The organism is Streptosporangium sp. CA-135522, from assembly GCF_050949235.1.
In the GTDB taxonomy this organism is placed as follows: Bacteria; Actinomycetota; Actinomycetes; order Streptosporangiales; family Streptosporangiaceae; genus Streptosporangium.
This window is the reverse complement of record NZ_CP192026.1, coordinates 6,907,620-6,965,290: the sequence shown is the minus strand read 5'-3', so window position 1 is coordinate 6,965,290 and position 57,671 is coordinate 6,907,620. Positions and strand designations below refer to the sequence as shown.

The window sequence follows — 57,671 nt, the reverse complement described above, 5'->3', positions numbered from 1 at the left end:
GGATACCCGTCGAGCGCCGAGTAGGTCTCCAGCTCGCCCGTCCACCGGGGCACCTGCCGCTCCAGGAATCCCTCGGGCCGGCCGAAGCCGTCGAGCCCGCCGTGGTCCACCCGGCCGAGCTCGGCCAGCGCCAGGGCGGCTTCGAGGCCCATCCGATGGCGGATCGCCGGGTCGCCGGCGTGCGGCTCGGGCAGTCCGACGGTGGCGTTGAACCCCCGGACCGGCTCCATCAGATAGAAGACCGCGCCGGACATGACCGTCTCGTCCGTGCAGGCCGCGATGAGCCGAGGCGCCGCCACCGGGGTGTCCCGGAGCATCGCGAGCACCCGCGCCTCCCGGCGCAGCACCTCGTTGCTCCTGGCCCGCGGATGCAGAGGCGGCCTGCGCAGCACATAGGACGCCCCACCCCGGTCGAAACGCACCATGATGTTCTGGGTCCCGCCGGCCACCGGCTCCACCCGCTCGAACGCCCCGGCCGGCAGCCCCTGCTCGTCCATCCACGCACCCAGCGCGTCGAAGTCGATCGCGCGGACATCGATGTGCGTGGAGGTCATCCGTTCACCTTAACCGAATTATGTTCTGTCAGGGCGAATGTATGATCCCCGACCTCCGGGGTCAAGGGTTCCCGCCCCGGCGCTCGGTGCGACGAACTCTCCGGGCCCCGGCCCGCCGTACGGCACCTGCCCATCCTGTACGGCGACGCTCCCGTACGGCAATGCCCGGCCGCCACGGCGGTGCGGGCACCCGGTGCGGAAGACCGACGTGGAAGACCGGTGCGGGCGGCCGGTGCGGGCGGCCGGTGTGGAAGGCCGGCGCGGGAGGTCACAGAAGGGAGCGGGGGATGTCGGCCCGCCGGGCGCGCAGTTCCTCGCCGAGGGCCTTGGCCTGGGCGTCGAGGCGAGGACTGGCGGCCACGCCCCTGCCGAGAAGGCCGTGGACGACGAAGTTGAGGGCGTGGAGGTTGGGAAGGTCGAAGCGTTCGATCTCCAGGCCGGCGGTGGCCGGGAGGAGCTCCCTGAGCCGCTCGACCGTGAGATGACCCGACAACCACGCGAACTGCTCGGCCGTGCGGACCCAGACGCCAAGGTTGGCGTTTCCCCCCTTGTCCCCCGACCGGGCACCCACGATCGTGCCCAGCGGGGCCCGTACGACCGGCCCGCCCGCCACGGGTCCCGGTCCGTCCCGCCCCGCCTCCGGCCATCTCGTCTCCGGTCGCCCCGCCTCCGGCCATCTCGTCTCCGGTGAGCCGACCGGCGCCGCCCGGCCGGCCGCCGGATGCCCGCCGCCGGGCTCCTGCCCGCCGGCCGCCCGGTCCGGGGACTCCCGGCCGCCGGTCTGCGGGATGTCGAGCTCCCGGCCGTCGAGCCAGGCACGTGCCCGGACCGTCTCCGCCGGGACGAGGGTCGGCCAGTAGACGCCGTAGGGAGAGGCGTCACCGGGAGGGGTGAGGCCGTAGAAGCCGGGATAGCTGGCCAGGCCCGTCTCGACCACGGCGGAGGAGAAGGCACGCCCGGCCTTTCGCCGGTCGGCGTCCATCACGGTGATGCGCAGCAGGGCGGTGTCACCGAGCGGGGTGAGCTCGACGTGGACCTGGTCGAAGCGGTCCCTGGGCACCCGGGACCAGATGGCCTCCTGCGCGAGCCGGGCCTTGGCCTCGATCTCCAAGCCGGTCAGAACCATGGTCATGGTGTTGCGGTAGCCGCCCACGTAGTTGACGGCGACCTTCAGCGTGTCCGGCGGGGCCTCGCCGCGAACCCCGGAGATCCGAACCCGGTCCGGTCCCTGCTGCTCCAGGCGGATCGTGTCGAAGCGCGCCACCACATCGGGTCCCGGATAGCGCGGCGAGGCGATCTCGTACAGCAGCTGCGCGGTGACCGTGCCCACCGAGACCAGCCCTCCCGTCCCGGGGTGTTTGGTGATCACGCTGGACCCGTCGGGCTCCAGCTCCACCAGCGGGAACCCGCAGTGCGCCAGATCGGGCACCTCGCCGAAGAACGCGTAGTTGCCGCCGGTGGCCTGGCAGCCGCACTCGATGACGTGCCCGGCCACCACCGAGCCGGCCAGCGCGTCGTGATCGCCGGGCCGCCAGCCGTACCGCCAGATTCCCGGGCCGGTGACCAGTGCGGCGTCCGTGACGCGGCCGGTCACCACCACGTCCGCCCCGGCGGACAGGGCGGCGGCGATCGGCCGGCCCCCCAGGTAGGCGTTGGCGGTCAGCGGCGCCGCGGGCAGTTTCTCCCCGGTGTCCAGGTTCGGTGCGTCGCCCAGATCGTGCCCGGACAGGTCGTCGCCGGTGACGTGCGCGACCCTCACCGTCAGCCCCAGCCGGTCGGCCAGCTCGGCCACCGCCTCGGCGCACCCGGCCGGATCCAGCCCGCCCGCGTTTGAAACGATCTTGATGTTCCGGTCCACGCACGTCCCCAGGACCTGCTCCAGCTGCCGCAGGAAGGTCGGCGCGTAACCGGGACGGCCCTTCAACCGGTTCCCGGCCAGGATCAGCATGGTCAGCTCGGCGAGCCAGTCGCCGGTGAGCACGTCGATCGGACCGCCCTCGACCATCTCCCGGGCGGCCGACAGCCGGTCGCCGTAGAAGCCGGAGCAGTTGGCGATGCGCAACATCGAGCCTCCTGGGGTGGGGGGTCCGGGCCGTGCCGCCGTGTCACCGCGGGCCGGCGGACCGCGATGTCAACTCTCCTGGGGGATCCAGGACGCGGGCCGTTTCTCCATGAAGGAGGCGATGCCCTCCTGGCCTTCGGCGGAGGTGAAGCGCCGGGCGGACAGCTCGGCCATCTGCCGCAGTCCCTCCTCCACCGGCAGCGTGGGCACGGTCCGCACGAGCTGCTTGGTGAGCGCCAGCGACTCGGGTCCGCCGCGCAGTAGCATGTCGGTGTAGTGGGCGACCATGCCGTCCAGGTCCTCTTCCGGCACGGCCCGGGTGAGCAGGCCGATCTCCTGGGCGCGGGCGGCGTCGAAGACCTCTCCGGTGAGCAGGTATTCGGCCGCGGCCCGGGGGTCGAGCCGCCGCAGCACGGTCACCGCGATCATCGCGGGGACCACGCCGAGCCGTACCTCGGTGAACGCGAACGACGCCGTGTCCGGCGCGATCGCGAAGTCACAGGCCGCCACCAGGCCCAGCCCTCCGGCGCGCGCGGTGCCGTTCAACCGGCAGACGACCGGTTTGGGACTCTCCCAGATCAGGTTCATGATCTCCGGGAAGGATGCGGTCACCGGCGCCTCGTGCGCGTTGCCCGGCTCGATCCGCTGCTCCTTGAGATCCGCGCCGGCGCAGAACACCGGTCCGGTCCCGGTGAGCACGATCACCCGCACGCTCTCCTCGGCGAGCGCCCAGTTGAGCCGGTCCTCCAGATCGCCCAGCAGCCGCACGGACAGCGCGTTGCGGTTGCGCGGGGAGTCCAGCGTGATCGTCGCGACCCCGCCGGACACCTCCCTGTGCACCAGGCGCTCCACCGGCCAGCCCCCGTCGGTGTTCATTTCTGCTCCTCAATCACGGCCAGTACGGCTCCCGCCTCGACCTGCCGGCCCGGGGCCACGTTCAGCGCGGACACCGTTCCCGCCGCGGGGGCGGTGATCCGATGTTCCATCTTCATGGCCTCGACCACCACGACCGCCTGGCCCGCGGCGACAGGCTCGCCGGGTTTCACCTCGACCCGGAGCACGGTACCGGGCATCGGCGCCAGCAGGGAGCCCGGGACCACGTGTTCGACCGGTTCGGGGAGACGGGCCAGCGGCGTGAGCCGTATCGGGCCGAGGGGAGAGTCCACGTGGGTCACGCCGTCGTAGCGGGCGACGGCGAAGCGGTGCCGCACACCGGAGGTCTCCAGGACGACCAGGGCGGGTGTGGCGCTCACCAGGCTCGTGCCGGGGAAGCCTTCGGCCCGCAGGCCGGCCCGGGTGATCCGGTAGGCCACCTCCGTCTCCTCGAAGGCCGCGCGCTGCGGCTGGGACACCACGTTGCGCCACCCGCTGGGCAGTCCGGCCTGCACCGTCGCCGCCGCCCGGTTCGCCGCCGCCTGGGCCAGGGCGGCCGCGAGGGCGGACAGCCGTACGGCCTGCGCTTCGGCGGCAGGGACGGGCGCGCCCGCCCCGTGCGGACCGGCCGCCAGGGCGTCCGCGTGCTCGGTGAGGAACCCCGTGTGGGTGTCTCCCGCGCGGAACGCCTCGTGCCGAAGGACCCTGACCAGGAGGTCCCGGTTGGTGACGAGTCCGTGGACGCTCGCCTTCGACAGGGCCGTGGCCAGCCTGCGCACGGCGTCGGCACGGTCGGCTCCGTAGGAGATGACCTTGGCGAGCATCGGGTCGTAGTGCACGCCGATCTCGGAGCCGTCCTCGACTCCGGAGTCCAGCCGCAGGCCGTGGGCCGCGTCGTGGGGCAGAGGGGAGAAACGCGCGCGCACGCCGGGGACGTCGAAGCGGTGCAGGGTGCCGCTCTGCGGAAGCCAGTCGCGCGCGGGGTCCTCGGCGTAGAGCCGTGCCTCGACGGCATGGCCGGACGGGGCCGGCGGCGACTCGGGGAGCCGGGCGCCCTCGGCGATCCGCAACTGGAGCTCGACCAGGTCGACGCCGTGGACGCACTCGGTGACCGGGTGCTCGACCTGCAGCCGGGTGTTCATCTCCAGGAACGCGACCGTGTCGTCCTTCACGAGAAACTCCACGGTCCCCGCGCCGACGTATCCGATCGCCTTCGCCGCCGTGACCGCCGCGTCGCACAGTCGTGTCCGCAGCGCGGGGGAGACCGCCGGGGAGGGAGTCTCCTCGATCACCTTCTGGTGCCGTCGCTGGATCGAGCACTCCCGCTCGCCCAGCGCCCACACCGTTCCGTGCCGGTCGGCCAGGACCTGGACCTCGATGTGCCGGGCGTCCCGCAGCAGGGGCTCGACGAAGACCGTCCCGTCGCCGAACGCCGCCTCGGCCTCCCGCCGTGCCGACTCCACCGCGCCGGGCAGGTCGTCGGCCGGCTCCACGACCCGCATGCCGCGCCCGCCGCCGCCGGCCGACGCCTTCACCAGCAGGGGGATCCGCCGCTCAGGCGCAGAGCCGCTCATCCGGCCGGACACCGCGTCCAGGTCCCGGTCGAGATCGTCCATCGAGTAGCCGGGCCCGGCGGTGAAGCCCGGGAGCACCGGAACACCGGCCTCGGCCATCAACGCCTTCGCCTCGATCTTGGAGCCCATGGCGGCGATGGCCTCGGGGGACGGGCCGACCCAGGTCAGGCCCGCTTCGAGCACGGCCCGCGCGAACGCGGCGTTCTCCGACAGGAACCCATAGCCCGGATGGACCGCGTCGGCGCCGGTTCCCAGGGCCGCGCCGACGATCGCCTCGACGGACAGATAGGTGTCGGCGGGCTTGACACCGGCGAGCCGTACGGCGTGGTCGGCCTCGGCCGCGTGGGGCATATGGGCGTCCGCGTCGGAGAAGACCGCGACGGTCTCGATGCCGAGGTCACGGCAGGTGCGAAAGACGCGGCGGGCGATCTCACCCCGGTTGGCGACGAGCAAGCGGCTGATCATGAGGACACCCGATGCGATGAGGGGAGGGACGGGCGAGCGGGACGGCCGGGCACGGTCGTGGAAACGGTCGTGGTCGCGGGTGCGAGCACGGTCATGGACATGGTCGCGGGTGCGGGCGTGGGCACGGTCATGGGCATGGGCGCGGTCACATCCGGAAGACGCCGAAGCCGGCGGGCTCCGGGGCGGGGGCGTTGTTGACGGCCGACAGGCACAGGCCCAGGACGGTCCGGGTGTCGCGCGGGTCGATGACGCCGTCGTCGTAGAGCCGCCCGGACAGGAAGAACGGCAGCGACTCGGCTTCGATCTGCGCCTCGACCATCTGACGCATCGCCGCGTCGCCCTCCTCGTCGTAGGCCTGCCCACGGGCCTGGGCGGCGGCGCGACCGACGATGGACAACACTCCGGCGAGCTGCGAGGGGCCCATGACGGCCGACTTGGCGCTCGGCCAGGTGAACAGGAACCGGGGATCGTAGGCGCGGCCGCACATGCCGTAGTTGCCCGCGCCGTAGGAGGCTCCCATGACGATCGTGATGTGCGGGACGGTCGAGTTGGACACCGCGTTGATCATCATCGCGCCGTGCTTGATGATGCCACCCTGCTCGTAGTCCTTGCCCACCATGTAGCCGGTCGTGTTCTGCAGGAATATCAGCGGCGTGCGCGTCTGGTTGGCGAGCTGGACGAACTGGGCGGCCTTCTGCGCCTCCTCGCTGAACAGCACGCCCCTGGCGTTGGCCAGGACGCCGATCGGGTAGCCGTGCAGGCGCGCCCACCCCGTCACCAGGCTCCCGCCGTACAGGGGCTTGAACTCGTCGAAGTCGCTCCCGTCCACGATCCGCGCGATCACCTCTCGCGGATCGAAGGGGATCTTCAGATCCTCCGGGACGATCCCCAGCAGCTCGTCCTCGTCGTAGCGCGGGTCCCGTACGGCATGCACGGCCTGCGCCGCGATCCCGAGCCTGCGCCAGTTCAGGCCTTTGACGATCTGCCGCCCGATTCGCAGCGCGTCGCGCTCGTCGGCGGCCAGGTAGTCGGCCAGACCGCTGACGCGGGCATGCATCTCGGCCCCGCCCAGCGACTCGTCGTCGGCCTCCTCCCCGGTGGCCATCTTGACCAGTGGCGGCCCGCCGAGGAAGACCTTCGCGCGCTCCTTCACCATGACCACGTGGTCGCTCATCCCGGGGACGTAGGCTCCGCCGGCCGTGGAGTTGCCGAACACCAGGGCGATCGTCGGGATCCCGGCGGCCGACAGCCGGGTCAGGTCCCGGAACACGCGGCCGCCCGGGATGAAGATCTCCTTCTGGGTCGGCAGGTCGGCCCCGCCGGACTCCACCAGGTTGATCAGGGGCAGCCGGTTCTGCAGGGCGATGTCGGCGGCCCTGAGCGTCTTGCGCAGGGTCCACGGGTTGGACGCGCCGCCTCGCACGGTCGGGTCGTTGGCACTGATCACGCACTCGACGCCCTCGACGACTCCGATCCCGGTGACCACGCCGGCTCCGACGGGGAAGTCGCTGCCCCAGCCCGCCAGCGGCGACAGCTCCAGGAAGGCCGAGTCGGGGTCGACCAGCAGCTCGATCCGCTCCCGGGCGAGCAGCTTGCCGCGCTCGCGGTGTCGTCGGAGGTATTTCTCCCCGCCGCCGGCCACCGCCTTGGCGTGCTCGGCGTCGAGATCGGCCAGCTTGGCCAGCATCGCCTCGCGCCGCGTGAGGTAGTCGTCCCCGGAGGTGTCCAGCCGGCTCATGAAACCGTTCCCTTGGTTGACACGGACGTCAGGCCGATGGCCCTGGCCCAGAGCGTGGTGAGCATGGCGACGGCCGTCTGCTCGTCGGCCCGCTCGCCGAGGTCGAGCCAGACGTGGGCGAAGTGCTCCACCATCCCGCCCAGCATCACGGCGGTCAGCCGGGGGTCCAGCGCCGGATCGGCCAGGCCCTGCTCCTGCAGGCGGCGCAGCCCGTCCGCACCTCGTCGTACGAAGACCTCGCGCAGCTCGAGCAGGAGCGCGCGAAAACCCTCGTCGGTGTCCGCGGCCTGCTCCAACATCCGCACGAGCCGGGAGTTGGCCGCCCAGGCGCGCAGGTAGCGGAGGTTGGCCGCCTCGATGCGGGCGTAGGGGTCGTCGGGGACGGTGGGGCCGACCACGCCGGCGGCGAACATCTCGCCCACCACAGTGGCCGCCACCTCGCGAAACAGCTCCTCGATCGAGCCGAAATAGGTGTAGAAGGTGCCGTGCGAGACCCCGGCTCGGGCGCAGACGTCGTCGACCCGCACGGCGTCGTAGCCGTGTTCCTCGAACGCCTCCCGCCCGGCCCGGACCAGCCCGGCCCGCGTTCGCCTGCCCCGGCTGGTCAGTGCCTCGGATTTGACGATCACGTCAGTTACGGTAGCCGAGAACCGGGGCCCCTGCCAGGGCTGTGCCGAAGAGCGCCGAACGCGAGACGGTCCCGGTTCTGATGAACCGGGACCGTCTCGGGAACCGTTCGGAGGACCGGCGACCCGGCCTGCCCGCGGGTCAGGTGCAGTGGCTCCAACCACTCTTCCACGACAGCGCGCCGTGCGAGCCGCCCCAGATGACGCACTTCTTGACGGCGGCGAGCCGTAGGGGGCCCGCATACGCGGTGAAGGAACCGGGGTTGCTCCCCGACGCGCCGCCCTGCACCTGGAGGATCGCGTTCATGCTGATCTTCGAGGGGAACACGTACTTGGACATGGTGACGACGCAGTTCTTGCCCGCACCGGAGTTGTAGAGCAGATAGACGGTCGCGGCGCCGCCCAGGGCCCTGGAGTCGACCACCTTGTAGCCCGCGCCGCAGACGCCGGTGGCGGTGTAGGGGTTCGGCTTCGGAGGCGAGACCGTCTGCTTGGCGGTGGCGGTCGGCTTGGCCGTCGGCTTGACGGTGGGCTTGGCCGTCGCCGGAGGGGTCGGGGTCGCGGTGCCCGCGTCCGACGGCTCGACCGTCGTCGGCGTCTCCGAGGTGGTCTCGTCCGGCTCCCCGTCTCCCGAGTCCCCGCCGGCCTCCTTGGTCGGCCGGTGGCTCGGCCTGACGGTCGGGCGGGGGATCGGCTCGGTCGTGGCCCGGACGGTGGGGGAGGGGCTCTTCTTGGGTTTGGGAGACTCCCACGCCGAGGGCGGGTCGTCCGGGGTGAGCTCCGGATCCGACTCATCGGCCTCCTGCAGGGCGGACGCCGCCGTCACGGGCTGCACCGCCGCGGCCTTGCCGCTCTGCAGGGCCACCGCGGTCCCGGCCGCCGCACTCAGCACGGCCACTCCCGCCAGCACGAGCCCGACCGGCCGCCGCGTCTTGCGCCCGCGTCGCGGTGCGGCGGCGGGCGGAACGGGCGGGGCCGTCGGCGAAGCCTGCGTGGGTCCCGCGGGAGCCTGCGGCGATCCGGCGGGCACGGCCGCCTGCGGCGCGGCGGGCGCAGAGGCCTGCGGCGCCGGGGCCTGCCGCCGGATCGGGGAGGCGAGCGTCGCGCCCATCAGATGGCTGACGAGCTCCTCGGCGGTGGGACGCCGTGACGGGTCCTTCGACAGGCACGCGGCGACCAGCTCGCGCAGTTGCCCCTCCATGCCGCCCAGATCGGGTTCCACGGTCAGGATCCGGTTCATCACCACGGCGATGGAGTCCGCGCCGAACGCCGGCTTCCCGGTCGCGGCGAAGACCATCGTGACGCCCCAGGCGAACACGTCGGCCGCGGCGGTCACCTCTCCCTCGCTGAGCTGCTCGGGCGCCAGGTAGGACGGCGTCCCCATCGCCATCCCGGTCGCGGTCATCCCCGGCGAGTCCAGCGCCCTGGCGATGCCGAAGTCGATCACCACCGGTCCCTCGGGGCCCATCAGCACGTTGGCGGGCTTGAAGTCACGGTGCAGGATTCCCGCGCGGTGGATCGCCGACAGGGCGGTGGCGGTACTGATGGCGAGCCGCTCCAGCGCGGCGCCGCGCCGCGGGCCCTCCCGGTCGACCAGCTGCCGCAGGGAGGGACCCGGCACGTATTCGCTCACGATGTACGGCTGGCTGCCCGCGAGGTCGGCGTGGAGCACCGGGGCGGTGCAGAACCGGGCCACGCGCTGGGCGACCGAGACCTCCCGCAGGAAGCGGGTCCGGGCGTCGGGATCCGCCGCCAGCCCATGATGAAGAAGTTTGACGGCGACCTGCTCGCCCGCCGGCCCCCGCCCGAGGTAGACGACCCCCTGGCCGCCCTCCCCAAGGCGGCCGGTCAGCTCGAACGGGCCCAGCCGAGGAGGATCCTCCGCCGAGAGCGGCTGCACCACGATGACCCCCCGACAAAGCATGAAAATTGGGTTATGTGGTGTAGAACGCTACCAGTGTGGGCAGTGATACGGAGGATCTGCGGAGATCAGCCTCACTCGGTGACCCGTCGCGGCAGGCCGCGGCTCAGATGGCCTTGCCGGGGTTGAGGATGCCGAGCGGGTCGAAGACCCGCTTGATCCCGTGGTGGATCTCCTCGGTGACCGGTCCGGCCTCCAACGACAGCCAGCGCCGCTTCAGCAGCCCGACGCCGTGCTCGCCGGTGAGCGTGCCCCCTATCTCCAGGGTCTCCCGGAAGACCTCGTCGGCGGCCGCCCACACGTTCGGCGGCGGGTCGGCCAGGCCGTGGTCGAAGATGAAGATGGGGTGCAGGTTGCCGTCGCCCGCGTGTGCCACCGTGGCGATCAGCGCGTCGTGCCTGGCCGCGATGGCCTCGATCTTCTCGATCATGTGCGGTAGCGCGGAACGCGGCACGCACACGTCCTCCACCAGGCACTTGCCGAGCCGTTCCTTGGCCTGGTAGGCCATCCGCCGAACCCCGATCAGCTCCTCGGCCTCCTGCGGGGACGACGACACCGCCACGAAGGGGGAGCCGTTGGCCGTGCACAGCTCCGCCATGCGCTCGGCGACCGCCGGACCGTCCGCCGCGTCCGACTGCGCGATCAGCATCGCCTGGGTGGAGTCCTCCAACCCGATGTTCTTCCAGTCGTCGATGGCCTTGAGCGTGGTCCGGTCGAGCATCTCCAGCAGCGACGGCTGACAGCCCGCCGCGATGATCGCCGCGACCGCGGCGCCCGCGTCCCTGAAGGAGGTGAACTCGGCCGCGATCGTCGCCGGATAGACCGCCGGCGCCCGGCGCAGCCGTACGGTGGCCGCGGTGATCACACCGAGCGTTCCTTCCGAACCGACGAACAGCCCCGTCAGGTCGTAGCCCGTGACGCCCTTCACCGTGCGCCTGCCGGTGTTCAGAGCCCGTCCGTCCGCCAGCACGACCTCCAGCCCCAGCGCCGAGTCGCGGGTCACGCCGTACTTGACGCACCGCAGGCCGCCAGCGTTGGTGGCCAGATTGCCGCCGATCGTGGAGATCTCGTAGGAGGAGGGGTCGGGCGCGTACATCAACCCGTACTCGCGGGCCGCCCGATCCAGGTCCGCGGTGATGACACCGGGCTCCACCACGGCGATCTCGTCGGCGGGGGAGAGCTCCCTGATCGCCGTCATCTTGTGCATCGCCAGGACGACGCATCCCTCGACCGCCGTCGCCCCGCCCGCCAGCCCCGTCCCGGCGCCCCGGGGCACCACCGGCACCCGGTGCTCGCTCGCCCATCTCATGACGGCGACCACGTCGTCGCGAGTCTCGGCCGGCACGACGGCCAGCGGCCTGCCCGGTTCGAGGAAGGTCCGGTCCCGCGCGTAGGAATCGGTCACATCGGGGTCTGTCAGCACCTTGTGCGGTGCAAGTGCGGCGACGAGTTCGGCTATAGCGGTCACGAAGGGGACTTTACGGCTTGCGGCCCGTGTCGCCGCTCGGGGGCGTCCACCGTGAGGACGGGACCAACTCGGGGGCGTTCACCGTGAGGACGGGACCAAGGGGCGCCGATGTCGCGAGGAGACGGCGCCTGCCCCTCATTCGTAGAGCAAAGGGGAAATTTCCAGGAAAGAACCCTTATGGGGCTGCTTGCGAAGGTCTGTGGGAGTGTTCGTCCCCCGGAAGCCGGGCAAGGGGGTGGTGGGCGGACGTAGCGAGAAGAGTCCGGCCTCACCCGGCTGTCGCCGACGGGAGGGAGCCAGCCGTGACGACCGTGCAGCAGCGGCCCACGCTTGTGCCGAGCACCAAGGGATCGAAGCTCGTGTCGTGGCTGTCCACGACCGACCACAAGGTCATCGGATATCTCTACCTGATCACTTCGTTCGTCTTCTTCCTGATCGGCGGCATCATGGCGCTGGTCATCCGGGCGGAGCTCACCCATCCCGGGCTGCAGTTCGTCAACGAGGAGCAGTACAACCAGCTGTTCACCATGCACGGCACCGTGATGTTGCTGTTCTTCGCCACACCGCTGTTCGCCGGGTTCGCCAACGTGGTCATGCCGCTGCAGATCGGCGCGCCCGATGTGGCCTTCCCCCGTCTGAACATGGTCAGCTACTGGCTGTTCACCTTCGGCGGCCTCATCGCGCTCAGCGGGTTCTTCACCAACGGGGGCGCCGCCGACTTCGGCTGGACGGGATACACCCCGCTGTCGGTCGCGACGTTCTCCCCGACCACCGGCGGCGACCTGTGGATCGTCGGCCTGGTGCTGTCCGGGCTCGGCACGATCCTCGGCTCGGTCAACTTCATCACCACGATCATCTGCATGCGCGCGCCCGGCATGACGATGTTCCGGATGCCGATCTTCACCTGGAACGTGCTGCTGACCGGCCTGCTCGTGCTGATCGCCTTTCCCGTGCTGGCCGCCGCTCTGCTCGCCCTGGAGGCCGACCGCAAGCTGGGGGCGCACATCTACGACGCCCAGACCGGGGGGCCGCTGCTGTGGCAGCACCTGTTCTGGTTCTTCGGCCATCCCGAGGTCTACATCATCGCGCTGCCGTTCTTCGGCATCGTGACCGAGGTCCTGCCGGTCTTCAGCCGCAAACCGATCTTCGGTTACATCGGCCTCGTCGGCGCGACCATCGCCATCGCCGGCCTGTCGGTCACCGTGTGGGCGCACCACATGTTCGGCACCGGACGGGTGCTGCTGCCGTTCTTCTCGTTCATGACGTTCCTCATCGCGATCCCGACCGGCGTGAAGTTCTTCAACTGGACCGGCACGATGTGGCGAGGGCACCTGTCCTTCGAGTCGCCCATGCTGTTCGCCGTCGGTTTCCTGGTCACCTTCCTGTTCGGCGGCCTGACCGGCGTCATCCTGGCCTCGCCGCCGCTGGACTTCCACGTGACCGACTCCTATTTCGTGGTCGCCCACTTCCACTACGTGGTCTTCGGCACGGTGGTGTTCGCGATGTTCGCGGGCTTCTACTTCTGGTGGCCGAAGATGACGGGCAAGATGTTGAACGACACCCTGGGCAAGGTGCACTTCTGGTTGCTGTTCATCGGCTTCCACACCACCTTCCTGGTCCAGCACTGGCTGGGCGCGCAGGGCTTCCCGCGCCGCTACGCCGACTACAGCGCCCTCGACGGCTTCACCGGCCTCAACCTGCTGTCCTCGGTGGGCTCGTTCGTCCTCGGCCTTTCCACGCTGCCGTTCCTCTACAACGTGTGGATCACCGCCCGGCGCGCGCCGAGGGTGACCCTGGACGACCCGTGGGGCTTCGGCAACTCGCTGGAGTGGGCGACCTCCTGCCCGCCGCCCCGGCACAACTTCACCTCGCTGCCGCGTATCCGGTCCGAGCGCCCTGCCTTCGACCTGCACCATCCGCGAGTGGCGACCCAGCCGCGCCAGCTCGACCCGACCGCTCCCAGCGAAGAGCTCTGACCGTTCCGGCCGTTCCGGGCGAAGAGCTCTGACCGTTCCGACCGCTCCCAGCGAAGAGCTCTGACCGTTCCGACCGCTCCCAGCGAAGAGCTCTGACCGTTCCGACCGCTCCCAGCGAAGAGCTCTGACCGTTCCGACCGCTCCGGGCGAAGAGCTCCGACCGGCCGGGGAGAAGAGCTCCGACCGGTGCCGGGCGGGGACGCCCTCCTGTCCGAAAGGCGGCTTCTCCCTGTCCGAAAGGACCGTTCCATCCTCCTGAAGACACCTCCGCCGCGCTCACCTGCCGTGCGGCGGCATCGGCCTGCCATGAAGCGGAAATCTCCACTATTTTCTGACAAATGGCATTTATTGCAGTTTGACAACATCATTTGGCGCTTTTACCACCGCTTTACCTTCTCGTCTAACCTCCCGCTCGGTGCGTGCATCAGGCGCGCCGGGGACGTCCGCGCCCGGCGAACCCGGGCAGGGAGGGTATGCGTTGTCCAGCAGAGGCAGAGGCGCTCGCAGGCGCCTTCTCGCGATAGTGCCCGTGGTCGGCCTGGCCGCCGCGGGACTGGCGATGGGTGGCACGTCGGCGGAGGCCGACACCTCGATCGCGCGGTACCAGCCGACCGCGGCCGACTACTACATCAACTACGCGCCACCCAGGGATGAGCCGGAGGTGGACGACCCGGCCGCGCCCAACTCCAGGGCGCGCAAGGTCAGCCCGTCCAAGAAGATCCAGCAGAAGTTCTCCAGCGGCAACCCCACCGCCGCGCGGGTGCTGGCCGCCCGCGAGGCCGAGGCGATCCGGACCGGGCTCAACCCGGCCGACTTCCTGTTCAAGAAGGCCAAGGTCGCCAAGACCGCCAAGCTGCTCACCTTGCTGGTGGAGTTCAACGACAAGGCCAACGACGACTTCTCCGGCTTCTCCCGGCCGGCGGACGTGGACAGCGAGGACCCGGCCGCGTGCGTCACCGAGCCGCCGGGCACGCTGCTCAACGGCCCGCTGCACAACAAGATCCCCGATCCGGCGTCGCTGGCGCACAAGGACAACAACAGCTTCTGGGTGCCCGACTTCAGCCCCGAGCACTTCAACAAGATGCTCTACAGCAAGGAAGGCATCACCCAGCGCGTCCGTCCTGACCTGACCGACCCCCGGGACGGGGGCAAGGGCATCGACATCTCCAAGTACACGATGAAGAGCATGTACGAGGAGCTGTCCAAGGGCGCCTACACCGTCACCGGGCAGGCGAGCCCGTGGATCAAGGTCCCGCACTCCGAGGCCTACTACGGCGCGCGCGCCTGCGGCAAGGAAGTCCAGGACATGACCGGCCACCCGAGCAACCCGCTCGGCCCCGGCCAGCTCGCCATCGACGCGGTCGACACCCTGGCCGCCGCCGACCCGAACTTCCCGTGGGCCGACTACGACGTCGAGGACGTCGCCGACTCCGACGGCGACGGTAACTTCGCCGAGCCCGACGGGGTGGTCGACCACCTGGTGCTGGTGCACGCCGGCAAGGACAAGTCGTCCGACGGCGGCGCCGAGGGCACCTACGCGATCTGGGCGCACTCCAGCGCGGTGGCGGGCGGCTACCAGGTTCCCGGCAAGAGCGTGAAGATCTCCAACTACATCGTGCAGCCGGAGGACTCCGGGGTCGGCGTCTTCGCCCACGAGTACGGCCACGATCTCGGCCTGCCGGACCTGTACGACACCAGCGGCCAGGCCTCTTCCGCCGTCGACTTCTGGGACCTGATGTCCAGCGGCTCGCACAGCGGCCCGATCTTCCAGTCGATGCCGACGCACATGGGCCTGTGGGACAAGTGGGTGCTCGGCTGGGCCAACCCCAAGGTCTTCAACCCCGGCGACCGCCCCCGCGCGGTGACGGTGGGACAGTCCTCGCGCACGCCCAAGCTCACCGAGGACGGCCTGCGGGTCAACCTGGCCAGCGCACCGCTGAAGATGGTCGATCCGCACAGCGGCACCAAGATGCTCTGGTCCAACCTCGACCAGGAGTGGGCCGACTCCAAGCTCACCCGTGAGGTCCAGGTGCCCGCCGGGACCGATGTGAAGTTCTGGCTCTGGAACAACTACGAGATCGAGCAGGACTGGGACTTCGGCTTCGTCGAGGTCTCCACCGACGGCGGCGCGACCTACGCCCAGCAGAAGGTCTACGCCGAGGGCGGCGCCCTGGTCTCCACCGACGACGGCTACCCGGACCCCAACAAGAACCTCGCCAAGTTCGGCAACAAGAAGTACGGCCTCACCGGCAACACCGACGGCTGGCGGCACGACTACGTCGACCTGACCCCGTTCGCCGGCAAGACCGTCAAGCTCCGGCTCACCTACAACACCGACGCGGCCTTCACCCCTCGCGGCTGGCACGTCGACGATCTGGCGATCACCAACGGCGCCCAGACCGTCTGGAGCGACGACGTCGAGGCCGGCCTCAACGGCTGGACGCCGAGCGGCGGCACCTTCACCAACACCCACGGCCAGGGCTGGGTCGTCAACGACGGCCAGCGCGAGGTGTCGCGGTTCTATCTCGCCGAGTGGCGCAACTTCGACGGCTTCGACAAGGGCCTGCAGTACGCCTACGACACGAACTACTCCCGTGACGGCGCCTGGAAGGTCGAGAAGTTCAAGTACAACGCGCCCGGCCTGCTGGTCTGGTACCGCGACTCGACCTTCACCAACAACTCGCTGATCAATAACCTCGAACTGCCGCCGAGCATCGGTTCCAAGGGCAGCCTGATCATCGTCGACTCGCACTATGAGCCGCTTCGCCGTACCGGCGTGGCGGCGGAGAAGGACGGCGAGCTCAGGGACAACCTGCAGGGACGCGTCCAGACGGGCAACGCGGCCTTCTCCTTCGGCAAGACCTACCCCTTCACCGAGTGCGTGGAGGCGGCCGGCGAGCCGTTCAGCGAGTACTGCACCAAGCTCAAGGCGCAGGCCGGCGTGCCGGAGTTCACCGACGCCAAGACCTGGTACCCCGGCATGGAGGTCCGCAACGGGGCGCTCGGTTACCGTGACTTCGACGCCTCGGTGGTCGTCCCGTCCAAGGGCGACCAGCCCTACAGCACCCGGGTCGTCAACGTCGACGGCACCCCGGCGACCGAGCTGTACGGCACCGACCTCGGCAACGGCCACGTCCTCGGCACCGGCAACCCCGGCGACGAGGGCAAGGCCCTGGGCGTTAAGTTCCAGCTGCTGACCCCGCTGCCGGGCAACCTCGGCGCGATCGTCTATGTGACCCCGCCGAAGAAGTAATCCCGGCTCACCGGTCACCGGGCCCCGCCGTCACCGACGGCGGGGCCCTACGATTTACCCGGGGACCTATCCGATCGAAAAGGGGCAGCGTGGGAGAGCTTCGCAGCAAGGCCGAGCACACCGAGGCCGTCCGGACCGAGGGCCGGATCTGCGTGGTGGTCAACACGCGTTCGCGCCGTGGCCGCCGCCTCTACCCGGAGGTGGTGCGCACACTCCGGGCCGAGGGCTTCGAACCGATCCGCCTCATCTCGCTGGACGACCCCAGACGCCTGCGCGCCACGCTGGAGGCGGCCTTGGACGTCGAGCCCGATCTGCTGGTCGTGGGCGGCGGCGACGGCACGCTCAGCGCCGCCGTCAAGCACGTCGCCCACCGCGACGTGGCCCTCGGCGTGCTGCCCCTGGGCACCACCAACAACTTCGCCCGCAGCCTCGGCCTGCCGCTCGACCTGCCCGGTGCGATCCGGGTGTTGCGCACCGGCAAGGTCGCCGACATCGACCTGGGCGTCGCCGAGGACCGGGAATTCGCCAACCTGGCCAGCTTCGGCGTCTCGGTCGAGGTGGCCGGCACGGTCAAGCCCTGGCTCAAGCGCGTCCTCGGTCGCGCCGCCTACCCGTTGACCGCCCTGACGATCCTCCCGCGCCACCAGCCGTTCCGCGCCTTCATCACCGTGGACGGCCACCGCCACGAGCTGCTCACCCACCAGCTCAACATCGCCAACGGCCGCTTCCACGGCGGCTGGCAGGTGGCCAAGGACATCAGCATCGACAACGGCCGGCTGGTCGCCTACCAGCTCGGTTCGGGCAAGCGTCTGAGGCTGCTGGTGGAGACCCTGGTCCGGGCCACCACCGGCCGCTGGAGCAGCCTGGCGGGCGGTCCCTTCGTGGTCGGCCGGGAGATGCTGCTGGAGACCGACCCCCCGATGGCCGCCGACATCGACGGCGAGGTCCGCCTGATGACCCCCATCACGATCCGGACCATCCCCAACGGCCTGCGGGTGATGGTCCCCGACCATTTCGTCGACTCCTGACCCCGCCGTTGATTGGAGGCGTCCTACGGGGGTAGGCGCTTTTTTGAGGGGTTGGAGGATGACATGACATCTCTGGTCGACCGAATCCGAGGTTATCTGGGCAGCCCGGCGGGGCGCAGGAACATCGAGAAGGCCAAGGAGATGGCCCACGACCCGCGTAACCAGCACAGGCTGCGCGAGTTCATGAGCCGTTTCCGTTCCGGCGGGCCCAAGCACTAGACGCAGGCGCGTGAGGGACCGCGGCCCCGGGATGGCGATCACCCCGGGGCCGTGGGCACGTCGCGGCTCCATGCCTCCGCGGTCCCCGGATCCCGCGGACCGAGGCCCGGGCCGTCGACTCCTGTCGAGTCGAACCCGCGAGCCGCCTTAGCGGCTACCGTCCCGACACGCGTTTGAACCTGCTCCGGAGCCTGTCGAGCAGCAGGGGCTCCCGCTCGGGCGCGAGCCCCTCGCGCGCCCGCCGCAGTGCGCCCAGGGCCTCCATCGCGTCCGGCCGCTTGGCGGGGGTGTGGTCGCGCATGCGCCGCAGCAGCTCCATGACCTCGGCCGGAACATCGCCCGCGGCGGTCTCGGCGTCCGGGCTCGCCGGGGGCAGGCCGCCGGTCAGCAGCTGGAAGGCGATCACCCCGGCCGCGTAGACGTCGGAGGCGGCCGTCATCCGCTCGGGCCTGGTCTGGCACTCGGGGGCCACGTAGTGCGTGTCGAGGACGTTGGGAAGCTCGTTGGCCACGGTGTGCGCCCGGGGGCCCGGCTTGGCGTAGTCGAACCCGGTCAGCATCGCCCGGCCGTCCTCGGTCACCAGGACGCAGGCCGGGCTGAGCGCCCGGTGAATGACGTTGTTGGCGTGGACGTGGGCCAGACCCACCAGCATGTCGTCGATCACGTCGAGTGCGGCGGCGGTGGACATCCTCCGCCGGGAGGAGGTGAGGTGCAGATGCAGGGCCTGACCGTGCACGTCGTCGAGGACCAGCACGAACCGGCTCTCGTCGTCGATCGCGAAGAAGTCGCGGGAGCGCACGACACACGGGTGCGGGGGAATCCGGGTGAGGGACTGGTAGGCGTTGGCGATCAGCAGCCGCTCGGCGGCGCGCGGTCCCTCCTCGGCCAGCGGATCGGCCCGGTACACCCGCAGCAGGACCGTCTCGCTGCCCGGCACCGTCGCGTTGAACGCGCGGTACTCGGTGACCCTGTTGTCCCCGCCGAGTTGCTCGTCCACCTCCCAGTTGCCGAATCGCGGCGGCGCGGTGGACCGCCGCACGCTGCCGTTCAAAGCCTCCAGAATCGCTGTGCGGTACGGCGTGGCGTCCGGGGTGTAGCCGCGCCTGACCCGGGAGACGTCGCTCAGCGTGCCGATCAGGCCGGGCAGGTCGGTGACGTGCCGCGAGTCACGGCCGGCCGGGTCGACCAGCTCGGCGTCGGGCCCGGTCAGCACGACGACGCTGTCGACGTAGACGCGCTCCAACTCCCGGCGCTCCTGGGTGAGCAGCCCCTTGAGGGCGCGCCCGTTGCCGCGCAGCTTGGCCACCGGGGAGCCGAACGCGTCCCGCCGCGCGGGGAACCAGCGCGTCCCGGCGACCTCGATCCGGCCGCGCGTGCCCTTGACGTCGAGGACGCAGAGCGAGTGGCCGGTCAGGACGATCACGTCGACCTCGAAGGTGTCGTCGCCGCGTGGCACCTCGATGTTGTGCAGCAACAGCCAGTCTTCGGGGCCGTTGTCCCGCAGGTGGGCGATGACCCGTCGCTCGGCGTCGTTGACCGGCTTTCCGCCGCCGACGATCTGTGCCATCTCTAGCGCGCCGCCCTTCTTCTCACCGTGCATCGAAGTAGGGCAAGCGTCTCATGCTCCCGCTTATCTTTACTTTTCCGCCACTCTGCCGTGCCCGAGTATCTATGATCATGAGCCGTCCTCCGGCCGCGGAGAGATGATCGACGCATCCGGGACGCCCGAGGAATCCGGAAGGACGCCGTCGCCCCGGTCCCTAGGCGACGCGAAGGACCCGCGGGAGATCGTCACGGCGCTCGCCGCCCGGGTACCCGCGGGAAGCCACGTGTTCGCCACGTACTTCACCCGAATCGGCGAGGACGGCACGAGGGCCGAGGCGATCCGGACGGCCGGCACCGGCCCGGAACGCCTCCGGACCGGCCGGTGACCCGGGGGCGGGTACGCTCGGCCGACGTGGAACCCATGGAGATCACCGCCGGAAGGCTTCATCTGCGGCCCTGGCGCCCGACGGACGCCGAGGTGGTCGCCCGGGCGCTGCGCGATCCGGAGATCCGCCGATGGGCGACCGGCACCCCGGACGACCCCGACGAGAAGGCCTGGATCGCCGACCGGGCCGACGGCTGGGCCGACGGCTCGTCGAGCTCGTTCGCCGTCGCGGACGCGACGACCGGTGACGTGCTGGGCCACGTCAGGGTCAGGATCGTCGGCGACGGGATCGGCGAGGTCGGCTACTGGATCCTGCCCGCGGCCCGCGGCCGGGGTGTGGCCGCCCAGGCGCTGGGCGCGCTCGCGCGGTGGGCGTTCGCCTGTCTGGAGCTGTCCCGGCTGGACCTGCGGCACGCGGCGGCCAACCCCGCCTCCTGCCGGGTCGCGCAGAAGAGCGGGTTCGCGCTGACCAGGCTGCTCACCGAGCCGTCCTGGAACGGGGGAGCGGAGCACGTCGAGGTCCATCTCCACACGCTCCCGCGCGTGATCTAGTCTGTCCGCCGTTACTTATACGACAAAACGGGCGGGGCGCGTGTGGATCTCTTGATGAACGTGATTATGGTGGCCACCGTTCTGGCGGTGGTGGCCGGGTTCACGCTGATCGCGCGGCGGCTGCTCGACCTGCGCTTCGGTGTCGTCCGCACGCTGCTGGCCGGAGTCCTGGTCTTCGCCATCGGCGGGCCGCTGACCAAGACGTTCGCCGGCATGGTGGACCCGGACACGGGCGGCGTCACGCCGATGTGGTTCCTCATCCTCGCCATGGTCTGCGCGCTGCTCGTCGGCATGGTGTTCCTGGTGGTCGCCGAGGCGCTGGTGCCGCCGGGGGCGTTGCCGGGGCCGCTGGAGCTGGTCAGAGGGCTGCGAGGCCGCGTGGCCCGCTCGCGCCGCTACCTCCAGATCACCCGGATCCTCGTACGGCACGGCCTCGGCCCGTACCTGCGCGGCCGCGACCCCGACCTGGGGGCTCCCTCCAGCCGGACCCGGCTGGCCAGATCGCTGCGCGAGGCTCTCGACGACGGCGGCGTCACCTTCGTCAAGCTCGGCCAGATCATGTCCACCCGGGCCGACCTCCTTCCGGCGGAGTTCGTCGAAGAGCTGCGGCTGTTGCAGGACCGGGTGGCGTCGGCGCCGTGGGCGGAGATCGAACCGGTGCTGGTCGCCGAGCTCGGCCGGCCGGTGATGGAGACGTTCGCGGAGTTCGAGCGGGACCCGCTCGCCGCGGCCTCGATCGCGCAGGTCTACCGCGCCCGGCTGAAGACGGGCGAGGAGGTGGTGGTCAAGGTCCAGCGTCCCGGGATCGCCGCCGTGGTCGAGCGGGACCTCGACATCGTCGCCCGTCTCGCCCGGACGCTGGAGCGGCGCACCCGATGGGGGCGCGCGTTCGGTGTCGGCGACCTGTCGCGGGGGTTCGCCGAGGCACTGCGCGAGGAGCTCGACTTCCGGGTCGAGACCGCCAACATGGCCGCCGTGGCCGCCGCTTCGGCCGGGGAGCCGGTCCGGGTGCCGGTGCCCTATCCGGAACTGTCCGGCAGACGGGTGCTCGTCATGGAGCGGCTGGACGGCACCGCGTTCGGCTCCGCCGTACCTGACGGGGTGGATCGGCGGGCACTGGCCACGACCCTCCTCGACACGCTGCTGCGCCAGATCATGCTGCACGGCGTGTTCCACGCCGACCCGCACCCGGGCAACATCATGCTGCTGGCCGACGGGCAGTTGGCGCTGCTCGACTTCGGCTCGGTGGGACGGCTCGACGGCTCGCTGCGTGGAGCCCTGCAGCGCCTGCTGGCCGCGATGGACCGGGGGGATCCGCTCGGGGTGAGCGACGCGCTGCTGGAGGTCGTGCCGCGGCCCGACGAGATCGACGAGCGGGAGCTGGAACGCGAGCTCGGCCGGTTCATGGCCCGGCACATGACCACCGGCGTCGCCCCGGACGTGCAGATGTTCGGCCGGTTGTTCCGGATCGTCTCCGCGCACGGCCTGTCGGTCCCGCCCGAGGTGGCCGCGGTGTTCCGGGCGCTGGCGACGGTCGAGGGCACGCTCGCCCGGCTGGCCCCCGGGTTCGACATCGTCGCCGAGGCGCGCGCGTTCTCCGTCCGCCACCTGCAGGAACAGGGGGGTGTCGACCGGGTACGACAGGCGGTCGAGCAGGAGGCGCTCAGCCTGCTGCCCATGCTGCGTCGCCTGCCCCGCCGGATCGAGCGGATCGCCAGCGCCGCCGAGCACGGCCGCTTCAGCCTGAACATCCGCCTGTTCGCCGACGAGCGTGACCGCCGGCATGTCACCGGGCTGCTCCACCAGGTGCTGCTCACGGTGCTGGCGGCCACCACGGGCATCATGTCCGTGCTGCTGCTCGGCGCGGACAACGGTCCCCGGGTGACTCATGAGGTGGGCCTGTACCAGCTCATCGGTTACAACCTGCTCGTGATCAGCGCGATCCTGGCCCTGCGGGTGCTGGTGGTCGTCTTCCGGCAGGACAGGTGAGTCTCCACGCCTGAGTCTTCACGCCTGAGTCTTCACGCCTGAGTCTCCACGTCGTCACGTCGGCCGCTTCCCGCGGCCGGCGAGCAGCACGCCGCCGCTCGCCGTGGCCGCCACCGCGGCGCAGGCCAGCACGGCGCCGTCGGTGCCCGCGGACGGGCCGGCGGTGCCGACGATCGCGGCCATCAGCGCCACACCGATCGGCGAGCCGATGTAGCGGGCGGTGTTGTTGGCCCCCGATCCCATTCCGGCCCGGTGCGGCGGCACGCTCTCGATCGCCAGGTGGGTGAGGGAGGCGTTGATCAGGCCGCTGCCGATCCCGGCGACGAGCAGGCCGAGCACGATCCGCGTCCAGGAGGCGTCGTCGGCGCTGCCCACGAGGGGAAGGGTGCCCGCGGCGGCCAGCAGCAGCCCGAGGGCGAGGCGGCCACGCCCCGTCAGCGGCAGACGGCGGGCCTGCAGGGCGGTCAGGAACGACATCCCCGACCAGACGGCCAGCAGGGCGGCGGCACCCAGCGGGGTGAGGCCACGGGAGAGCTGTAACACGGTGGGCAGGAAGCTCATCAGCCCGATCACCGCGATCCCCACGACGAGCGCTCCGCCGATGGCGACGAGGAAGAGCGGGCGCCGGAACAGTCCCAGGTCGAGCATCGGGTCGCGGCGACGCCGCTCGACCACGGCGAAGGCGCCCAACAGCAGCGCGGTGAGGACGAAGGCGACGGCCACGACCGGCCGGGACCAGCCGCTGCGACCCTCGGTGACGGCGGTGACCAGCGCGGCCAGTCCGCCGGCCAGCAGGATGACGCCGGGCAGGTCCAGCGGCCGGGGCTCGGCCGCGCGTGACTCCGGTACCCGGCCTGCCGCGAGCAGCGCCAGCGCCACCCCTGCCGCGGCGACCACCCAGTGGACCGCCCGCCAGCCCGCCACCATGGCCAGCGCGCCGGAGATCAGCGGCCCGACGGCGATGCCCAGGCCGAGCATGGCCCCGTAGCGGCCGGTGGCGCGCAGACGCTCGCGGCCGCCGGGGAAGGCGTGGCCGAGGACGCCGAGACTGGCGGTGAGCAGTCCCGCGCCGGCCGCCCCCTGTACCAGCCGGGCGGTCACGAACATCGCGGTGTTCACCGCCAAAGCCGCCATGACGCTTGAGGCGGCCAGCGCCCACATCCCGCCCAGATACATCCGCCGCCGCCCGTAGTTGTCGGCCAGGTCCCCGGCGATCAGCAGCAACGACGCCAGCCCCAGGGCGATCCCGTTCAGCAGCCAGGCCGGTCCGGCCGGTCCGGCGCCGAGCGCCCGCGCCGCCTGGGGCAACGTGACCATCGGGGCGGTGTAGTCGATCAGCACGAGCAGCGGCGCGGCGCAGGCGAGCGCGAGGGTGACGTCCGCAGGACGGCGGGTCGCGATGAGTGTCATGGGAAGCCTCTCATGGTTCATTCATTGAACTCACAAAAACCGTAACACGCCTAGGTTCGATGAATGAACTAACATGGGACGCATGGCGCTCGGCAAGAACTACGACGGTCAGGACTGCTCACTGGCTCGTGCTCTGGAGCTGGTCGGGGAGCGATGGACGCTGCTGGTGGTCCGCGACGCGCTGTACGGCGTGCGCCGATACGGCGACTTCCTCTCCCACCTCGACATACCACGCGCCGTGCTGTCCCAGCGGCTGCAGGCCCTGGTGGAGGCCGGCGTCCTGGAACGGCGCCGCTACCAGGACGCGCCGCCCCGCGACGAGTACGTCCTGACCGCGATGGGGCGCGAGCTGTGGGACCCCGTCTACCTGCTCGCCCAGTGGGGCGAGCGGAACCTGTCCGCGGGCGGCCCCCGCCGGATCTTCTTCCACACGCCCTGCGGCACGAAGATCGACCACGTCGGGCTCTGCCCGGCGTGCGGCGGACGTGCCCCGCTGGAGGAGATCGAGATGCGACCCGGGCCCGGCGCCGACCTCACCCGCGACGACCAGGTCAGCCAGGCCCTGCGCTCCCCCCACCGTCTGCTGGAGCCGCTGCCCGGTTGACGGGCCTTCGCCCGGGCGTCATCAGCGGACAGGGGCCGACGGCCGTGGCGGCCCGAGCTCTTCGGCCCTCATGCGTTTTCCGTACAGCGTGGCCAGAACGGCGAACATCGCCATGACCACGGCCACCGACAGGGCGGTGAGGTCAACACCCGCCCTCGCGATGACGTAGCCACCTGTCATGGAGCCGAGCGGAATCACTCCGAAATACACGGAACGAGACGCGCCGATCACTCGTCCCAGGAGAAGCCCGGGAACGGTGCGCACCTGATACGTGCTGATCGCGATGTTCATCAGGGACCCGACCAGCCCGACACTCGCCCAGGAGACGGCGAGCACGTACGGATGGGAAGAGACGGTCATGGACGTCATCGCGGCGGTCCACAGCCAGGTGCCGAGCACGATCATGCTCGACATCGACCGGCTGCGCATCAACCTCGGCACCACGACGGAGCCCAGCACCCCTCCCGCGCCGGTGGCGGCGAGAATCAGCCCGGTGGAGGCTTCCGGACTCCCCTGCTCCTGACCCCTGACGATGATCAACAGGATCGTCATCTGGAAGAGCACGTTGGTTCCCGCGGCGACGATCGTCGTCGTTCGTAGAAACGCGCTGTGCCAGATCAGTTTCGCGCCCTCCCCGATCCCGCCCATGGTCTGCTTCAGGCCGGCGTGGTCGTGGGAGTGGGCGGAAATGCCGACCGGGTTTCTTATCAAAGTGATGGTGACCACCGAGAACAGATAGGTCAGCGCGTTGAAGGCGAATGGCCAGACCCGTCCTATTCCGAAGAGCAGTCCGCCGACCGGCAGCCCCAGCACGGCACCGGCGTGATCGCGCCCCTCCGCTTTCGACATGGCGCCGGACAGGTGTTCCGGAGGAACGATACGGCCGATGGCGGTGGTTTCGGTGACCGTATAAAGGACGGCCATACTGCCCTCGACGAAGGCGACCGCGATGAGAAGCGGCAGGGACCGGGCTCCGGTGGACAGGGAGATCACCAAAACCATGACGGCGATGCCCCGAACCGACTGGCTGATCAGCATCAAGCGCACACGATCATGGCGATCCACCATCACGCCGGCCGGTAGGTAGAACAGGAGATTGGGCAGCCGGGCGGCGAATCCCACCCAGCCGGCGGCGACCGGCGAACCCGTCAGGGCGAGGGCGAGCAGCGGATAGGCGAAACCGGCGGCCCTGCTCCCGAGGAGGGACACCGCCGAACCGCTCCACACCAGTAGAAAGTCACGGCGCCACCCCTCGGAAGACGGATCTACAAACCGTTGCAGCATGCCTGTCCGCTCTACGCCTGGCCCGCTTCGCGGAGAATCGACGCACAACGGTCAGGGTAGTCAGCCGAGACCTGGGCCGACCAGGCCTCCCGGCGAACGGCCATTCCGAATCACGGCGGATTCGAAGCGGTTCGAAAGGAAACGCGTCACCATCCGAAGCGCTTCAGCGGGGACGTCAGCCGTCCTCCCCGCCGAACACGTCGTGCCTGCCGAACGGGGCGGCGGCGAAGCGACCGCCGCGGGGCGAAGGTTTGCCGTGACAGGAGAGGGTATGCGCCTTCTCCTATAGGGACCTGTAGGGGAGGAGGCATGCCATGACGAACAGTTCCAAAGACGGTCTGTCCACGGCCGAACTGATCCGGCAGATGTCGGAGGAGGTCTCACGTCTCGTCAGGGACGAACTCCGCCTGGCCAAATTGGAACTCGCCGAAAAGGGCAGGCACGCAGGGCTCGGCGCGGGGTTGTTCGGCGGGGCGGGCGTCGTGGCCCTGTACGGAGGCGGCTGCGTGGTGGCGGCCGTGATCCTGCTGCTCGCCATGGTCATGCCCGCATGGATCGCCGCGGCGGTCGTGGGAGCGGTGCTGCTGGTCACGGCCGCGGCTCTCGGGTTCCTCGGCAAGCGGCAGGTGACCGAGGCCGGGTCGCCGGCTCCTGAACGGACCATCGAGAGCCTCAAACACGACATCGACGTAGTGAAGGAGAGGGCACACCGATGACTGAGACCGATCCGGACAGGCCCGAGCGCGATCTCCTGGAGGCCGGAACCACCGGCTCTCGAAGGAAAGAGGTCGGCGCGCCCATCACGCCGGACGAGAGGGAATCGCTGAACATCCCGCCGAACGCGCCGGAGGCGCCGGAAGCCCCGGCCTCCGCGCGGGACGGCACGCCCACCGCGGACCTCGGCGTTTCCCCCGCCGACCGTGACGGGACACCCCCGCAGGCGGATGAGACCGCCGCCGTCGCGGCCGGCGCGACCGGAACCGGGACAGGCACGACCGCGACCGGCGCCGTCCGGACGGGCGGCGGCACGACGGGCCCCGGAGAGTCGAGCGCCGGCACGACGGACCCGGATCAGACGAGCAAGGAATCCATGCGGCGGGACATCGAGAACGACCGCCGCGAACTGGGCGACACCGTGGAGGCTTTGGTGCACAAGACCGATGTGAAGGGCCGCGTTCAGGAGACCGCCACCCACATGGGGGAGGACATCCGCCGGATGGGGGCGGCCACCGCCGGCACCGCCACCGAGATGGTAGGGCGGGTGAAGGAGGCGGCTCCCGAGGTCGTGGGACGGGTCAAGGAAATCACCCCCGTCGAGCTCAAGGACGCGGCGGAGAAGGTCAGGACCGAGGCGGGCAAGCGTCCCGTCGTGGCCGCCGCGGCGATGGCGGCGCTCACCCTGATCGTCTTTCGCGTGCTGCGGCGGGGCAGGAGAAAGTAGGCCCGCCATCGGCGGGAGACCGGGAACGGTCTCCGCGAGGTCGAAGAGGTTTCGGGGAGTTCGGAACAGGAGCCCCGGGGAGTTCGGAAGAGTTCGGACAGGAGTTTCGGGGAGTTCGGAACAGGAGTGAACGGCCGGGCGACGACGGCGTCGCCCGGCCCTTTCACGCGGCCGGTCCGGGTGGTCGCCCGCGCTCGCGCCGTCCGGCCATGGCCGTCGCCCCTCGCGCCCTTGTGCGCCGGGCTACACCCGCGGCCGGCGCGCTCGCGTGAGGGAGGGGTCCTCCCGGCGGCCACCGCGATCGGGTCCGCGGTGATTTGGCGGGCTCGGCGCGGGTGAGCGAGCCAAATCCGGGTTCGCCGGGGTAATCTGACCGCTCCTGGGTGGGCGGCGGACCCCCTCCTTTCCGCCCGCCCGGGAATCTCCGCGGAGCGCCCACGCATCTCTTCCACGTGTCCTCCGCTCCCTTCCACGTGTTCTCCATGTGCCTCTTCGATCCGGGGCCCCGGCTTCCACGTGTTCTCCACGCGCCTCTTCGATCCGGCGCCCCGGTGCGACGCTCGCCGATTCCACGCAACGCTCGTGAAAGCACGCGGTGAGACATCTGTCCTGTCCCCAACGCCCGGCGGCCCGGATGGTCCTCCCGGGCGGAGCCTTCCCCGGCCGTCCTGAACGGATGTCCGTAAACCAGTCCGAGAGTCGGGATGTCGTGACTAATGCCCGAGATTGCGAAATTTCTGATCCTGGGGCATAGGTGCCACGGCGGAGGTAGCGTTCTCCGGCAGGACACCAGGAGGTCTCATGTGCCGTGTTCTCGGTATCGCCGCGGGCTCGGCACTCGTCGGTCATGACGGCGCGCCCGCGCCTTCTCGGGGCGGGCGTGGCCGCGGCCACACTCGGCTTCGACGGGCTGAACGCTTCGACGGCTTCGACGGGTTGAACAGGGAAGAGCCCGACCCGCACCTCAGCCGGAAGAGGTTCCCCGAGAGGTCCTGCGGCCACCGCTTCACCAAGTCCGTCACCACGACGCCGGACCCTTGAGGGAGATCAGCATGAAGGCCGCGGTCAGCGGTGTCCACCATTTCAAGATCTGGGTGAGAGACCTGGCTCGGAGCCGCCCCTGGTATGAGCAGGTCTTCGACCTCCGGCTGCGCACCAGTTTCGAGGACGACGACGGCGTGATCAGAGGCATGGCCTTCGACGTCCCCGGCACCGATCTCCAACTCGCCCTCCGGGAGAACCCCGGCCTGGCCGAAGCGCTCTCCGGCGCCGACCCTTTCGCCTTCCAGACCACCAGGGAAGGCCTCGACGCCTGGATCGCCCACCTCGACGCCCTCGGTGTCTCGCACGGCCCCGTGATCAAGGCCTCCGCCGGCCATGCCCTGGGGTTCGCCGATCCCGACGGCATCGAGATCCGCCTCTACGCTCCCGACGAGACGATCCACGCCGCCCAGGTCGGCCCCGACGGCACCTACCGCCCCGGCCCCGTTCCCGGGCAGCGCCCCGAAGCCTAGCCGCCCGCGGCCATGTCGAAGAAGCGCAGCTCCAGCTGTACGGCACGGCGGAAGAAGCCGAGCACGCGCAGTTGCTCGTCACCGGCGAGCCCGGGGCCGAGGCGGTCGAGCTCACCGCGCAGGAACCCCACCCAAGCTCGGAACGCCGGCCCCTCGTGCAGGTCGATCCACTCGCGGTGGACGAAGTTGTCCGGCAGCGGCTCCTCGGCGAGGCTCGCCCAGCCGAGATAGCTCCACTCGGCCACGCACAGCACCGCGAGGACGAGCGGGTAGTCCAGGCTGGTCCTGGCCTCGTCCATCAGGGCGCGGAAGTCGGCCGTCACCGGCTCCAGCGGTGGGGCGGCCAGGTCGGCCGGGCCGGCGCCGAGGGCGGCCAGCGCGCGATGGAAGTAGGTCTTCTCCTCGGTCGTGGCCGTCTCGCCGAGGAACCGGCCGAACGGCACCCGGGATTCGAAGCTGTCCGCGCTGGCCACGGCCGCACCGAGCAGCGCGGTGAAGGAGTCCACGAACTGGAAGTCCTGGATCAGGTAACGGCGCATGTCGTCGTCGGAGACGTCACCCCGGGCGATCGAGGAGGCGAACGGATGGGTCACCACCGCGCTCCACTCGGGCTCGCACCACGACCGCAGCCACTCGCTGAAGGCGGGGTCGGCGGCGCTCGCGCGCCACTCCTCGTAGGGGGTCGGCTCCACCGGGCTTCTCCTCGTCTCGGGACGTTGATCAGCGTGAATGTTAGGGCATGTCCCGCCGGACCCACGGGGCACGCCCCGGCCGGAGCGTGCGGCGTGCGGCGGTGGCGGCGGCGGGATCCGCCGTGTCGAGCAGCCCGTCGTGTTGGGGAGTCTTTGCGGGTCGAAGGGGATTTTCCCGGAAAGGGGAGGGCACGTTCCCGCAGAACAAGAGAGAGGACGTGAGGCCGTGACCGAGCCGGTCGTCAACCTCGCCGTCATCTGCCACTCGGTTACCGGAACGATCTTCGCCCTGGCCAAGGCCGCTGCGACGGCCGGAGAAGGCCGGGGCGGAGACGCGCCCAGGGAGAACCGATCAACGAGGTCGCGTCGTCGTTCATCGCGGCCGCGACGTTTCACGGAGGACCGGAGAGCGCGGTTCCCGCAATGAACAACACCTTCTACCACTGGGGGCGCATCATCGTGCCGCCCGGCTACGCCGACCCCGTCCGGTTCCGAGCGGGCAACCCCTATGGCGCCGGCCGTACCTCCGACGACGGTCAGATCCCGCCCGGCGAGGTGCGGCCGGCGGCCGTGGAGTTCCCCACCCGGCTGGTCCAGATCGCCGCGACGTTCCTGCGGGGACGCCTGCCTGACGGCCGCACGTCCTCACTCCCGCTCCGGCGTCCCGGCCGGATCGACGGGGTGGAAAGCCGGGCGCCGTCGCCTACGATCGCTGGTTGTGACCGCCTATCAGGCACTCGCGGCCGACCTGCGCCACCGGATCGTCTCCGGGGAGTTCCAACCCGGTGACAGGCTGCCGATCGAACCCGACCTGTGCGCCCGGTACGGCGTGAGCCGCAGCACGGTCCGCGAGGCGCTGCGCCTGCTGGCCAGCCAGAACCTGATCAGGACCGTCCGCGGGGTGACCGGCGGCAGCTTCGTCGCCCATCCCGACCCCGACCACATCAGCGCCTACCTGGAGACCAGCTTCGACCTGATGCGGGTGGGCATCGACCAGCTGATGGAGATTCGCGAGCTCCTGGAGGTGCCCGCTGCGGGCCTGGCCGCGCTGCGCCGTACCGGACCGGACTTGGAGCGCCTGCACGACTGCGTCGAGGGGGCGAGCGGCCGGGAGCCCGGTGAGGTCTTCGAGCCCAACCGCGACTTCCATGTCGTCCTGCTCCGCGCGGCGGGCAACCCGCTGCTGGAGATCGTCGCCCGGCCCGTCTTCGAGGTGCTGGAGGGTCGCTTCGTCCGCGAGCACGCCCCGCGGGCCGCGCTCGACGGCATCGACCGCGAGCATCGCGACATCCTGCGCCACGTCGAGGCGAGCGACGCCGAGGGGGCGCGGCGGGCCGCCCTGACACACCTGGGCAGCCTCCGGACCGCCTATTACCCCAGTGTGGAACCCCGGACCTGAGCTCGGTGGATCACCGACGAGGATCCCGGCATCCCCCGGGGGAAGGCCCGCCGGTAGTCGCTCGGCGACACCCCCACCTGCCTGAGGAAATGGTGACGGAGGTTGTTCGCCGTGCCGAGCCCGCTCAGCTCCCCGACCTTCTCGATCGGCAGGTCCGTCGTTTCCAGCAGGCCCTGTGCCCGGCCCAGACGCTCGTTGAGCAGCCACTGCAGCGGAGTCGTCCCGGTGGCCGCCTGGAGCCGCCGGTAGAACGTCCGCGGGCTCATCGCCGCCTGCCGCGCCATGTCCTCGACCGTCAACGGCTGGTCCAGACGCTCACGGGCCCATTCCAGCACGGAACCCAGGCCTTCGTCGTCGGTGGTGGGCACGGACAGGTCGATGAACTGCGCCTGGCCGCCCGGCCGGTGGGCGGGCACCACCATCCGGCGGGCGAGTTGGTTGGCGACGTGCGCGCCCAGGTCACGGCGGACCAGATGGAGGCATAGGTCGAGCCCCGCGGTCAGCCCGGCGCTGGTGAGGACGTCGCCGTCGTCCACGTACAGCACCGAGTCGTCGACGTGCACCTTCGGGTAGCGCTCGGCCAGTTGAGCGGTGTGCATCCAGTGGGCGGTGGCGCGGCGGCCGTCGAGCAGCCCCGCCTCGGCGAGCGCGAAGGCGCCGGTGCACAGGGAGACCATGCGGGAGCCCGCGTCATAGGCACGGCGCAGGGCCGTGATCAGGGCAGGCGGCAGCGCTCTGCCGTCCTCGACGCAGGAGTCGGGCACCGAGGGCACGATGACCGTGTCCGCGCCGACAAGGTCGTCGAGCCCGTAGCGGGTCCGCAGCGCCAGTCCGAATTCGGCGGGGGAGCCGTCCTGCCGTCTCTCTCCCGTCCCGCACAGCCGCAGGTCGTACCAGGGGTCGGCCAGATCCGGCTGCGGCTTCCCGAAGACCGTGCAGGGGATGCTCAGCTCGTACAGATCCCACGAGGGGACGCCTATGTCCTCGGTTACGACCACCGCGACGGAACCAGCGCTCACGCTTGGAGAGTATGGCAGGAATTTGGTGCCAACCGTCATTCCTGTCACTTCTTCCGGTCGCTGTGCGCTGCGAGTGTGGTCCGTACGTGACCAACCGCCGCAGGCGGATCTGTAGGGAGACGAAGCATGATCTCTGAACGCGCGGCCGTGACCGTCATCGGACTGGGTTCGATGGGTTCGGCGCTGGCCACCACGCTGCTGGACCGCGGCCACCCGACCACCGTATGGAACCGCTCGGCGCACAAGGCCCGGCCGCTGGTCGACAGGGGAGCCCGCCCGGCCGCGACGCCTCGGGAGGCGATCGCGGCGAGCTCGCTGGCCATCGCCTGCGTCCTGGACTATGAGGCACTGCACACCGTCCTCGACCCCGTCTCCGACGCCCTGGCCGGTAAGGTCCTGGTCAACCTCACTTCCGGCTCCCCGGAGCAGGCCCACGAGGTCGCCGCGTGGGCTCGGGCGCACGGCGCCGATTACCTCGACGGCGCGATCATGACCACCCCGCCGGGCGTCGGCAGCCCGGAGATGATGTTCCTGTACAGCGGCTCGCACGCCGTTTTCGAAGCCCACCGGTCAACCCTGGCGACCCTGGGAGACCCCCTGTACCTGGGCGCCGACCCGGGTCTGGCCTCCCTCTACGACGCCGCCCTGCTCGGCCTGATGTGGTCCACCCTGACCAGCTGGCTGCACGGCACCGCGCTGGTCGGCGCGGAGAAGACGGAGGCCACGGCCTTCACCCCCGTCGCGATCCGCTGGCTGAGCGCCGTGGCCGGTTTTCTGACCACGTACGCGCCCCAGGTGGACGGCGGTCGCTACCCGGGTGACGACGCCACCGTCGACGTGCAGATCGCGGCGATCGACCACCTCATCCACGCCGCGGCGGCGCGCGGTGTCGACAACGCGTTGCCGGAGCTCCTGAAGAGCGTCATGGAACGGGCCAGGGCCGCAGGTCACGGCGCCGACAGCTACGCGAGCGTGATCGAGGTCCTGAAGAACCCGGCGGGCGGCAGGTGACCGCGGCACCGGCATCCGCGGCCGGTCCCTCGTCTCCTGCGCCGCCGCCTCCTTCGCCGAACCGGACGCTCGCCGTCGGCGCCGGTCCATGGCCGGACCTGCTGTCCGCCGCGACCGATGACTGCCTGGCCGTCCTCCTCAGGGGAGCCGGCCAGGACTGGTCACGCCCCGCCGGCGACCTCGACTGGACCTGCCGCCAGACCCTCGACCACCTCGCCCTCGGCCTGGTCGGCTACACGGGTCTGCTCATCGCCCGGCCCGCGGACCGCTACATCACCCTCTTCGCCTCACTCGACCCTCACGCACCCGTCCACGCCTGCCTGGAAGGCCTCCGTATCGCCGCTTCCCTCCTCACCTCAACCGTCCGCGACACGACCGCGCAAGTCCGTGCCTGGCACCCTTGGGGCCACTCCGACGCCGCCGGCTTCGCCGCCATGGGGATCACCGAACTGGCCGTCCACACCTATGACATCACCCGTACCCTCGGCCTGCCCTGGGCTCCGCCCGACGGCTTGAGCGCCGCCGTCCTCGCCCGCCTCTTTCCCGAGTTTCCCGAGTTCCCCGAGTTCCCCGAGGCCCCGTCCGGGCACAGCCCGTCGGACGCCCTCCTGTGGTGCACGGGCCGCATCTCGCTTCCCGGACTGCCCAGGCGGGCGCGCTGGCAGTGGGACGGCAGCGTGCGCTGACCCCGACCGCGCCCCGATCGCGGACCTCACCATGCAGGTCGGCCTCTCCTGGAAACGACCAAGCAAGCCATTGACCATCAAAACATCAGACTATTAGCGTCAAGGTTCCGTCGTTCAGGGAGAGATCCGTGACCGTGCACGAACCCGGCCTTGGCCGGTACTACGAGGACTTCGTCGTCGGCGACGTCTACCAGCATCCGCTCGGCCGCACGATCAGCGAGGCCGACAACACCTGGTTCACCCTGCTGACGATGAACACCAACCAGAACCACTTCAACGCCCACTTCGCCGAACGGGCCCCGGTCGGGAAGGTCATCGTCAATTCGGGGCTGAGCGTGGCGATCGTCCTGGGCATCTCGGTGATCGACGTCAGCCAGAACGCGCTGATGAACCTCGGCTGGGATGAGATCAAGCTGACTCACCCGGTGTTCCTGGGCGACACCCTCTACGCCGAGTCGATCGTGGTGGACAAGCGCGAGTCCCGGTCGCGGCCCTACGCCGGGATCGTCACCTGCCGCACGCGCGGCCTCAACCAGGACGGCGACGAGGTCATGTCCTGGCGCCGCTCCGTGATGGTCTACCGCCGCGACGCCCCGCACGACAAGCAGTATTTCCCGCAGGCCAAGAGCGGCCCGCTGACGGCATGAGGATCGCGTCCGGGTCATGGGGGCGACCGCCGGTCTCCCCTGTTCGAAAGGATCCGCCATGGATTTCGAGCTGAACGACGAACAGCGGCTGTTCCGCCGGACCCTCAGGGAGTTCGTGGACAAGGAGATCGTGCCGGTCGCCTCCGAATGGGAACGGACGGGCCGCTACCCCACCGAGATCGTCGAACGGTTCGCGGAGATGGGGCTGTTCGGGATGACGATCCCCGAGGAGTACGGCGGGCTGGCGCTGGACCGGGTGTCGTTCGCGCTGGTCTTCGAGGAGATCGCGCGTGGATGGATGGGCGTGGCGGGAGTGCTCGGCTCGCATTCGCTGGCCTCCTGGATGATCGCCCGGCACGGCACCGAGGAGCAGCGCGCCGCCTACCTCCCGGACCTGGCCACCGGCGCCCGCCGTACCGGCATCGCGCTGACCGAGCCCGCCGCCGGCACCGACCTGCAGGGCATCCAGACCCGGGCGGTCCGCGACGGCGACCACTACGTGATCAACGGCACCAAAACGTGGATCACCAACGCCCGCCACGCCGACCCGATGCCCGTCCTGGTGAAGACCTCCGTCACCGAGCCGGCGCACCGCGGCATGTCCCTGCTCCTGGTCGAGGCCGGCACCCCGGGCTACACCGTCAGCCGGGACCTGCCCAAACTCGGCTACAAGGGCACCGAGACCTGCGAGGTCGTGCTGCAGGACGTTCGCGTCCCGGCGTCGCGGCTGCTCGGCGGGGTCGAGGGACGGGGCATGCAGCAGGCACTGTCGGCCCTGGAACTCGGCCGGATCAACATCGCCGCCCGCGCGGTCGGGCTCTCCCAGTGCGCCTACGACGCGGCGCTGACCTACTCGCGCGAGCGTCACGCCTTCGGCCGGCCCATCGCCGACTTCCAGGCCGTCCAGCTCAAGCTCGCCGACATGGCCACCGACATCCAGGCGGCCAGGCTGCTCACCTATTGGGCGGCGACCCGTTCGGAGAGCGGCCCGGTGAACTCCGAAGCCGCCATGGCCAAATACTTCGCGTCCGAGGTCGCGCTGCGAGCCACCATGGAGGCCATGCGGATCCACGGCGGCTACGGCTACTCCCAGGAGTTCGTCATCGAGCGCCTCTACCGCGACGCGCCCCTGATGGCCATCGGCGAAGGAACCAACGACATCCAGCGGATGGTCATCGCCGAATCCCTCATCTCCGGCACCGCCAAGGTGGGCTGGTGAGCGGTGCCGCTAGGGTCGGACGGTGATCCGATCTGCGCTGTATGTTCCGGGTGACCAGCCCGACAAGCTCGCCAAGGCACTCGGCCGGGGCTCCGACTCCCTGATCGTCGACCTGGAGGACGCGGTCCTGCCCGCGCACAAGGCCGCGGCCCGCGCCGCCGTGGCCGGATGGCTGCGCGAGCTGGAGCCCGGCGGCCCGGAGATCTACGTTCGGGTGAATCCCGGCGAGGCGGGTCACGAGGACCTCAGGGCGGTCGCCGTGGCGGGAGTGCGGGGGGTCTGCGTGGCCAAGACGGAGTCGGCCGCCGAGCTGGTCGAGGTGGACGCCGTGCTCACCGCGGCCGAGGCGGCCGAGGGCCTGCCCGCCGGCTCGATCGCGGTCTGCCCGCTGCTGGAGAGCGCCGGCGCGATCCTGGCGGCGCCGCAGATCGCCCGGGCGCCCCGCGTCCTGCGGCTGCAGATCGGTGAGGCCGACCTGCGCGCCGAACTCGGCGTCGAGGCCGGCCCCGACGAGCGTGAGCTGCTCTGGGCCCGCTCCCAGGTCGTCCTGGCCTCCGCGGCGGCCCGGCTCACCCCGCCCCTGGCTCCCGTCAGCACCGACTTCCGTGACCTCGATGCCCTGCACACCTCCACCGCCGCTCTGAAACGCCTGGGCTTCCGGGGGCGTGCCTGCATCCATCCAGCCCAGGTGCCCGTGGTCAACGAGGTCTTCACGCCCGCCGAGGAGGAGCTCGCCCGGGCCCGCGACCTGATCGCCCGTTTCGAGGCCGCCGGCACCGGAGTCGTCGCCGACGCCCGGGGCCGGATGGTCGACGAGGCGGTCATCCGCGCGGCCCGCCGCCTCCTGGCCTGACGCCGCCGCCTCGATGCTCCTATCCTGATGTGATGTCAGCGGGAGCCGATGGAGGGTGCCTGTTCTGCGCCATAGCGGCGGGAGAGCAGCCGGGTCACATGGTGTTCTCCGACGACGTGGCCGTGGCCTTTCTGGACACACGGCCGGTCTTCAAGGGACACGTCCTGGTGGCGCCCATGACCCACGTCGAGACGCTCGCGGACCTGCCCACGCCGGCGGTCGGCCCGTTCTTCGAGCGGGTCCGGTCCGTCTCCGCCGCCGTCGAACAGGGTCTGGAATCGGGCGGCACGTTCGTCGCGATGAACAACCGGATCAGCCAGAGCGTCCCGCATCTTCACGTCCATGTCGTCCCCCGCAACCGCAAGGACGGCCTGCGCGGTTTCTTCTGGCCTCGCACGAGGTACGGCGACGCCGCCGAGGCCGAGTCCTTCGCCCTGCGCATCCGCGAGGCCCTCCCGCCCGGCCGGTGAGCCGGCCATGTCCGCCGTCACGCGGCCCGTGGCCGTACGGCGGCGCGGATGCCGCGGCGCAGGAGGGCGGGTACGCACGGCGTGGTGCCCAGGGCGCCGATCCACACGGTGGCCGACAGTCCGCTACCCGCACGCCGGGCCGCTGCCGGCCGACCGGTGGAACGAGGACCTGGCCCGCGGCTGCTACCCGGACCTGCACCACTGGGACCTCAGCATGCGCGAGCGATGTGAGGTCACGGAGTCAAGGTGCGGAGTGCGTCGTGGAGTCCCGCCGCGCTCTGGTAGCCGATCGCGGGCTTCTCCTGGAGCGCTTTGTCGATGACGGCGGCCAGTGCTTGCGGGACACCCGGGTCCCGGCGGCGGATCGGTACCGGCTGTGACTGCAGGACGATCTGCCAGGGGTCCCTTCCGGCCGGGAAATCCCTTGGGTACTGGGCGGTCAGGGCGTGGTAGAGACAGGCGGCGAGTGCCCAGACGTCGACCGCGGGCGTGGCGTTGCGGAAGTTGATGACCTGCTGGCGGGGCATGTACCAGGGTTTGCCCGCGGCCGTGCCGGTCCGGGTCAGGCCGCTCAGGCCGGCCTGGTCGAAGGCCTTGGCGAGGCCGAAGTCGCCCACCTTCGCCACCGGTGAGCCGTCGGCTGCCCCGCTCAGCAGGATGTTCTGGGGACTGAGATCGCGGTGGACGACGCCCTGCTCGTGCGCATGTCCCACGCCTTCCAGTGCCTGCAGCGCGAGGCGGACGGCCTCCGCGGCCGGGAGCCGCCCACCCCTGCGGTTCAGGAGCTGGTCGAGACTGCCTCCCGCGCAGAACTCCATGGTGAAGTAGAACGCGCCGTCGGCGGATCCGGCGTCGTACAGAGCGGCGACGTTCGGGTGGCGCAGTGCCCGGGTGAGTTCCACTTCGCGCAGAAAGCGGTCGTGCACTTCGGCGCCGGCCGCCACCTTCGGCAGCATCACCTTCAGCGCCACTTCTTCGCCGGTGGTCTCGTGGCGGGCGAGGAACACTGCGCCCATCCCGCCGCGGCCGAGTTCGCGCAGGATCGTGTACCCGGCGATGGGGGCGAGGTCGCGGCGCCCGCTGTGCGCGAGGTTCAGCAGTATTTCGGCCACCGCGGCTGGTTTGGCCTGGCAGGCGGCGCAGACGTACTCACCGGACCGAGCGCCGAGCTCGCTGCCCACTTCCCGGTCGCAGACCTTGCACCGGGCCAGCTCCAGTGTGCGCTTCACACCGCCCGCGGCGGGCTGGACGCCGACCCGGAAGACCGTCTTGCCGATCCGGATCTCGTCACCGTCGGCCAGGTCGTGCTCCGGGAACGACAGCGCCGCGGCCTCCTCGGGTGTCTGGTGTGCCTCGCGCTGGCCGATCTTTTCATCGTTGACGTAGGTTCCGTTGAGGCTGCCGAAGTCGCGGATGCGCGCATCGGGCGGGTTGATGTCGAGCAGGCAGTGATGCCGGGAGACGGTGCGGTGGTCGCCGTCGTTCGGCAGCCGCGGCGCGCAGTCTTCGGCGCGGCCGAGCACGCAGGTGGTCCGCTCGTCGAACACGTACTCGGTGCGGGCGAGCTTGCCCTTGACGAGCTTCAGCGTGATGGTGGCCGGTCGCGTCATCGCATCTCCTCTTCGGCGCCCGCGGTGGTGAACACCAGCGCGCCGCCGGCGGCTTCGATCCGGGCGATCTCCAGTGCCGGCGCGACGCTCTCCGCGTACCGCGTCACCGTTTCCACATCCTGCTCAAAACCGTGCCGAGCCACCCGGTGGCCCGGCGTTCGAGCTGCGCCCGTACGCCTTCGGGCCGCAGCCAGCCGAAACCGGCGTCCTGGAGCCGCTCCATCAGCTCGTCGGCGTCGCCGGTTTTCCGGCCGGTCCGATGCCGGGCCAGGAAAAGCTCCAGATGGGGGGTCGCACCGTCGGCCCAGTCCGCTGGTTCGCGTGTCGACAGTTCCCAGTCGAAATCCCAGCGCTGGACGGTCCCGTCGCTGCCTGCGGACAAGGCGAAACTGCCATCGGGGGCGAACGCGAGGCTCCTTATTCGCCTCTGGTGTCCTTCTAGGGCACGCAGCATCTGTCCACTGTGGACATCCCAGACCCGGAGAAAAGAATCGCTGTCGGCCGAAAGCGCGAAGCGCCCGTCCGTGCTGAGCCGGGCCTTCAGCGGATGGCCGGGGTGCTCGAGGACCCGCACGCATTCCCCCGACGCGACATCCCACAACCGGATGCACCCACGGCCGCACGACACCACGAAACGCCCGTCGGCACTCATGGACACCGACGACACCCGGTCGTCGTGCCCCTCCAGGGTGCGCAGCCGCCGTTGCCGGCCGAGATCCCACAGTATGATTCTCTCGCTTCGACCGGCCGTGGCGGCGACACGTTCGTCCGGGCTGACCCAAATCGAGTGCGCCAGGCCGCAGTCCTCGATGGTCCGCAGGAGGCGGCCGTCGGCCAGATCCCAGAACTGCAGCCTGGCGTCGACGGCGGCCAGCGCCCGTCGCCCGCCGTCGTAGAACCGCGCCGAGGTCGCGCCGTGGGTGTTCGCGAACAGGACGCGCAGGCACTCACCGGTGCCGGCGTGCCACAGCCGGAGCCTGCCGTCGTGCCCGGCGGACAGCACGCGCTGGGTGTCGGCGCTCAGGCTGATGTCATTCACCATGCTCGAGTGGCCTTCGAGGACGCGCTCGCAGGCTCCGCTGGCGACGTCCCAGATCCGGATCGTCCCGTCGCCACCGCTGGAGACCGCGATCGTGCCGTCGGCGGAAAGCACGACCGAGTCCACGTAGATGCGGTGCCCGGAGAAGGTCGTCGTGGGCCAGGCCGCCCGCAGGCCCGTGCGGACCGTGTGGCGGCCCAAGGCCCGCCAGGCGGTGAGCACCTGAGGCGATCGCTCGTAACCGGGGATCGCCCGTGCCCGGGTGAGCGCGTCGAGCGCGCGCGGGTACCGGGAGGCGGCGATTTCCTGCACCGCTTCGAAAACCAGTGCCTCGACCTCGCTGCCGAGCCGGCTCAGTTCCGCATGCCGCCGTGGTTTGCTCAGCTGCGGTGCGGCGGTCCAGTCGAGGGGGAGGTCCCACCGGCGGACCGCGTTGTCCTGGCCGGCGGAGATCGCGGAGCGGCCGTCCGCGCTGAGCCGGACCGCCCGCACCGCGGAGCGGTGGCCCCGGAAAGTCCGCAGGCATCGCCCGCCGGCGATGTCCCAGATCCGGACCGTCTTGTCCTGCGAGCCGGAGAGCACCAAGCGCGCGTCGGCACTCAGCGACACGGTTTCCACCCAGTCGGGCGCGTTCATGGTCCGCAGGCAGTGGCCGGTGCGGAGGTCCCACAGGCTGATCGTGCCGTCCATGGCACCGATGACCGCGAGACGCCCGGCGGGGTCGAGGCAACTGGCGTTGACCGGCGAGGCGTCGTCCGCGCGGATCGGCCGGTAGCGGCCGGAGCTCAGGTCCCAGAACCGGACTTCTCCGTTGGTCTTGCCGGTGGAGAGCAGGAAGTCGCAGTCGGCGGTCAGTTCGATCGAGCGCACGCCGCCGGCGTGCCCGGCGAGGGTCCGCCGGATCTGTCCACTGTGGACGTCCCAGATCTGGATCGGCCCGTCCGCGTTCGAAACCAGCACGATGCTCGCGTCGGCGTTCAGCGCGACCGGATGGGTCGCGTATTCGAACTGGGGCGGCGGCCTGAGGGCGAACCCGCGCAAACAGCGGCCGGTGCCGAGATCCCACAGCCGCAAGGTCTGGTCTTTGCCGGTGGAGGCGGCGAAGCGCCCGTCCGGGGTGAGGGCGACCGAGCAAACCTCTTTGCGGTGCCCGTTCTCGAAGTGCGCCTCGAACGCCTGGAGGCATTCCCCGCTGCGCAGGTCCCACAGCTTCACCATGCCGTCGCGGCCCCCGGTCAGCAGCAGCCGACCGTCGGGGGTGAGGCTGGTGAGGATGTAAGGGCCGCTTTTGTACGGGCCATCCGGCTCGGTCAGCTCGTCATTCCAGAACAGCGCCCACGGGATCGCCCTGGCCTCGGCGCAGCGCGCGTCGGTGAGCTGTTCGGATTGGACGGTCCGCAGGGCCGCTTGGACTTCGGGTTCGCCGGTGGCCTCGTCTCCGAGCTCACCGAGGAGCGCGCGGGCCGCGGTGAGGTCGCCGCGTTCGAGGTGTACCTGAGCGAGCAGATGGCGTGCCTGCCACGGGTCCCCGGCGTCGGTGCGGATCGCTTCGAGGCCGGTGATGAGTTCTTCGTCGGTGACCTCGCCGTGGCGCCACCGGTGCAGGCCCGCGTTGTAGGTGGCCTCCAGGTGCTGCGGGTCCGCCGCCAGCGCCGCCGCGAACGCCTCCCGAGCCTCGGCCGTGCGGTCGAGGTCGAGCAGCGACACTCCCCGGTTGTTGAGCTCGCCGGCGCGCAGATCGGCCGCCACCGGGGTGGCACGCGGATACGGGCCACCCGAAATCCGCTGATGGACCTCGGCCAGGTCGGTGGCGACCTCGGACATCGAGCCCGGCCGATCGGCCGGGTCGAGGCGCAGGCATCGCTCCAGCAAGTCGGCGAGTTCGCCGGGCATGGCCGGAAGCCCGGCCTCGCCCGGCCCGTCGGCGCGATACGCCGCGAGTGCTTCCCCTGCGATCGGCCCGGCCATCCAGGTGATCCCGCCGGTGAACATCTCCAGCACCGACACCGCGAAGCTGTAGATGTCGGTGCGCCGGCCCAGCGACTCGCCCGAGGTCTGTTCCGGCGAGGCATACGCACGGGTCAGGCCACCGGCGGGGACCAGCACGCTGACGCCGGGCGCGCTCTCGCGTGCGGACATCGTCATGGCGACGGCGCGAGCCCTGGCCAGTCCGAAGTCGGTGACCTTCGCGGTGCCTTCTTCGTCGAGCAGGACGTTGGCGGGCTTCATGTCCTGGTGCACCAGGCCGCGGCTGTGCGCGTGCTCGAGGCCCCACGCGGTCTGGATCGCGAAGTCCGTGATGCGGGTGAGCACCTCGCGTTCAGTGCCCTCGTACAGCCTGCGGTCGTCGATCCAGTCATGCAGGCTGCCGCCCGCGACGTACTCGGCGAACACCCGGGGAATGCCGCCGAGCGTGCGGACGTAGTGGCAAGCGCACACATTCGGGTGTAGCCCCAGCGACACCCACACCTCGGCCTCGGTGACGAAGCGCTCCCGGTCGGCCGCGCCCTTGAACAGCTCCGGGCGGGGGCATTTCACCGCGAGATCGGTGCCCCACAGCAGATGCCGGACCCGGTACACCAGCCCCATCCCGCCGTGCTCGTGCACCCGGGTCACCTCGTACCGGCCGTCGATGACATCACCGACCCGCCACAATGGCGGGACCTCGGCAGGCTCGCTCATGGACACCCCTTCGCCACCCACGCGGCAACAGTAGCGAATTTGCGAACAGGGGCCCCGGTAGTAATCACCGTAAAAGCGGCGGAAATGCTGGTCAGAGCTTCGGCGAAGGATTTTCCAGGGCGAACCTAGGAAGGGCCCATGACCTGCATATCCGTTGGAAATTCGGCCGACCCTAGGCCCCACTCGGGTCGGCGTCACCAGCCTCGAAATCCCAGGTGCTTAGGGTGTCAAGCGGCGCGGGGTTTGGTGTGGTGTGACCAGGCGGTTGCTTTGTCGTAGAAAGTGGTTTTGATCCGGTTTGACGGACATCTGAGATCAGGGGTTCATCCCCGAAAGGGTGTCCGTCGAAAAGGAGGCGGTGGAAGGGCCGCCTGCGTGCCCGGGACGGGGCTGGGGGGGGGTGAAGGCCGGACGGGTCCGTCATGCGTCTTTTTGATCTACAATGTAAAGGGCCGGGGTGAAAGACGTTCTCAGCCACCCGGATTCGATCCCGCCACCGGGTGCGCCGACGCGGTGCGTGGAGAGGAGGCGCTCGCGAGCCCGGACAGATAAGGTCCGGGGCGTGGAACCCGTCGTCGCCGTGCTGTTGATCACCACTTTGGTCGGTGTCCCGGCCCTGGTGCTGTGGAGAGTGCTGCGTGGCAGGCGGGAACTGGGCAGCAGCCCGGCCGAGCGGGCCACGTTCGAGACCCTGCACACCGCCTCACTCGCCGCGCCGCCGCTACGGGCCGGACTGACCGAGGCGGGCACCCAGAAGGCCTCCCGTCATCTGCGCGAGCTGCTCGGCTCCCCGGCGCTGGCGATCACCGACGGCGAGCGGCTGCTGGTCTACGACGGCGAGGACGACCATCACGCCAGGGAGGCCTTCGCGCACGCCGCCAAGACCCTCTCCGGCGGCCGAACCCAGGTGCTCGGCCCGGAGGTCGTCTCGTGCGAGACCCCCGAATGCCCGATCAGATTCGCGGTCGTGGTGCCGCTCACCACCGACGGCCGGGTGGTCGGCTCGCTGGCCGCCTACGGCGGCCACGCCTCGGCCGGCCTGGTGCGTGCCGCCCACGAGGTGGCGAACTGGGTGGATTCCCAGCTTGAGCTGGCCGAACTCGACCGCTCCAGGACGAGGCTGATGGAGGCCGAGGTCCGCGCGCTGCGCGCGCAGATCTCCCCGCACTTCATCTACAACTCGCTGACGACGATCGCGAGCTTCGTCCGCTCCGACCCCGACCGCTCCCGCGAGCTGCTGCTGGACTTCGCCGACTTCACCCGCTACTCCTTCCGGCGGCACGGTGAGTTCACCACACTGGCCGAGGAGCTGCGTTCCATCGACCGTTACCTCACCCTGGAGCGTGCCCGCTTCGGCGACCAGCTCCAGGTGACGCTGCGGATCGCCCCCGAGGTGCTGCCGGTCGCGGTGCCGTTCCTGTGTCTGCAACCGCTGGTGGAGAACGCCGTACGGCACGGCTTGGAGAGCAAGTCCGGCGTCGGCCGTATCTCGATCATCGCCGAGGACGCGGGCGCCGAGTGCCGGATCAGCGTGGAGGACGACGGCGTCGGAATGGAGCCCGAGCGGCTGCGCCGCATCCTGGCCGGCGACGCCGACGAGCGCTCCGGGGCCGGGGGAGTGGGCCTGGCCAATGTGGACGAACGGTTACGTCAGGTCTACGGCGACGAGTACGGCCTGACGGTCGAGACGGGAAAGGGAGCGGGCACGAAGGTCAGTGTCCGCCTGCCGAAGTATCACCCCGGTGTCTCCGCCCACTGACGAGCCGCCGTCCCAGGCCCGCCCGACCTCCGGAATCGCCGAGATCCCGAGGACGCGACCCCCATCGGAGAAACCATGAACACCACACCTGAAAGCGCCGTCGACCCGATACCGGAAGATCCCGGATCCGACGTGGCGCCCGCGCCGTCCGCAGCCCCGCCGCGAGTCTCGGCGCCGGCATCCGCCACACCGCCGCGAGTCTCCGTGCCGGAGTTCCCCGCTCCGCCGGAGGCCTCCGCGCCGCGATCCCCTGTCCCGCCGGAGGCCTCCGCGCGGCCGGAATTCCCCGCTCCGCCGGAGGCCTTCGTGCGGCCGGGAGACGGAGCGGGCGACTCTCCCGAGCCCGCGGGCCCGTTGCCCGGCGGGCTCGGGCGGCGCTTCTGGCTGCTGTTCACCTCCAGCACCGTGTCCAACCTGGGTGACGGCATCGGCCGGATCGCGCTGCCGTTGCTGGCGGTGACCCTGACCCGCGACCCGGTGCTCGTCGCGGCGTTGTCGTCGCTCACCTTCCTGCCCTGGGTGCTGTTCGCGATCGTCAGCGGAGCGCTGGTGGACCGCCTGGACCGCCGTAAGGTGATGGTCGTCGCCGAGTTCGTCAGGGCCGTGGTGGTCGGGCTGCTGGCAGTGGCGGTGCTCACCGGCCAGGCCGCCATATGGATGCTCTACGCGGCCGCTTTCGCACTCGGCACGGTCGAGACCCTCTACGACAACGCGGTCCATTCCCTGCTGTCCTCCGTGGTACGGCGAGACCAGCTGGAGAAGGCCAACGGCCGGGTCGAGACCGCGGCCGTCGTCACCGACAGCTTCCTCGGGGCTCCGGTGGGAAGCGCGCTGTTCGTGGCCGCCGCCGCGCTCCCGTTCCTGGCGAACTCGGTGGGTTTCCTGCTCGCCGGGGCGCTCCTGCTCCTGCTGCCGGGCCGCTACAGCGCCGCACCGGTCACCGACCGTCCGGCCGGCCTGGGCAGGGAGATCGGTGAGGGGGTGCGCTGGCTCTGGAACTACAAGCCGCTGCGGAACATCACGTTGATCGGCACGTTGTCGGCGGGGATGAACCAGGCCGCGATGGCCGTGCTGGTGCTGTTCGTGGTGGACGTGCTGCACCTGCCCGCCGCCGCCTTCGGCTGGTTCGCGCTCGCCTCCGGGGTGGGAGGGGTGGCCGGTGGCCTGATCGCGCCCCTGCTGGTGCGCCGGTGGCCGCGCGCCGCCGTGATGGCCGTCGCGATGACCGTTTCCGGGGCCGGCTTCACGTTCCTCGGGATCTTCCCGTCCGTGGCGACGCTCGTGATCGCGTCCGTCGCCGTCGCCGGCTCGCTCCTCGTTTGGAACGTCCTCATCATGTCGATCCGCCAGGCGCTGATCCCGGCCCATCTGTTCGGCCGTGTTCTGGGCGTGATCCGCACACTGCTGTGGGGGTTGATCCCGGCGGGCGCCCTGGCGGGCGGCCTGATGGCCGGGGCGTTCGGCCTGCGAGCCGTCTTCGTGATCAGCGGAGGCGTGATGCTGATGCTCATGGTGCCGCTCTGCCGGGTGCTGTGGCGGCACCGAACCCTGATCAACACCCTTCGGGAACCCGAAACTATTGACACCTGATGTCTGATTCATCACCCTCTAGGGATTCCATGTGAGTGACCGGAGGAGTGACCGTGACCGGCCTGCGCGTCCTGGCGGTGGACGATGAGCTCCCTGCCCTGGAGGACCTGGCCTACCTGCTGCGCGACGACCCTCGTATCGGCGAGGTCGCCCTGGCCAGGGACGGAGCCGCCGCGCTGCGCGTCCTGGACCGGGCGATCGCCGAGGGACGGCCGATCGACGCGGTCTTCCTCGACATCCGGATGCGCGGCCTGGACGGGGTGGTGCTCGGCAGGCTGCTGTCGCAGTTCGTCAACCCGCCCCGGGTGGTGTTCGTGACCGCCTACGAGGAACACGCGGTGGACGCCTTCGAGCTGAAGGCCGAGGACTACCTGCTCAAGCCGGTCCGGCCGGAGCGGCTGGCCGAAGCCATCCGGCGGGTGTGCGTCTCGGCCGATCTGTCGGACAACGACGCCGCCGGCCGTACCGACTCCGCCACCATTCCGGTGGAGCTCGGCGGTGTCACCCGCTTCGTGACCAGCACCGAGGTCCGCTATGTCGAGGCGCAGGGCGACTACGCGCGCCTGCACACCGCGGCAGGCAGTCACCTGGTCCGCATCCCGCTGGCCGCGCTGGAGGAACGCTGGGCCTCGTCCGGGTTCGTCCGGGTGCACCGCAGCCATCTGGTCGCGGTCCGGCACATCGACGAGCTGCACATCGACTCGGGCCGCTGCGTGGTCCGCATCGGCGAGACCGAGATCCCGGTCAGCCGCCGCCATACCCGCGAGCTGCGCGATCTTCTGGTCCGCCGGGCGCGCAGAGGGCGGTCCGAATGAGCCGTGAAGGACGCGGGCCCGAGCCTCACGAGGAGGCGGAGCCGGAGCCGAGGCGGCGGATGGCCGACCGGTTCGCCCGCGCGGTGGAGCGGCCCCGTAGGGAGGCGGCGGAACGGCCCCGTAAAGAAGCGGAGCGGGGGCGCAGGGAGACCGATCGGCCGGAGCGGGGGCGCAGGGAGATCGACCGGCTGGCTCGCGCGCTGGAGAGGCCGCGGAGGGAGACAGACCGGCCGCGCCGGGAGGTCGTGACCAGTCCCCGCACGATGGCCGCCCGTCATCCCCGCTATCCGGTGACCCGTGAGATCGACGAGCAGACCCGGCTGGGCGAGGTCTACATGGGTTCGTTGATCCGTACCCAGTTCCGGCTGGCCTTGTTCGTCTGCACGCTGCTCGGCTGTGTGATCGGCGGTCTGCCGGTGCTGTTCCTGACCGTGCCGGAGCTGCGCGAGGTCCGGCTGCTGGGCATCCCTCTCCCGTGGGTGGCGCTGGCCGGCCTGATCTATCCGGCGTTCGTGATCGGCGCCTGGCTCTATGTGCGGCAGGCCGAACGCAACGAGCGGCACTTCGCCGAGCTGGTGGATCGAGCTCGATGAACACCGCCTACGGTGTGACCGCGGTCGTGCTGGTGGTGCTGGCGGCGGTGCTGATCGGGGCGTTCGGCATCCGGCTGTCGCGCACGACCTCCGACTTCTACGTGGCCTCCCGCACGGTCTCCCCGCTGTGGAACGCCTCCGCCATCGGCGGCGAGTATCTGTCGGCGGCGAGCTTTCTGGGCATCGCCGGGCTGATCCTCGCCTACGGCGCCGACATGCTCTGGCTGCCGGTCGGCTGGACCGGCGGCTATCTGGTGCTGCTGGTCCTGGTCTCGGCGCCGTTGCGCCGCTCGGGCGCCTACACGCTGCCCGACTTCGCCGAGGCGCGGCTGGAGTCGATGGCCGTGCGCCGGCTGGCCGGCGTGCTGGTCGTGCTGATCGGCTGGCTGTATCTGATGCCGCAGTTCCAGAGCGCGGGCCTGGTGCTGGGCGCCATCACCGGCGCCCCGGACTGGGCCGGGGGAGCGCTGGTGGCCGCCGTGGTCGCGGTGAACGTGATGTCCGGCGGCATGCGGTCGATCACGTTCGTGCAGGCCTTCCAGTACTGGCTCAAACTCACCGCGCTGGCCGTGCCGCTGGTGTTCCTGCTGCTGGCCTGGCGCTCGGACGGCGCGCCCGGATTGAGCGCGCAGGACGCGACCACCTGGGCGCTGCCGCTGTCCAGCGGCAAGGAGTACGGCCTCTACTCGACCTACTCGCTGATCATGGCGACGTTCCTGGGCACGATGGGCCTGCCGCACGTGCTGGTCCGCTTCTACACCAACCCCGACGGCCGGGCCGCTCGCCGTACGACACTGGTGGTCCTGTCACTGCTCGGCGCCTTCTACCTGTTGCCCGCCGTCTACGGCGCGCTGGGTCGCATCTACCTCCCGGAGCTGCGGGGCAGTGACATGGTGGTGCTGACGCTGCCCGGACGGCTGGTCGGCGGGGTGGCGGGGGACGTGCTGACCGCGCTGGTGACGGCGGGGGCGTTCGCGGCGTTCCTTTCCACCTCTTCCGGGCTGACGGTCTCGGTCGCGGGTGTCATCGGGCAGGACATCCTCAAGGGCGGGGTGCGCTCGTTCCGGGTGGCGGCCCTGCTGTCGGTGGCCGTGCCGCTCGTCCTGGCCGCCTCGGCCCGCTCGCTGCCGGTCGCCGATGTGGTGGGGTTGGCGTTCGCGGTGGCCGCGTCGTCCTTCTGCCCGTTGCTGGTGCTGGGCATCTGGTGGCGGCGGCTGACCTCCGTCGGGGCGATGGCCGGGCTGCTCGTCGGAGGTGGCCTGGCCTGCGGTTCGGTCCTGACGACCATCGTCGGGGGGCCGTACACCGGACTGAGGGGAGCTCTGCTCGCCCAGCCCGCGGCCTGGACGGTGCCCGTCGCCTTCGCCGTCATGGTCGTGGTGTCGCTGCTCACCCCCGCTCGTATCCCGGCCGGTGTGGCCCGCACCATGGTTCGCCTGCACACTCCCGAGACCCTCGACCTGGATAGGGGGGACTGGCGCCCTCGATCCTCTTGACGTGATCAATTACATATGTCGGAATGATCAGTAATCGGGGTATTCCAGCTACTCATCTGATGGGAGCGTGCGCGATGGGCAACAGCAACTCCAACGGCCAGTCGCTTCTCAAGCCGGACGGATTTCAGCTGGAGGACAGCTTCTCGTTCACACTCGCCGAGACGGTGCTGCTCGACCAGTTCTTCACCGTGCGCTTCGCTCCGGGCGTGCTCTGACGATGGCGGCGCGCGCCCAGCGTGAGCGCCGCGCCGACCTCGCCGAGGCGCTGTCCGTCATCGAGTCGGTGTTCGCGGACTCCGGTCTCTTCGCGGACTTCGTCTCCACCGGTTCGGCGGAGTTCCCCGTGCACCGCTGCACCGTCCGGGACTCGGCCGGCCGCGTGCGCACCGCCTCTCTGGGCAAGGGGGCCGGTGCGCAGAGCAGGGTGAGCGCGCTGTTCGAGGCATGGCAGCACCTTCAGCACGAGGAAGGCCAGGCCGCGCTCGCCGGTGACCGCCGGCGGGCGCGAGCCCTGCCCGTCGCCGAGGTGGTCGCCCAGCCGGAGCTGCGCGGCGAGGAGATGATCCACCGGCTCGCCCGTGACTATCCGGACATCGACCTCGCCTGCCTGCGCGCCGAACCCCTCACCCCGGGACGGGCCGTCCTGTGGTATCCGGCCTTCGCCCGGTCGCCGTCCTGCCGCAGCCACCCGATCCCCGGTGACGACCTTCGCTACGAGCCCTACCTTCGCTACGCCTACGACAGCGGCACGGCCACCGGGGTCACCGAGCCGGAGGCGGTCCTGCACGGCCTGCTGGAGGTCGTCGAGCGGGACGCGCTGTCCCACGCCCTTCTCGACTGGTATCTCGACGGGCGCTCGCGCATCTCCGCGCTCGCCCCCCATGTCCTCCCACCGGACCTGCGCCGCCTCCACCGGGAGGCGACGACCTTGCTCGGCTCGCCTCCTCTCATCATCGACATCACCTCCGACCTGGGCATCCCCGTCTATTGCGCGCTTTCCTCGCGTGCCGGGCCGTACCCCGGGGTGATCGGCTCCGGCGCCTCCCTCAGCCCCGACTACGCCGTGGAGCGCGCGCTCACCGAGGTCGTCCAGTCCTCGTTCAACATGTCGCTCGGCGTGGACCTGACGCTCGACCGCAGGCTGGAGGGCCTGCGACGATGGCCGCTGCTGGAACGATGCGCCAGGCTCGACCCCGCTCCGCTGATCGGCCGCCTGTCGTGCGACGCGCGGTTGTCCGGCGCGGAACCGGAAAGTGCCGGTGGGCACGGGCCGGAAAGAGACGGTGGGCACGGGCCGGAAAGAGACGGAGAGGGACAGGTCGCGGACGTCGACGGGCAGATCGGCGCGATCCTGCAGACACTGGAGCGTGCCGGATTCTCGGCCTACTCCTTCCGCTGGAACCCCGCACACGACAGGTGCCCGGTGCTGACAGTGATCGTTCCCGGTCTCGAGACGTTCGCCATGGTCCACAGCGCCATCCCGGTGTTCCCCACCGGGCGGGCCGTACGGCGGCTCACCGCTCATCGGTGATGCGGGCGGTCCTGCGCGAACCCCGGTTCCTGCTCATCTACTCCGGGATGGCGACCAGCCTCCTGGGGGACGCGTCACTACTGCTGATCCCGGCGATCCTGGCCAAAAAGCTCACCGGTTCGGACGGCGCCGCGGGGCTGACACTGTTCTTCTTCACCCTTCCGCTATGCCTGTCGCCCTTGCTGGGCTATGTGATCGACCGGGTCGACCGCCGGAGATTCCTGATCGCCACATGCCTGGTGTCGGGGGTCGCGATCACCCCGCTGACCGCGGTGACCGGTCCGGAGACCTTCTGGCTGGTCTACCTGACTTCGACGGTCATGGGTTGTTCGTACGCGGCGGTGTCCGGAGCTCTCAGCGGCCTGCTGAAGAGCATCCTGCCCGAGCATCTCCTCGCCGAGGCCAACGGCGCTCTCCAGACGGCCAGGCAGGGGTTGCGCCTGATCGGGCCGCTGCTGGGCGTGGCCGTCTACACGGGCTTCGGCATCGGCGCGGTCGTCCTGCTCGACGCGGTCACCTTCCTCGTCGCCGCGACGGCCTTCGCGGTCCTGCCGAAACCGCCCCTCGTCTCGACCGTGGCGCGTGGCCGCCGGCGAGAGGAACTGTCGGCCGGCGCGCGGCACCTGGCCGCCGACCCGTTCCTGCGCCGCGCGGCCGGGGCGTTCTGCCTGATGTTCACACTGGCGGGGGCGACCGAGTCACTGATCTTCGCGGTCATCGAGAACGGTCTCGGCAGGAACCCGGAGTTCACCGCCTTCACCTCCACCGCGATGGGCGTGGGGGCGATCGTCGGCGGGCTGTGCGCGCCCGCGGTGATCGCGCGCCGGGGCGAGCTGCCCGCGATCGGCACGGGCATCGCCCTGTACGGCGCGGCGGTCATGTTGTGGACGATTCCCGTCGAGACGGTCATGCTGGGCGCCATGACGACGGCGGGCGCCGGCCTGACCCTCGCGGGTGTGGCCAGGATGACCCTCGTGCAACGCCGCAGCCCCGGCCACCTCATCGGCCGGGTCTCCACCGCCTTCGAGGCGATGGCCGGGGGCACCCAGCTGCTTTCCCTGGTCGCGGGCGCGGTGCTGGTGTCGCTCGTCGACTACCGGGTCCTGCTGGTCGTGGTCGGGCTGACCATCCTGTGCGCGGCCGCCCACGCGCTCCGCGGCCGGTCTCCGGCCCGGCGTCGCGGGCCTGGCCGGGGGCGCATTCGGAGTTCACACTGAGTCTTATGTGGGACTTCGATGTTCTCATCCTGGGGTCCGGGCCGGGTGGTCAGAAGGCCGCGATCGCCGCGGCCAAGCTCGAACGACGTGTCGCGGTGGTCGAACGCCGCAACATGATCGGTGGCGTCTGCATCAACACCGGCACCATCCCCTCCAAGACGCTACGCGAGGCCGTGATCCACCTGACCGGCCTCAACCAGCGCGGCATGTACGGCCAGAGCTATCGGGTGAAGGACGAGATCACGGCCGCTGACCTGGGAATCCGTACCCAGCATGTGATCGGCCGGGAGATCGACGTGATCCGTAGCCAGCTCGCCCGCAACCACGTGGCGGTGCTGCAGGGGTTGGGCCGCTTCGTCGATCCGCACACGGTCGCGGTGGTGGACGACAAGGGGCATGAGGTCAAGATCACCGCCGAGAAGATCATCATCGCGACCGGGACCCGTCCGGCGCGTCCGGCGACGGTGGAGTTCGACGAGCACACGATCGTCGACTCCGACGGCATCCTGCACCTGCGGGAGGTGCCGGATTCGATGGTGGTGGTCGGGGCCGGGGTGATCGGGATCGAGTACGCCTCGATGTTCGCCGCGCTGGGCACCAAGGTGACGGTGGTGGAGCGGCGGGAGCGGATGCTGGACTTCTGCGACCTGGAGATCGTGGAGGCGTTGAAGTATCACCTGCGGGATCTGGCGGTGACCTTCCGCTTCGATGAGACCGTCGCCGCGGTGGAGAAACGCTCGCGTGGTGCGTTGACCGTGCTGGAGAGCGGCAAGAAGATTCCGGCGGAGACGGTCATGTATTCGGCCGGTCGGCACGGCATGACCGACGGGCTGGCGTTGGAGTGCGCGGGCCTGACGGCCGACGACCGGGGCCGCATCGACGTGGACGAGCACTACCGCACCGCCGTGGAGCACATCTACGCCGTCGGTGACGTCATCGGCTTTCCGTCCCTGGCCGCCACGTCCATGGAGCAGGGCCGCATCGCCGCCCACCACGCCTGTGGCGAGCCACTGCACGGCATCCACCACCTGCAGCCGATCGGCATCTACACCATTCCGGAGATCAGTTTCATCGGCCGCACCGAGGATGAGCTGACCCACTCCCACATTCCGTTCGAGGTGGGCATCTCCCGTTACCGCGAGCTGGCGCGGGGGCAGATCATCGGTGACACCTACGGCATGTTGAAGTTGCTGATCTCCCCGGAGACCAGAGCCCTGCTGGGAGTGCACGTCTTCGGCACCGGTGCCACCGAGCTGTTGCACATCGGCCAGGCCGTGATGGGCTGCGGCGGAACCGTCGACTACCTCGTCGATGCCGTTTTCAACTACCCGACGCTGGCCGAGTCCTACAAGGTCGCCGCCTTGGACGCGGTCAACAAACTCCGCCGCGTCGCCCGCTTCGAACTATGACCTGCCGATCCCCTCGATGACCGTCAGGACATCGAGGCCGGTTCCCCGTTGATCGTGTACGGCGACCGGCGGACCCGCCTGCTCGGCGGGCCCTCGCCGTGGGTGCGCTGGACGAAGCTGGACGAAGCTGGATGAAGAAGGTCGTGGCGCAACGTCGTCGGAGCGCACCGGAAGGTCAGCGGATCCGCCTGGCCGCCCTGCCGCCCAGGTGCAGGAACGCGATCTCGCCCGCGTCGTCTCGCAGGAAACGACCGACGACACGCTGCGGGTCGGCGGCGATCACCACGTCGTCAGAACCCTCGACCAGTGCGAGCGGCATATCGGGCATGCCCTCCACTTCCGCGGCCACCGGTTCGGGGCGCAGCATGAATCGCGCCGTCAGAGCCTCGTCGACCTCGAAGGTCCACTGCCCCGCGTCGTAGCTGCCCGCGTATCCCGGCGCGGGTTCGCGCAGCGCCGGCCGTCCGGCCGGCGGCTTGATGTCGAGCAGGTGCTCCAGGCACCAGTCGGTCACCGGTTTGCCCGGCACCTTGCCGGGCGCGGAGTCGGTGAGCGTGGTGACGGCGAAGCCGCGCTCGGGCACCAGCACGGAGGCGTAGGCGCGGTGGGTGTCGGGGTTGGCCAGGCGGCTGGTCGACAGGAACGCATCGGCGGCCTCGGCGAGGGCGACCGTGGTGCCGCGCAGCGCGGTGACCTTCCGGCCAGCGGCCGCGGTCACCGGCCCACCGCCGCATGGCGGCGTGGTCGCTGTCCGGATGGCCCCGATCCACGAGAAGGGCCGTGACCAGCTGGAGGCACTGCGGGAGATACGATCAGGTCATGCCTTTGACGGTGGATGACGTCGACCGGTTCGAGCTATCGAGGCCCCGTCTGGAGGCCATCGCCTACCGTCTCCTCGGCTCCGCGGACGAGGCAGAGGACCTCGTGCAGGAGACGTTCTTGCGTTGGCAGGCCGCCGACGTCGACCGCGTCGAGGTCCCCGAGGCTTGGCTGACGAAGGTGCTCACCAACCTGTGCCTCAACCAGCTCACCTCCGCGCGGGCACGCCGCGAGACCTACGTGGGCCGATGGCTCCCCGAGCCGCTGCTCGCGGGGGACCCGATGCTCGGCCCGGCCGACACCGCTGAGCAGCGCGAATCGGTCTCGTACGCGGTCCTCACCCTCATGGAGCGCCTGTCCCCCAACGAACGGGCCGTGTACGTGCTGCGGGAGGCCTTCGACTACCCGCACCGGGAGATCGCCGAGATCCTCGACATCACCGAGGCCGCCAGCCAGCAGATCTTTCACCGTGCCAAGAAGCATGTCGCGTACGGCAAAGCCCGCAGCGAAATCGACGAGGCCGCCGCCCAGCGGATCGTCGAGGAGTTCCTCGCGGCCGCCACCAGTGGCCAGACCGATGAGCTCGTACGCCTGCTCACCAAGGACGCCATCTCCATCGGCGACGGCGGAGGGAAGGTTCCGGCACGCACCAAGGCGTTCGAGGGAGCCGTCGCGGTCGCGAAGTTCGTGTGGGCCATGTTCAAGCCCGCCGAGGCCAAGCGCGCCATCGTCGGCGGCTCGCCCGAGATATACGCCTGGGCAGCCAATGGCGAACCCGCCGTTGTGGTCGTCGTGGAAGGCCGGGTCGTCGCCATCATGTGCCTGGAGGTCACCGCCGAGGGCATCACTGCCTGCCGTACCCAGGCAAACCCCGACAAGCTCGAACGCGCGACCGAGCAATGGGCGGCGGCCCACCATGGGGAGCCCCTGCTCGTGATGTGACGTGTATCACGTGCGGTTCCTGTCAGGAAACGGCGGGCCATCCGGTTCAAGTGACGAATCCGAACCGGACAGCAAGGGAGCCGACGATGAGAGTGCTGGTGGCAGGAGCGACCGGAGCGATGGGCAAGGAACTGGTGCCGCGTCTGGTCGATGCGGGACACGAGGTGTTCGCCATGATCCGCAGCGAGTCCGGCAAGGCCAGGGCATCACAGCTGGGCGCGGTACCGGTCATCGCCGATGCGCTCGATCGCGCCCAGGTCGAGGCGGCCGTGCGCCAGGCGGCCCCGGAGGTGATCGTTCACCAGTTGACCGCCATCGGGCACATCGACACCCGCCATTTCGAACGCAGCTTCGCCGCCACCGACCGGCTGCGGATCGAGGGCACCGACAACCTGCTCGCGGCCGCACGCGCCACAGGAGTACGACGGTTCGTCGCCGCGAGCAACGGCGCGTTCACCTACACCCGGACCGGCGGGCCGGTCAAGAGCGAACAAGACCCCCTGGATCGCTCACCGGTCGGCCAGATGGCCCCGATGATCGCCGCGATCGAGCACTTGGAGAAGGCCGTGCTGGGCGCCGCCCGGATCGAAGGGATCGTGCTGCGCTACGGCGCGTTCTACGGACCCGGCACCTCCATGGCGCCAGGCTCCGAGCAGCTCGAGATGATCCGCAAACGCAAGTTCCCGATCGTCGGCGGTGGCGGCGGGGTGTGGTCGTTCGTCCACATCGCCGACGCCGCCGAAGCCACGGTCGCAGCCGTGGAGAACGGCGGCCGCGGTGTCTACAACATCGTCGATGACGACCCCGCCCCGGTCGCCGAATGGCTGCCGGAACTGGCAGCGATGCTGGGCGCCAAGAAACCGATGCGCGTACCGCGGTTCATCGGACGGCTGGCCGCCGGACAGGCCGGCGTCGTGCTCATGACCGAATTGCGCGGCGCATCCAACGCCAAGGCCAAGCGCGAACTGGGCTGGCACCCGACGCACCCCACCTGGCGCCAAGGCCTCCAGGTTGTGACGTGACTTGCTGAGCGTCGTTCTTCCTGCCTCGGTAGGTGTTCGGGGAGCCGAACGCCTGTCGAAGGGCGACCATCCGCCGGGGCGGCGTCCTCATCCTTGACCGGCACGCCCTGGGCCCGCAGATGATCCCGTCCAAGGGTGTGTCCGGCTATCCGTACAGTCCCCGTCATGGCCGGCCCGGTCGCCCTAGGCGAGGTCGAGGGTGGTCAGTTCGCCTCGTGTGGCGATGCCGAGCTTGGGATACGCCTTGTACAGGTGGTGGCCGACGGTGCGATGGCTGAGGAAGAGCTGGGCGGCGATGTCGCGGTTCGACATTCCCTGGGCGGCGAGCCGGACGATCTGGAGCTCCTGCGGGGTGAGGCGCACCGCGTCCACGCTGCGGGCCGGGGTGGTGGTCATCCCGATGAGGTTGAGCTCCGCGCGAGCGCGATCGGACCAGGGGACGGCGCCCAGGTGTTCGAAGGTGTTCAGCGCGGTCTGCAGGTGTCCGCGGGCGTCGGCCTTGCGGCGAGCCCTGCGCAGCCACTCACCGTAGAGCAGGTGGGTACGGGCCTGGTCGAAGAGGCGGTTGTCCTGGGCATGGAGCTTCAGCGCCGTCACGTAGTGCTCCTCCAGGCCGTCGACCAGGGCCTGGCATCGGGCGACCAGTGCATCGCTCCAGGCCAGCCCGATGCGCGCGGCCCAAGCCTCGAACCGGGCGAGAGCGGCACGCGCGCTCGGCAGTTGTCCCACCCGTACCGCGGCCTCGATCAGGTCCGGCGTGCTGCGCATGACAGGAAGCTGGCAGTGCATCGCGTTCGCGGCCAGGCTGTCCAGTTGCGACAGCGCCTGCTCGGCTCTGCCGTACCCGAGGTCGAGCAGGGCCAGCGACCAGCGACTGGCCGCGACGGCGACGGAACCCGCGGTCTCCGCGTAGGAGGCGCAGCGTTGCTCGTCACCCTGGATCGCGGCGACATAGGCCAGGATGGAGCTCGCCTGGCCGGCCCATTCGGCCTGGGAGGTGTCCCGGGCGATCCGCAGCCCTTCCTCGGCGTTGCTCAGGGCTTCGCCGTACTGGCCGAGAAGCACCTGGGCGGTGGCCAGGTAGGTGAGGGCGGCGGGCAGCAGGCCGATGCGGCCCTGGGCGCGCAGCTCGCTCACTGTGGCGGCGGACAGCTCGCTGATCTTCGCGTCGTGTCCCATCGCCAGCCCGGCGCCGCGGATCAGCATGAGGGCGGGCAGGCCGCTGATCTCCAGCCGGAGGGCGGCGCGGGTGACCTCGGGAAGGGGCGGCAGGCCGGTGGAGGGCAGGCCGAGCTGCAGGTTGACCGACCAGATGGTCAGCTGCAGGACCGGGGTGAGCGGATCGTCCGGAGCCGGGCGAAGCGCGGTCAGCCGTTCGAGCGTTCTGCTGGCGAGATCGTTCTCCCCGGAGTTCCACGCCAGGAACATACTTCCCATCAGCGACCAGATCGAGCCTTCCGGCTCCAGGTCGGCCGCCTCGAGCAGCAGCCCGTGCGCGGTGCGCAGCCGACCACGCGCCGAGTTCACCGTCGACCGGGTCATGGCGATCCTGGTCCGCAGCTGCGGTGGGGCGGCCTGCCTGGCCGCCATCTCGGCGAGCTCGTCGGCCAGATCGAGGTCGCCTGCCTCGACTGCCGCCTCGGCGGCCAGGACGTTCCTGCGCGTGCGTTCTGTCCGGTCGGAGGTCAGCCGTGCGGCGCGGGCGTAGGCGACGGCCGCGGAGCCGAAACCGCTACGTTCTCCAGCGCGTACGGCGGTGCGCTCCAGTTCGGCGGCGGCCCGCTCGTCCGGCCCTGTCGCCGCGGACGCCAGATGCCAGGCACGGCGATCGGCGTCGGCGGGTGAGATGAGCGTCTCGGCGAGCGCGGCGTGCACGGCCAGGCGCAGAACGGGCGGCGCCCCCCGGTAGACGGCCGCCCTGACCAGCGGATGGCGAAACGCCACCACGCCCTCGCTGACCCTGATCAGCCCCTCGGCCGCGTCGAGCGCTTCGGGGGAGGCGCCGAGTACCTTGCCCGCGGCCAGCACCACCTCCAGGTCGGGGCTGGGGTCGCTGGCCGCGACGAGCAGCAGCAGCCTGGCCTGCTCCGGCAGCCGCTCGACCTGGGCGTGAAAGGCGTCCTGTACCCGCTGGGTCAGGGGAAAGTCGCCGGTGGGGGAAGCCTCGGTGGGCAGTTCCAGCAGCGCCAGCGGGTTGCCCGCCGCCTCGGCCAGGATGCGGTAGCGCGCCATCGGGCTGAGCTCCGCAGCTCGCCCGGACAGCAGCGCAGCCGAGTCCTCCACGCTCAGCGCGGCCAGCCGTACTTCGTCCAGTCCGGGGGTCACCGCGGCATCGCGGGTGGCGAAGAGCAGCACGATCCCGTCCGACCCCAGTCGCCTGGCGGCGAACAGCAACGCGTCGGCCGAGGCCCGGTCCAGCCAGTGCGCGTCGTCGATCACGCACAGGAGCGGCCGGTCCTCGGCCACCTCTGACAGCAGCGAGAGCACGGCCAAGCCGATGAGGAAGCGGTCGGCCGAGGTGACGGGCGCGAGCCCGAAAGCGCCTCGCAGCGCCAGGCGTTGCGGTTCCGGGAGACCGTCGGCCCGGTCGAGCACGGGGCGGAGCAGGAGGTGGAGCGCGGCGAAGGGTAGGTCGGCCTCGGCTTCGATGCCGGTGGCGCGGATGATCCG

General features: G+C 70.5%; 46 protein-coding genes (2 of these 46 cut by a window edge). 29 read left to right on the top strand and 17 right to left on the bottom strand.

Translation table 11 applies throughout. The features are described from left to right. The 8 genes from ACQPYK_RS33230 to ACQPYK_RS33195 form a co-directional block, all read right to left on the bottom strand. Positions 1–554 carry the 5' portion of a phosphotransferase family protein gene (locus ACQPYK_RS33230; protein ID WP_433239739.1) on the bottom strand. 484 nt of this gene lie to the left of the window's left edge, so only the first 554 of its 1,038 coding nucleotides appear in the window; it begins with the start codon at positions 552–554; its stop codon lies off the left edge, out of view. 268 nt (positions 555–822) lie between these two features. Further along, positions 823–2,619, bottom strand: coding sequence for an acyclic terpene utilization AtuA family protein (locus tag ACQPYK_RS33225; protein WP_433239736.1), 1,797 nt, complete (start codon positions 2,617–2,619; stop codon positions 823–825). 66 nt (positions 2,620–2,685) lie between these two features. Continuing rightward, positions 2,686–3,492, bottom strand: a complete 807-nt coding sequence (locus tag ACQPYK_RS33220; RefSeq protein WP_433239734.1) for an enoyl-CoA hydratase-related protein — start codon at positions 3,490–3,492, stop codon at positions 2,686–2,688. After that, positions 3,489–5,528: an acetyl/propionyl/methylcrotonyl-CoA carboxylase subunit alpha gene (locus ACQPYK_RS33215; protein ID WP_433239731.1), complete on the bottom strand. Its 2,040-nt coding sequence runs from the start codon at positions 5,526–5,528 to the stop codon at positions 3,489–3,491. The genes ACQPYK_RS33220 and ACQPYK_RS33215 overlap by 4 nt, the downstream gene beginning before the upstream one ends. 145 nt (positions 5,529–5,673) lie before the next feature. After that, complete coding sequence (locus ACQPYK_RS33210) at positions 5,674–7,266, bottom strand: acyl-CoA carboxylase subunit beta (RefSeq protein WP_433239728.1); 1,593 nt, start codon at positions 7,264–7,266, stop codon at positions 5,674–5,676. Next, positions 7,263–7,895 (bottom strand): TetR/AcrR family transcriptional regulator, encoded by a 633-nt coding sequence (locus tag ACQPYK_RS33205; RefSeq protein WP_433239725.1) that lies wholly within the window; start codon positions 7,893–7,895, stop codon positions 7,263–7,265. The genes ACQPYK_RS33210 and ACQPYK_RS33205 overlap by 4 nt, the downstream gene beginning before the upstream one ends. A gap of 139 nt (positions 7,896–8,034) precedes the next feature. Further along, positions 8,035–9,795, bottom strand: a complete 1,761-nt coding sequence (locus ACQPYK_RS33200) for a serine/threonine protein kinase (RefSeq protein ID WP_433239722.1) — start codon at positions 9,793–9,795, stop codon at positions 8,035–8,037. Positions 9,796–9,919: 124 nt separating this feature from the next. Beyond that, positions 9,920–11,281: an FAD-binding oxidoreductase gene (locus ACQPYK_RS33195; RefSeq protein ID WP_433239719.1), complete on the bottom strand. Its 1,362-nt coding sequence runs from the start codon at positions 11,279–11,281 to the stop codon at positions 9,920–9,922. Between the two features lie 302 nt (positions 11,282–11,583). On the opposite strand from ACQPYK_RS33195, the gene ctaD reads away from it, so the two are divergent. The 4 genes from ctaD (at position 11,584) to ACQPYK_RS33175 (ending at position 17,757) form a co-directional block, all read left to right on the top strand. After that, positions 11,584–13,257, top strand: coding sequence for an aa3-type cytochrome oxidase subunit I (ctaD, locus tag ACQPYK_RS33190; RefSeq protein ID WP_433239716.1), 1,674 nt, complete (start codon positions 11,584–11,586; stop codon positions 13,255–13,257). Between the two features lie 523 nt (positions 13,258–13,780). Continuing rightward, entirely contained in the window at positions 13,781–16,510 is a 2,730-nt protein-coding gene (locus tag ACQPYK_RS33185; RefSeq protein ID WP_433239713.1) for an immune inhibitor A domain-containing protein, read from the top strand. Between the two features lie 89 nt (positions 16,511–16,599). Further along, on the top strand, positions 16,600–17,538 hold the full coding sequence (locus ACQPYK_RS33180; RefSeq protein ID WP_433239710.1) for a diacylglycerol/lipid kinase family protein: 939 nt from the start codon (positions 16,600–16,602) through the stop codon (positions 17,536–17,538). Positions 17,539–17,601: 63 nt separating this feature from the next. Then, the gene (locus tag ACQPYK_RS33175; protein WP_433239707.1) at positions 17,602–17,757 is read left to right on the top strand and encodes a hypothetical protein; all 156 of its coding nucleotides are present in this window, start codon (positions 17,602–17,604) and stop codon (positions 17,755–17,757) included. 154 nt (positions 17,758–17,911) lie between these two features. Here the strand turns inward: ACQPYK_RS33175 and mads6 are convergent, their stop codons facing one another. Continuing rightward, on the bottom strand, positions 17,912–19,357 hold the full coding sequence (mads6, locus tag ACQPYK_RS33170; protein ID WP_433239704.1) for a methylation-associated defense system protein kinase MAD6: 1,446 nt from the start codon (positions 19,355–19,357) through the stop codon (positions 17,912–17,914). 103 nt (positions 19,358–19,460) lie between these two features. Between mads6 and ACQPYK_RS33165 the strand changes: the two genes are divergently transcribed. From ACQPYK_RS33165 to ACQPYK_RS33155, 3 genes are read left to right on the top strand one after another with little or no spacing between them, the layout of a single operon-like run. Next, the gene (locus ACQPYK_RS33165) at positions 19,461–19,688 is read left to right on the top strand and encodes a hypothetical protein (RefSeq protein WP_433239701.1); all 228 of its coding nucleotides are present in this window, start codon (positions 19,461–19,463) and stop codon (positions 19,686–19,688) included. A gap of 35 nt (positions 19,689–19,723) precedes the next feature. Continuing rightward, positions 19,724–20,239, top strand: a complete 516-nt coding sequence (locus ACQPYK_RS33160) for a GNAT family N-acetyltransferase (protein WP_433258987.1) — start codon at positions 19,724–19,726, stop codon at positions 20,237–20,239. Between the two features lie 54 nt (positions 20,240–20,293). After that, complete coding sequence (locus tag ACQPYK_RS33155; RefSeq protein WP_433239698.1) at positions 20,294–22,228, top strand: ABC1 kinase family protein; 1,935 nt, start codon at positions 20,294–20,296, stop codon at positions 22,226–22,228. 54 nt (positions 22,229–22,282) lie between these two features. Here ACQPYK_RS33155 and ACQPYK_RS33150 read toward each other — a convergent pair whose 3' ends face one another. Further along, a complete protein-coding gene (locus ACQPYK_RS33150) occupies positions 22,283–23,638 on the bottom strand; it encodes an MFS transporter (RefSeq protein ID WP_433239695.1) in 1,356 nt (451 codons plus the stop codon). Positions 23,639–23,720: 82 nt separating this feature from the next. On the opposite strand from ACQPYK_RS33150, the gene ACQPYK_RS33145 reads away from it, so the two are divergent. After that, positions 23,721–24,242 carry a winged helix-turn-helix transcriptional regulator gene (locus ACQPYK_RS33145; RefSeq protein WP_433239692.1) on the top strand — a complete coding sequence of 174 codons (522 nt, stop codon included), beginning with the start codon at positions 23,721–23,723 and terminating at the stop codon, positions 24,240–24,242. 21 nt (positions 24,243–24,263) lie between these two features. On the opposite strand, the gene ACQPYK_RS33140 is transcribed toward ACQPYK_RS33145, so the two are convergent. Beyond that, entirely contained in the window at positions 24,264–25,526 is a 1,263-nt protein-coding gene (locus tag ACQPYK_RS33140) for an MFS transporter (RefSeq protein WP_433239689.1), read from the bottom strand. A gap of 314 nt (positions 25,527–25,840) precedes the next feature. Between ACQPYK_RS33140 and ACQPYK_RS33135 the strand changes: the two genes are divergently transcribed. From ACQPYK_RS33135 to ACQPYK_RS33125, 3 genes are all read left to right on the top strand, one after another. Continuing rightward, positions 25,841–26,242: a phage holin family protein gene (locus ACQPYK_RS33135; protein ID WP_433239686.1), complete on the top strand. Its 402-nt coding sequence runs from the start codon at positions 25,841–25,843 to the stop codon at positions 26,240–26,242. Beyond that, positions 26,239–26,967, top strand: a complete 729-nt coding sequence (locus ACQPYK_RS33130) for a DUF3618 domain-containing protein (protein ID WP_433239683.1) — start codon at positions 26,239–26,241, stop codon at positions 26,965–26,967. Before ACQPYK_RS33135 ends, ACQPYK_RS33130 begins: the two co-directional genes overlap by 4 nt. Before the next feature lie 1,052 nt (positions 26,968–28,019). Next, the gene (locus ACQPYK_RS33125) at positions 28,020–28,481 is read left to right on the top strand and encodes a VOC family protein (RefSeq protein ID WP_433239680.1); all 462 of its coding nucleotides are present in this window, start codon (positions 28,020–28,022) and stop codon (positions 28,479–28,481) included. Here ACQPYK_RS33125 and ACQPYK_RS33120 read toward each other — a convergent pair. Then, on the bottom strand, positions 28,478–29,173 hold the full coding sequence (locus ACQPYK_RS33120; protein WP_433239677.1) for a TenA family protein: 696 nt from the start codon (positions 29,171–29,173) through the stop codon (positions 28,478–28,480). The genes ACQPYK_RS33125 and ACQPYK_RS33120 overlap by 4 nt on opposite strands. A gap of 718 nt (positions 29,174–29,891) precedes the next feature. On the opposite strand from ACQPYK_RS33120, the gene ACQPYK_RS33115 reads away from it, so the two are divergent. After that, a complete protein-coding gene (locus ACQPYK_RS33115) occupies positions 29,892–30,572 on the top strand; it encodes a FadR/GntR family transcriptional regulator (RefSeq protein ID WP_433239674.1) in 681 nt (226 codons plus the stop codon). Here ACQPYK_RS33115 and ACQPYK_RS33110 read toward each other — a convergent pair. Further along, entirely contained in the window at positions 30,545–31,570 is a 1,026-nt protein-coding gene (locus tag ACQPYK_RS33110; protein WP_433258985.1) for a GlxA family transcriptional regulator, read from the bottom strand. The two genes, ACQPYK_RS33115 and ACQPYK_RS33110, sit on opposite strands and share 28 nt — an antisense overlap. 147 nt (positions 31,571–31,717) lie before the next feature. Between ACQPYK_RS33110 and ACQPYK_RS33105 the strand changes: the two genes are divergently transcribed. The 6 genes from ACQPYK_RS33105 (at position 31,718) to ACQPYK_RS33080 (ending at position 36,477) form a co-directional block, all read left to right on the top strand. After that, on the top strand, positions 31,718–32,602 hold the full coding sequence (locus ACQPYK_RS33105) for an NAD(P)-dependent oxidoreductase (protein WP_433239672.1): 885 nt from the start codon (positions 31,718–31,720) through the stop codon (positions 32,600–32,602). After that, positions 32,599–33,288 (top strand): maleylpyruvate isomerase N-terminal domain-containing protein, encoded by a 690-nt coding sequence (locus tag ACQPYK_RS33100; RefSeq protein WP_433239670.1) that lies wholly within the window; start codon positions 32,599–32,601, stop codon positions 33,286–33,288. The genes ACQPYK_RS33105 and ACQPYK_RS33100 overlap by 4 nt, the downstream gene beginning before the upstream one ends. A gap of 128 nt (positions 33,289–33,416) precedes the next feature. Then, positions 33,417–33,935: a MaoC family dehydratase gene (locus tag ACQPYK_RS33095; protein ID WP_433239667.1), complete on the top strand. Its 519-nt coding sequence runs from the start codon at positions 33,417–33,419 to the stop codon at positions 33,933–33,935. Between the two features lie 58 nt (positions 33,936–33,993). Further along, on the top strand, positions 33,994–35,154 hold the full coding sequence (locus ACQPYK_RS33090; RefSeq protein WP_433239664.1) for an acyl-CoA dehydrogenase family protein: 1,161 nt from the start codon (positions 33,994–33,996) through the stop codon (positions 35,152–35,154). A gap of 22 nt (positions 35,155–35,176) precedes the next feature. Further along, complete coding sequence (locus tag ACQPYK_RS33085; protein WP_433239661.1) at positions 35,177–36,007, top strand: HpcH/HpaI aldolase/citrate lyase family protein; 831 nt, start codon at positions 35,177–35,179, stop codon at positions 36,005–36,007. A gap of 32 nt (positions 36,008–36,039) precedes the next feature. Then, entirely contained in the window at positions 36,040–36,477 is a 438-nt protein-coding gene (locus ACQPYK_RS33080; protein WP_433239658.1) for an HIT family protein, read from the top strand. Positions 36,478–36,710: 233 nt separating this feature from the next. Here ACQPYK_RS33080 and ACQPYK_RS33075 read toward each other — a convergent pair whose 3' ends face one another. Together ACQPYK_RS33075 and ACQPYK_RS33070 are read right to left on the bottom strand one after the other, a co-directional pair. Beyond that, positions 36,711–38,087: a protein kinase domain-containing protein gene (locus ACQPYK_RS33075; protein WP_433239655.1), complete on the bottom strand. Its 1,377-nt coding sequence runs from the start codon at positions 38,085–38,087 to the stop codon at positions 36,711–36,713. Positions 38,088–38,190: 103 nt separating this feature from the next. Beyond that, positions 38,191–41,808 (bottom strand): protein kinase domain-containing protein, encoded by a 3,618-nt coding sequence (locus tag ACQPYK_RS33070; RefSeq protein WP_433239652.1) that lies wholly within the window; start codon positions 41,806–41,808, stop codon positions 38,191–38,193. 562 nt (positions 41,809–42,370) lie between these two features. Here ACQPYK_RS33070 and ACQPYK_RS33065 point away from each other — a divergent pair. The 9 genes from ACQPYK_RS33065 (at position 42,371) to sthA (ending at position 52,218) form a co-directional block, all read left to right on the top strand. Beyond that, a complete protein-coding gene (locus ACQPYK_RS33065) occupies positions 42,371–43,567 on the top strand; it encodes a sensor histidine kinase (protein WP_433239649.1) in 1,197 nt (398 codons plus the stop codon). 306 nt (positions 43,568–43,873) lie between these two features. Beyond that, the gene (locus tag ACQPYK_RS33060; protein ID WP_433239646.1) at positions 43,874–45,157 is read left to right on the top strand and encodes an MFS transporter; all 1,284 of its coding nucleotides are present in this window, start codon (positions 43,874–43,876) and stop codon (positions 45,155–45,157) included. A gap of 53 nt (positions 45,158–45,210) precedes the next feature. Beyond that, positions 45,211–45,972 (top strand): LytR/AlgR family response regulator transcription factor, encoded by a 762-nt coding sequence (locus ACQPYK_RS33055; RefSeq protein ID WP_433239643.1) that lies wholly within the window; start codon positions 45,211–45,213, stop codon positions 45,970–45,972. Then, on the top strand, positions 45,969–46,565 hold the full coding sequence (locus tag ACQPYK_RS33050; protein ID WP_433239640.1) for a hypothetical protein: 597 nt from the start codon (positions 45,969–45,971) through the stop codon (positions 46,563–46,565). The genes ACQPYK_RS33055 and ACQPYK_RS33050 overlap by 4 nt, the downstream gene beginning before the upstream one ends. Continuing rightward, positions 46,562–48,061, top strand: coding sequence for a cation acetate symporter (locus ACQPYK_RS33045; RefSeq protein WP_433239638.1), 1,500 nt, complete (start codon positions 46,562–46,564; stop codon positions 48,059–48,061). Before ACQPYK_RS33050 ends, ACQPYK_RS33045 begins: the two co-directional genes overlap by 4 nt. A 74-nt stretch (positions 48,062–48,135) precedes the next feature. Continuing rightward, the gene (locus ACQPYK_RS33040; RefSeq protein ID WP_433239635.1) at positions 48,136–48,276 is read left to right on the top strand and encodes a hypothetical protein; all 141 of its coding nucleotides are present in this window, start codon (positions 48,136–48,138) and stop codon (positions 48,274–48,276) included. A gap of 2 nt (positions 48,277–48,278) precedes the next feature. Then, a complete protein-coding gene (locus ACQPYK_RS33035) occupies positions 48,279–49,592 on the top strand; it encodes a YcaO-like family protein (protein WP_433239632.1) in 1,314 nt (437 codons plus the stop codon). Next, positions 49,592–50,809 carry an MFS transporter gene (locus ACQPYK_RS33030; RefSeq protein WP_433258983.1) on the top strand — a complete coding sequence of 406 codons (1,218 nt, stop codon included), beginning with the start codon at positions 49,592–49,594 and terminating at the stop codon, positions 50,807–50,809. Before ACQPYK_RS33035 ends, ACQPYK_RS33030 begins: the two co-directional genes overlap by 1 nt. 5 nt (positions 50,810–50,814) lie before the next feature. Beyond that, entirely contained in the window at positions 50,815–52,218 is a 1,404-nt protein-coding gene (sthA, locus tag ACQPYK_RS33025; RefSeq protein WP_433239629.1) for a Si-specific NAD(P)(+) transhydrogenase, read from the top strand. Between the two features lie 175 nt (positions 52,219–52,393). Here the strand turns inward: sthA and ACQPYK_RS33020 are convergent, their stop codons facing one another. After that, complete coding sequence (locus ACQPYK_RS33020; RefSeq protein WP_433239626.1) at positions 52,394–52,936, bottom strand: hypothetical protein; 543 nt, start codon at positions 52,934–52,936, stop codon at positions 52,394–52,396. A gap of 101 nt (positions 52,937–53,037) precedes the next feature. On the opposite strand from ACQPYK_RS33020, the gene ACQPYK_RS33015 reads away from it, so the two are divergent. Both ACQPYK_RS33015 and ACQPYK_RS33010 read left to right on the top strand, forming a co-directional pair. Further along, positions 53,038–53,979, top strand: a complete 942-nt coding sequence (locus ACQPYK_RS33015; RefSeq protein WP_433239623.1) for an RNA polymerase sigma-70 factor — start codon at positions 53,038–53,040, stop codon at positions 53,977–53,979. Between the two features lie 86 nt (positions 53,980–54,065). Continuing rightward, positions 54,066–55,001: an NAD-dependent epimerase/dehydratase family protein gene (locus ACQPYK_RS33010; RefSeq protein ID WP_433239621.1), complete on the top strand. Its 936-nt coding sequence runs from the start codon at positions 54,066–54,068 to the stop codon at positions 54,999–55,001. 183 nt (positions 55,002–55,184) lie between these two features. On the opposite strand, the gene ACQPYK_RS33005 is transcribed toward ACQPYK_RS33010, so the two are convergent. Beyond that, positions 55,185–57,671 carry the 3' portion of an AAA family ATPase gene (locus ACQPYK_RS33005; protein WP_433239618.1) on the bottom strand. Its footprint extends 153 nt past the window's final position, so 2,487 of the gene's 2,640 nt are visible here — the last part of the coding sequence; its start codon lies off the right edge, out of view — the gene reads right to left on this strand; its stop codon occupies positions 55,185–55,187.

Coding starts and splice junctions, on each gene's coding strand:
- ACQPYK_RS33165 (WP_433239701.1), top strand. CDS start 19,461: ATGATCGACGCATCCGGGACGCCCGAGGAATCCGGAAGGACGCCGTCG.
- ACQPYK_RS33010 (WP_433239621.1), top strand. CDS start 54,066: ATGAGAGTGCTGGTGGCAGGAGCGACCGGAGCGATGGGCAAGGAACTG.
- ACQPYK_RS33150 (WP_433239695.1), bottom strand. CDS start 23,638: ATGACACTCATCGCGACCCGCCGTCCTGCGGACGTCACCCTCGCGCTC.
- ACQPYK_RS33125 (WP_433239680.1), top strand. CDS start 28,020: ATGAAGGCCGCGGTCAGCGGTGTCCACCATTTCAAGATCTGGGTGAGA.
- ACQPYK_RS33075 (WP_433239655.1), bottom strand. CDS start 38,087: ATGACGCGACCGGCCACCATCACGCTGAAGCTCGTCAAGGGCAAGCTC.
- ACQPYK_RS33140 (WP_433239689.1), bottom strand. CDS start 25,526: ATGCTGCAACGGTTTGTAGATCCGTCTTCCGAGGGGTGGCGCCGTGAC.
- ACQPYK_RS33070 (WP_433239652.1), bottom strand. CDS start 41,808: ATGAGCGAGCCTGCCGAGGTCCCGCCATTGTGGCGGGTCGGTGATGTC.
- mads6 (WP_433239704.1), bottom strand. CDS start 19,357: ATGCACGGTGAGAAGAAGGGCGGCGCGCTAGAGATGGCACAGATCGTC.
- ACQPYK_RS33175 (WP_433239707.1), top strand. CDS start 17,602: ATGACATCTCTGGTCGACCGAATCCGAGGTTATCTGGGCAGCCCGGCG.
- ACQPYK_RS33035 (WP_433239632.1), top strand. CDS start 48,279: ATGGCGGCGCGCGCCCAGCGTGAGCGCCGCGCCGACCTCGCCGAGGCG.
- ACQPYK_RS33215 (WP_433239731.1), bottom strand. CDS start 5,528: ATGATCAGCCGCTTGCTCGTCGCCAACCGGGGTGAGATCGCCCGCCGC.
- ACQPYK_RS33050 (WP_433239640.1), top strand. CDS start 45,969: ATGAGCCGTGAAGGACGCGGGCCCGAGCCTCACGAGGAGGCGGAGCCG.
- ACQPYK_RS33105 (WP_433239672.1), top strand. CDS start 31,718: ATGATCTCTGAACGCGCGGCCGTGACCGTCATCGGACTGGGTTCGATG.
- ACQPYK_RS33135 (WP_433239686.1), top strand. CDS start 25,841: ATGACGAACAGTTCCAAAGACGGTCTGTCCACGGCCGAACTGATCCGG.
- ACQPYK_RS33220 (WP_433239734.1), bottom strand. CDS start 3,492: ATGAACACCGACGGGGGCTGGCCGGTGGAGCGCCTGGTGCACAGGGAG.
- ACQPYK_RS33090 (WP_433239664.1), top strand. CDS start 33,994: ATGGATTTCGAGCTGAACGACGAACAGCGGCTGTTCCGCCGGACCCTC.
- ACQPYK_RS33045 (WP_433239638.1), top strand. CDS start 46,562: ATGAACACCGCCTACGGTGTGACCGCGGTCGTGCTGGTGGTGCTGGCG.
- ACQPYK_RS33145 (WP_433239692.1), top strand. CDS start 23,721: ATGGCGCTCGGCAAGAACTACGACGGTCAGGACTGCTCACTGGCTCGT.
- sthA (WP_433239629.1), top strand. CDS start 50,815: ATGTGGGACTTCGATGTTCTCATCCTGGGGTCCGGGCCGGGTGGTCAG.
- ACQPYK_RS33040 (WP_433239635.1), top strand. CDS start 48,136: ATGGGCAACAGCAACTCCAACGGCCAGTCGCTTCTCAAGCCGGACGGA.
- ACQPYK_RS33130 (WP_433239683.1), top strand. CDS start 26,239: ATGACTGAGACCGATCCGGACAGGCCCGAGCGCGATCTCCTGGAGGCC.
- ACQPYK_RS33210 (WP_433239728.1), bottom strand. CDS start 7,266: ATGAGCCGGCTGGACACCTCCGGGGACGACTACCTCACGCGGCGCGAG.
- ACQPYK_RS33160 (WP_433258987.1), top strand. CDS start 19,724: ATGGAGATCACCGCCGGAAGGCTTCATCTGCGGCCCTGGCGCCCGACG.
- ACQPYK_RS33225 (WP_433239736.1), bottom strand. CDS start 2,619: ATGTTGCGCATCGCCAACTGCTCCGGCTTCTACGGCGACCGGCTGTCG.
- ACQPYK_RS33080 (WP_433239658.1), top strand. CDS start 36,040: ATGTCAGCGGGAGCCGATGGAGGGTGCCTGTTCTGCGCCATAGCGGCG.
- ACQPYK_RS33015 (WP_433239623.1), top strand. CDS start 53,038: ATGCCTTTGACGGTGGATGACGTCGACCGGTTCGAGCTATCGAGGCCC.
- ACQPYK_RS33155 (WP_433239698.1), top strand. CDS start 20,294: ATGAACGTGATTATGGTGGCCACCGTTCTGGCGGTGGTGGCCGGGTTC.
- ACQPYK_RS33030 (WP_433258983.1), top strand. CDS start 49,592: ATGCGGGCGGTCCTGCGCGAACCCCGGTTCCTGCTCATCTACTCCGGG.